At 69.1% G+C, this 57,671-nt stretch carries 50 protein-coding genes and 1 pseudogene (2 of these 51 cut by a window edge); 20 read left to right on the top strand and 31 right to left on the bottom strand.

Going from position 1 to position 57,671, the window contains the following annotated elements; all coding sequences use genetic code 11:
* The 4 genes in view from AB0E69_RS30150 to AB0E69_RS30135 are tightly spaced (at most 24 nt apart) and all read right to left on the bottom strand, a layout consistent with a single transcriptional unit that may run on beyond the window.
* On the bottom strand, positions 1–338 hold the 5' end (the start) of the coding sequence (locus AB0E69_RS30150; protein ID WP_360153571.1) for a maleylpyruvate isomerase N-terminal domain-containing protein. It extends 358 nt beyond the left edge of the window; 338 of the gene's 696 nt are visible here — the first part of the coding sequence; the start codon lies at positions 336–338; its stop codon lies off the left edge, out of view.
* A gap of 10 nt (positions 339–348) precedes the next feature.
* A complete protein-coding gene (locus AB0E69_RS30145) occupies positions 349–1,125 on the bottom strand; it encodes an aldolase/citrate lyase family protein (protein WP_360153568.1) in 777 nt (258 codons plus the stop codon).
* 24 nt (positions 1,126–1,149) lie between these two features.
* Positions 1,150–2,679 carry an acyl-CoA carboxylase subunit beta gene (locus tag AB0E69_RS30140; protein WP_360153565.1) on the bottom strand — a complete coding sequence of 510 codons (1,530 nt, stop codon included), beginning with the start codon at positions 2,677–2,679 and terminating at the stop codon, positions 1,150–1,152.
* Positions 2,680–2,686: 7 nt separating this feature from the next.
* Positions 2,687–3,850, bottom strand: a complete 1,164-nt coding sequence (locus tag AB0E69_RS30135; RefSeq protein WP_360153562.1) for an acyl-CoA dehydrogenase family protein — start codon at positions 3,848–3,850, stop codon at positions 2,687–2,689.
* A 73-nt stretch (positions 3,851–3,923) separates the two neighbouring features.
* Between AB0E69_RS30135 and AB0E69_RS30130 the strand changes: the two genes are divergently transcribed.
* The gene (locus AB0E69_RS30130; protein ID WP_360153559.1) at positions 3,924–4,310 is read left to right on the top strand and encodes a MerR family DNA-binding transcriptional regulator; all 387 of its coding nucleotides are present in this window, start codon (positions 3,924–3,926) and stop codon (positions 4,308–4,310) included.
* Here the strand turns inward: AB0E69_RS30130 and AB0E69_RS30125 are convergent.
* The 6 genes from AB0E69_RS30125 to AB0E69_RS30100 are packed head-to-tail and all read right to left on the bottom strand — an operon-like array spanning position 4,288 to position 13,953.
* Positions 4,288–5,001, bottom strand: coding sequence for a CbiX/SirB N-terminal domain-containing protein (locus tag AB0E69_RS30125; RefSeq protein ID WP_360153556.1), 714 nt, complete (start codon positions 4,999–5,001; stop codon positions 4,288–4,290). The two genes, AB0E69_RS30130 and AB0E69_RS30125, sit on opposite strands and share 23 nt — an antisense overlap.
* The gene (locus AB0E69_RS30120; RefSeq protein WP_360153553.1) at positions 4,998–6,128 is read right to left on the bottom strand and encodes a uroporphyrinogen-III synthase; all 1,131 of its coding nucleotides are present in this window, start codon (positions 6,126–6,128) and stop codon (positions 4,998–5,000) included. Before AB0E69_RS30120 ends, AB0E69_RS30125 begins: the two co-directional genes overlap by 4 nt.
* Complete coding sequence (nirD, locus tag AB0E69_RS30115) at positions 6,118–6,507, bottom strand: nitrite reductase small subunit NirD (protein ID WP_360153550.1); 390 nt, start codon at positions 6,505–6,507, stop codon at positions 6,118–6,120. The genes AB0E69_RS30120 and nirD overlap by 11 nt, the downstream gene beginning before the upstream one ends.
* Positions 6,504–10,460 (bottom strand): nitrite reductase large subunit NirB, encoded by a 3,957-nt coding sequence (gene nirB, locus AB0E69_RS30110; protein WP_360153547.1) that lies wholly within the window; start codon positions 10,458–10,460, stop codon positions 6,504–6,506. The genes nirD and nirB overlap by 4 nt, the downstream gene beginning before the upstream one ends.
* Positions 10,457–12,589, bottom strand: coding sequence for a molybdopterin oxidoreductase family protein (locus AB0E69_RS30105; RefSeq protein ID WP_360153544.1), 2,133 nt, complete (start codon positions 12,587–12,589; stop codon positions 10,457–10,459). The genes nirB and AB0E69_RS30105 overlap by 4 nt, the downstream gene beginning before the upstream one ends.
* Entirely contained in the window at positions 12,586–13,953 is a 1,368-nt protein-coding gene (locus AB0E69_RS30100; protein WP_360153541.1) for an MFS transporter, read from the bottom strand. The genes AB0E69_RS30105 and AB0E69_RS30100 overlap by 4 nt, the downstream gene beginning before the upstream one ends.
* Positions 13,954–14,144: 191 nt before the next feature.
* On the opposite strand from AB0E69_RS30100, the gene AB0E69_RS30095 reads away from it, so the two are divergent.
* A complete protein-coding gene (locus tag AB0E69_RS30095) occupies positions 14,145–16,376 on the top strand; it encodes an MMPL family transporter (RefSeq protein ID WP_360153538.1) in 2,232 nt (743 codons plus the stop codon).
* Between the two features lie 9 nt (positions 16,377–16,385).
* Positions 16,386–16,826, top strand: a complete 441-nt coding sequence (locus tag AB0E69_RS30090) for a YdeI/OmpD-associated family protein (protein ID WP_360153535.1) — start codon at positions 16,386–16,388, stop codon at positions 16,824–16,826.
* A gap of 98 nt (positions 16,827–16,924) precedes the next feature.
* Here the strand turns inward: AB0E69_RS30090 and AB0E69_RS30085 are convergent, their stop codons facing one another.
* Complete coding sequence (locus tag AB0E69_RS30085; RefSeq protein ID WP_360153532.1) at positions 16,925–19,975, bottom strand: LuxR C-terminal-related transcriptional regulator; 3,051 nt, start codon at positions 19,973–19,975, stop codon at positions 16,925–16,927.
* Positions 19,976–20,070: 95 nt separating this feature from the next.
* Between AB0E69_RS30085 and AB0E69_RS30080 the strand changes: the two genes are divergently transcribed.
* Complete coding sequence (locus AB0E69_RS30080; protein ID WP_360153529.1) at positions 20,071–21,507, top strand: Nramp family divalent metal transporter; 1,437 nt, start codon at positions 20,071–20,073, stop codon at positions 21,505–21,507.
* A 50-nt stretch (positions 21,508–21,557) separates the two neighbouring features.
* Here the strand turns inward: AB0E69_RS30080 and AB0E69_RS30075 are convergent, their stop codons facing one another.
* The gene (locus AB0E69_RS30075) at positions 21,558–22,487 is read right to left on the bottom strand and encodes an SMP-30/gluconolactonase/LRE family protein (RefSeq protein WP_360153526.1); all 930 of its coding nucleotides are present in this window, start codon (positions 22,485–22,487) and stop codon (positions 21,558–21,560) included.
* A 135-nt stretch (positions 22,488–22,622) separates the two neighbouring features.
* Here AB0E69_RS30075 and AB0E69_RS30070 point away from each other — a divergent pair.
* The 3 genes and pseudogenes from AB0E69_RS30070 to AB0E69_RS30060 all read left to right on the top strand — a co-directional run.
* Positions 22,623–22,802: pseudogene (locus AB0E69_RS30070) on the top strand (three-helix bundle dimerization domain-containing protein); the annotation flags it as partial.
* Positions 22,803–23,030: 228 nt separating this feature from the next.
* Positions 23,031–24,116 carry a hypothetical protein gene (locus AB0E69_RS30065; RefSeq protein WP_360154202.1) on the top strand — a complete coding sequence of 362 codons (1,086 nt, stop codon included), beginning with the start codon at positions 23,031–23,033 and terminating at the stop codon, positions 24,114–24,116.
* 74 nt (positions 24,117–24,190) lie between these two features.
* Positions 24,191–25,969, top strand: a complete 1,779-nt coding sequence (locus AB0E69_RS30060) for a biotin carboxylase N-terminal domain-containing protein (protein WP_360153523.1) — start codon at positions 24,191–24,193, stop codon at positions 25,967–25,969.
* Positions 25,970–26,008: 39 nt separating this feature from the next.
* Here AB0E69_RS30060 and AB0E69_RS30055 read toward each other — a convergent pair whose 3' ends face one another.
* Positions 26,009–26,386 (bottom strand): hypothetical protein, encoded by a 378-nt coding sequence (locus tag AB0E69_RS30055; protein WP_360153520.1) that lies wholly within the window; start codon positions 26,384–26,386, stop codon positions 26,009–26,011.
* A gap of 892 nt (positions 26,387–27,278) precedes the next feature.
* Here AB0E69_RS30055 and AB0E69_RS30050 point away from each other — a divergent pair.
* A complete protein-coding gene (locus AB0E69_RS30050) occupies positions 27,279–28,151 on the top strand; it encodes a peptidylprolyl isomerase (RefSeq protein ID WP_360153517.1) in 873 nt (290 codons plus the stop codon).
* Positions 28,152–28,214: 63 nt separating this feature from the next.
* Here the strand turns inward: AB0E69_RS30050 and AB0E69_RS30045 are convergent, their stop codons facing one another.
* From AB0E69_RS30045 to AB0E69_RS30035, 3 genes are all read right to left on the bottom strand, one after another.
* A complete protein-coding gene (locus tag AB0E69_RS30045; protein ID WP_360153514.1) occupies positions 28,215–29,336 on the bottom strand; it encodes a glycoside hydrolase family 76 protein in 1,122 nt (373 codons plus the stop codon).
* Positions 29,337–29,461: 125 nt separating this feature from the next.
* Positions 29,462–30,691, bottom strand: coding sequence for a SpoIID/LytB domain-containing protein (locus AB0E69_RS30040; RefSeq protein ID WP_360153511.1), 1,230 nt, complete (start codon positions 30,689–30,691; stop codon positions 29,462–29,464).
* Positions 30,688–32,076, bottom strand: a complete 1,389-nt coding sequence (locus AB0E69_RS30035) for a peptidoglycan recognition protein (RefSeq protein ID WP_360153508.1) — start codon at positions 32,074–32,076, stop codon at positions 30,688–30,690. Before AB0E69_RS30035 ends, AB0E69_RS30040 begins: the two co-directional genes overlap by 4 nt.
* Before the next feature lie 154 nt (positions 32,077–32,230).
* Here AB0E69_RS30035 and AB0E69_RS30030 point away from each other — a divergent pair, with 154 nt between their 5' ends.
* On the top strand, positions 32,231–33,100 hold the full coding sequence (locus AB0E69_RS30030; RefSeq protein WP_360153505.1) for a hypothetical protein: 870 nt from the start codon (positions 32,231–32,233) through the stop codon (positions 33,098–33,100).
* Between the two features lie 116 nt (positions 33,101–33,216).
* Here AB0E69_RS30030 and AB0E69_RS30025 read toward each other — a convergent pair whose 3' ends face one another.
* From AB0E69_RS30025 to AB0E69_RS30015, 3 genes are all read right to left on the bottom strand, one after another.
* Positions 33,217–34,119, bottom strand: a complete 903-nt coding sequence (locus AB0E69_RS30025; RefSeq protein ID WP_360153502.1) for a hypothetical protein — start codon at positions 34,117–34,119, stop codon at positions 33,217–33,219.
* 66 nt (positions 34,120–34,185) lie between these two features.
* A complete protein-coding gene (locus AB0E69_RS30020; RefSeq protein ID WP_360153499.1) occupies positions 34,186–35,025 on the bottom strand; it encodes a hypothetical protein in 840 nt (279 codons plus the stop codon).
* Between the two features lie 778 nt (positions 35,026–35,803).
* Positions 35,804–37,183: an NAD(P)H-quinone dehydrogenase gene (locus AB0E69_RS30015; RefSeq protein WP_360153496.1), complete on the bottom strand. Its 1,380-nt coding sequence runs from the start codon at positions 37,181–37,183 to the stop codon at positions 35,804–35,806.
* Between the two features lie 31 nt (positions 37,184–37,214).
* On the opposite strand from AB0E69_RS30015, the gene AB0E69_RS30010 reads away from it, so the two are divergent.
* On the top strand, positions 37,215–37,676 hold the full coding sequence (locus tag AB0E69_RS30010) for a gamma-glutamylcyclotransferase (RefSeq protein ID WP_360153493.1): 462 nt from the start codon (positions 37,215–37,217) through the stop codon (positions 37,674–37,676).
* A 9-nt stretch (positions 37,677–37,685) separates the two neighbouring features.
* Positions 37,686–39,317 (top strand): phospho-sugar mutase, encoded by a 1,632-nt coding sequence (locus AB0E69_RS30005; RefSeq protein ID WP_360153490.1) that lies wholly within the window; start codon positions 37,686–37,688, stop codon positions 39,315–39,317.
* A 38-nt stretch (positions 39,318–39,355) separates the two neighbouring features.
* Here AB0E69_RS30005 and AB0E69_RS30000 read toward each other — a convergent pair whose 3' ends face one another.
* From AB0E69_RS30000 to AB0E69_RS29985, 4 genes are all read right to left on the bottom strand, one after another.
* Complete coding sequence (locus AB0E69_RS30000) at positions 39,356–39,805, bottom strand: hypothetical protein (RefSeq protein WP_360153487.1); 450 nt, start codon at positions 39,803–39,805, stop codon at positions 39,356–39,358.
* Positions 39,806–39,975: 170 nt separating this feature from the next.
* Positions 39,976–40,920 carry a neutral zinc metallopeptidase gene (locus tag AB0E69_RS29995; protein ID WP_360153484.1) on the bottom strand — a complete coding sequence of 315 codons (945 nt, stop codon included), beginning with the start codon at positions 40,918–40,920 and terminating at the stop codon, positions 39,976–39,978.
* Between the two features lie 108 nt (positions 40,921–41,028).
* A complete protein-coding gene (locus AB0E69_RS29990) occupies positions 41,029–41,880 on the bottom strand; it encodes an alpha/beta hydrolase-fold protein (RefSeq protein ID WP_360153481.1) in 852 nt (283 codons plus the stop codon).
* 50 nt (positions 41,881–41,930) lie between these two features.
* Complete coding sequence (locus AB0E69_RS29985) at positions 41,931–42,491, bottom strand: PH domain-containing protein (RefSeq protein WP_360153478.1); 561 nt, start codon at positions 42,489–42,491, stop codon at positions 41,931–41,933.
* An 84-nt stretch (positions 42,492–42,575) separates the two neighbouring features.
* On the opposite strand from AB0E69_RS29985, the gene deoC reads away from it, so the two are divergent.
* Genes deoC through AB0E69_RS29965 form a run of 4 tightly spaced genes read left to right on the top strand, consistent with a single transcriptional unit; the run spans position 42,576 to position 46,848 of the window.
* Entirely contained in the window at positions 42,576–43,532 is a 957-nt protein-coding gene (deoC, locus tag AB0E69_RS29980; protein WP_360153475.1) for a deoxyribose-phosphate aldolase, read from the top strand.
* Positions 43,533–43,537: 5 nt separating this feature from the next.
* Positions 43,538–44,974, top strand: coding sequence for an aldehyde dehydrogenase family protein (locus AB0E69_RS29975; protein WP_360153472.1), 1,437 nt, complete (start codon positions 43,538–43,540; stop codon positions 44,972–44,974).
* Positions 44,964–45,836: an aldehyde dehydrogenase family protein gene (locus AB0E69_RS29970; protein WP_360153469.1), complete on the top strand. Its 873-nt coding sequence runs from the start codon at positions 44,964–44,966 to the stop codon at positions 45,834–45,836. The genes AB0E69_RS29975 and AB0E69_RS29970 overlap by 11 nt, the downstream gene beginning before the upstream one ends.
* Before the next feature lie 22 nt (positions 45,837–45,858).
* Positions 45,859–46,848 carry a S66 peptidase family protein gene (locus tag AB0E69_RS29965; protein ID WP_360153466.1) on the top strand — a complete coding sequence of 330 codons (990 nt, stop codon included), beginning with the start codon at positions 45,859–45,861 and terminating at the stop codon, positions 46,846–46,848.
* Here the strand turns inward: AB0E69_RS29965 and AB0E69_RS29960 are convergent.
* Both AB0E69_RS29960 and AB0E69_RS29955 read right to left on the bottom strand, forming a co-directional pair.
* The gene (locus AB0E69_RS29960) at positions 46,842–47,432 is read right to left on the bottom strand and encodes a hypothetical protein (RefSeq protein WP_360153463.1); all 591 of its coding nucleotides are present in this window, start codon (positions 47,430–47,432) and stop codon (positions 46,842–46,844) included. The genes AB0E69_RS29965 and AB0E69_RS29960 overlap by 7 nt on opposite strands.
* Before the next feature lie 17 nt (positions 47,433–47,449).
* On the bottom strand, positions 47,450–48,469 hold the full coding sequence (locus AB0E69_RS29955; protein ID WP_360153460.1) for a serine/threonine-protein kinase: 1,020 nt from the start codon (positions 48,467–48,469) through the stop codon (positions 47,450–47,452).
* On the opposite strand from AB0E69_RS29955, the gene AB0E69_RS29950 reads away from it, so the two are divergent.
* A complete protein-coding gene (locus tag AB0E69_RS29950; protein WP_360153457.1) occupies positions 48,459–49,055 on the top strand; it encodes an RNA polymerase sigma factor in 597 nt (198 codons plus the stop codon). The genes AB0E69_RS29955 and AB0E69_RS29950 overlap by 11 nt on opposite strands.
* A gap of 3 nt (positions 49,056–49,058) precedes the next feature.
* On the opposite strand, the gene pepN is transcribed toward AB0E69_RS29950, so the two are convergent.
* The 3 genes from pepN to AB0E69_RS29935 are packed head-to-tail and all read right to left on the bottom strand — an operon-like array spanning position 49,059 to position 53,052.
* Positions 49,059–51,560 carry an aminopeptidase N gene (pepN, locus tag AB0E69_RS29945; protein WP_360153454.1) on the bottom strand — a complete coding sequence of 834 codons (2,502 nt, stop codon included), beginning with the start codon at positions 51,558–51,560 and terminating at the stop codon, positions 49,059–49,061.
* A gap of 28 nt (positions 51,561–51,588) precedes the next feature.
* Complete coding sequence (locus AB0E69_RS29940) at positions 51,589–51,954, bottom strand: hypothetical protein (RefSeq protein WP_360153451.1); 366 nt, start codon at positions 51,952–51,954, stop codon at positions 51,589–51,591.
* 9 nt (positions 51,955–51,963) lie between these two features.
* Positions 51,964–53,052: an NAD(P)/FAD-dependent oxidoreductase gene (locus AB0E69_RS29935; protein ID WP_360153448.1), complete on the bottom strand. Its 1,089-nt coding sequence runs from the start codon at positions 53,050–53,052 to the stop codon at positions 51,964–51,966.
* Between the two features lie 102 nt (positions 53,053–53,154).
* On the opposite strand from AB0E69_RS29935, the gene AB0E69_RS29930 reads away from it, so the two are divergent.
* On the top strand, positions 53,155–53,859 hold the full coding sequence (locus AB0E69_RS29930) for a TetR/AcrR family transcriptional regulator (RefSeq protein WP_360153445.1): 705 nt from the start codon (positions 53,155–53,157) through the stop codon (positions 53,857–53,859).
* 16 nt (positions 53,860–53,875) lie between these two features.
* Here AB0E69_RS29930 and AB0E69_RS29925 read toward each other — a convergent pair whose 3' ends face one another.
* Positions 53,876–54,751, bottom strand: coding sequence for a LysR family transcriptional regulator (locus AB0E69_RS29925; protein WP_360153442.1), 876 nt, complete (start codon positions 54,749–54,751; stop codon positions 53,876–53,878).
* A gap of 82 nt (positions 54,752–54,833) precedes the next feature.
* Between AB0E69_RS29925 and AB0E69_RS29920 the strand changes: the two genes are divergently transcribed.
* Positions 54,834–55,577 carry a sulfite exporter TauE/SafE family protein gene (locus AB0E69_RS29920; RefSeq protein WP_360153439.1) on the top strand — a complete coding sequence of 248 codons (744 nt, stop codon included), beginning with the start codon at positions 54,834–54,836 and terminating at the stop codon, positions 55,575–55,577.
* The gene (locus tag AB0E69_RS29915; protein ID WP_360153436.1) at positions 55,574–55,837 is read left to right on the top strand and encodes a hypothetical protein; all 264 of its coding nucleotides are present in this window, start codon (positions 55,574–55,576) and stop codon (positions 55,835–55,837) included. Before AB0E69_RS29920 ends, AB0E69_RS29915 begins: the two co-directional genes overlap by 4 nt.
* An 8-nt stretch (positions 55,838–55,845) precedes the next feature.
* Here the strand turns inward: AB0E69_RS29915 and AB0E69_RS29910 are convergent, their stop codons facing one another.
* Together AB0E69_RS29910 and AB0E69_RS29905 are read right to left on the bottom strand one after the other, a co-directional pair.
* Positions 55,846–56,331 (bottom strand): YkvA family protein, encoded by a 486-nt coding sequence (locus AB0E69_RS29910; RefSeq protein WP_360153433.1) that lies wholly within the window; start codon positions 56,329–56,331, stop codon positions 55,846–55,848.
* 3 nt (positions 56,332–56,334) lie between these two features.
* Complete coding sequence (locus tag AB0E69_RS29905) at positions 56,335–57,177, bottom strand: aldo/keto reductase (RefSeq protein ID WP_360153430.1); 843 nt, start codon at positions 57,175–57,177, stop codon at positions 56,335–56,337.
* 80 nt (positions 57,178–57,257) lie between these two features.
* Here AB0E69_RS29905 and AB0E69_RS29900 point away from each other — a divergent pair, with 80 nt between their 5' ends.
* A protein-coding gene (locus AB0E69_RS29900; RefSeq protein WP_360153427.1) for a DUF5937 family protein crosses the window boundary here: on the top strand, positions 57,258–57,671 show its start. The gene runs 648 nt beyond the window's last position; 414 of the gene's 1,062 nt are visible here — the first part of the coding sequence; its start codon is at positions 57,258–57,260; its stop codon lies beyond the right edge, outside the window.

The following is a 57,671-nucleotide window of genomic DNA, read 5'->3' as shown; positions in this document are numbered from 1 at the left end:
CGCCAGTGCTGAACCAACATCCCCGGCTTCCGGTACGCCGCTGCTACGGCCTGCACGAAGCTCGTGCCGCCACCAGATCCCGGCGGGAAGTCCTGCCAGTACGTGACGAAGTCCCGGTCCGGCTCCGCAACAGCTGGACTCGCGAACGCGATCAGCGCCCGCTGAGCGTCGTACAGCAGATGGACCAGCAGCGGACCGACCGGCATCCCCGGGCACCTGGTCTCGCGCCGGAAGTCCGCGTCGCTCAGCCCCTGGACGGTCTCGGTCAGCCGCCCGTACGTCCGTCCCAGCGTCCCTGCCAGCCCCAGCGGCAGCGCTCCACGCTCAGGTGCCTTCATCGGACTCTCCTTACGACCGTGCGACCCGCAGGTGCTCGGCCGCGCTCGCTTCCAGGTGGCTGAGATCCGACGACACCGTCGCGAACGTGTACCCCTGTGCCAGCCGCCGCTGCGCGCTCTCCCCGTCGAAGGTGTGGATCCCGGCCGCGATCCCGGCGTCGGCCGCGGTCTGCGCGATCAGCTCGACCGCCTCCTCGAACGGCCCGTCGATCTCCGGATCGCCCGGGAACCGCGCCCCGAGCGCCAGCCCGAGGTCCGACGGCCCGACGTACACGCCGTCCAGACCGGGCGTCGCGCAGATCTCGGCCACGTTCTTCAGCCCGAGCGGCGTCTCGATCATCGCCAGTACGACGGTCGCCGCGTTGGCCGCCGCCGGCACCGGATCGATCCGCAGTGCGGACCGCATCGGCCCGAACGACCGCGCACCCAACGGCGGGTACTTCGCCGCGCGGACCGCGACCGCCACGTCCTCGGCGGTGTCGATCAGCGGCACGATCACCCCGGCCGCACCCGCGTCGAGCGCCCGCCCGATCGGCGTCGCGTTGTTCGCCTCCACGCGCACCAACCCGACCGGCCCACCGCCTGCCAGCGCGGCACCGGCGTCGATCGCGAGCAGCCCCGTCAGCAGGCCGTCGTACCCGATCAGCCCGTGCTGCGCGTCCAGCACGACGTAGTCGTACCCGAGCCGCGCGATCCGCTCGGTCGCGGGCGGCGCGTCGAGCGTCACCCAGTAGCCAACCAGCTTCTCCCGGGACCGGACTCTGTTCGCGAAGTCGAGTGCGCTCACAGGGCCGACACTACCTACACAGGCCTATACGGGCGGAACGCCGTGACGCTTGGTCGAGAAGTGCCGGTCCTTCGTCTGGGCCGCGGCCAAGCGGGCGATCAGGTCCGCGCGCAGGTCCTCCGGCTCGACGATCGCGTCGATGACCAGGTCCGCCGCGAGCCGGAGGATGTCGATGTCGGTCTCGTACTCCTCGCGGAGCTTCGACACGTACTCGACCCGCTCACCCTCGTCCGCGATCTCCTGAATCTTGTTGTAGTACACGGCGTTGATCGCCGCCTCCGGACCCATCACCGCGATCTTCGCCGTCGGCAGCGCGACACACGCGTCCGGTGAGAAGCCCGGTCCACACATCGCGTAGAGGCCCGCGCCGTACGCCTTCCGGACGATCACCGACACCGTCGGCACGGTCGCCTCGGAGACCGCGGTGATCATCTTCGCGCCGTGCCGGATGATGCCGGCCCGCTCGACCTCGCTGCCGATCATGAACCCCGGGACGTCGCAGAGGTAGATCAGCGGCACGTTGAACGCGTCGCACAGCCATATGAACCGCGCGGCCTTGTCCGCCGAGTCGACGAACAGGACGCCGCCCTTCACGGCCGGCTGGTTCGCGACGATCCCGACCACCTGACCGGCCAGCAGCCCGAACCCGACCACGAGCTCCGGTGCGTAGGCCGGCTTGATCTCGAAGAACGTGTCGGCGTCCACGACCGCGTCGATCACGTCGTGGATGTCGAACCCGATGCTCTCCTCGGCCGGCACCAGGTCGCGGGTGAAGTCGCGGCCGGCCTCCGAGGCGTCGTACGACGGAGGCCGCGACCGCCAGGAACCGGGCAGGTAGGAGAAGTACTGCTTGGCGAGCTCGATCGCCTCGGTGTCGTCGGACGCGAGCAGGTCGCCGCAACCGGAGACGCTGGTGTGCATCCGCGCGCCGCCCATCTCTTCGAGCGTCACCTTCTCGCCGACCACCATCTCGGCCATCCGGGGTGAGCCCAGGTACATCGAGGCGTTGCCGTCGACCATGATCACGATGTCGCAGAACGCCGGGATGTACGCGCCGCCCGCGGCCGACGGCCCGAACAGGCAGCAGATCTGCGGCACCTTGCCGGACAGCGCGACCTGATTGTGGAAGATCCGGCCCGCGCCGCGGCGGCCCGGGAACAGCTCGACCTGGTCGGTGATCCGGGCGCCGGCCGAGTCGATCAGCCAGAAGATCGGCAGCTCGTCGCGGAGCGCGACCTCGGTGATCCGGACGATCTTCTCGACCGTCCGCGCACCCCACGAGCCGGCCTTGACAGTCGGGTCGTTGGCGACGAGCAGCGCCGGGCGGCCGTCGACGAGCGCGCGGCCGGTGACGACGCCGTCGGCGGGCAGGCCGGGGTTCAGCGCGTTCGCCAGCTGAGCATCCTCGACGAAGCTGCCCTCGTCGACGAGCAGGGCGATCCGGTCGCGCACGTACAGCTTGTGCTGGCTCTCGAGCTTGGCCGCCGCCTTCGCGGGCGGCCCGAGGGTCGCTTCGCGGGCGACCTTGACCTCAGTCCAGTGATCGTGGGTCATGCATGCATCATTCCACCGGTAGCCCGAGACTCCGGGCGATGAGCATCCGCTGGACCTCCGACGTACCCTCGCCGATCTCGAGGATCTTGGCGTCGCGGTAGAAGCGCGTCACCGGGTACTCCTCCATGAAGCCGTAGCCGCCGAAGACCTGGGTGGCGATCCGGGTCGCGGTCACCGCGGACTCGGTCGCGTACAGCTTCGCCACCGACGCCGCCTGCTTGAACTCGGCCATCGACGCACCCGCGTCCTTCAGCGCGGCGGCCCGGTACACGAGCAGCTCGGCCGCGTCGGCCATCACCTTCAGGTCGGCGATCTGGAACGCGACACCCTGCTTGCGGCCGATCGGTCCGCCGAAGGTCTGCCGCTCACCGGCGTACTGGACCGCCAGCTCGAGGCAGGCGCGGATGCAGCCGAGCGCGACGGCGGCGATCGCGACCCGGCCGTCGTCGAGCGTCGCGAGGAACTGCGCGAACCCCTTGCCGCGCTGACCGAGCAGGTTGGCCTCCGGCACGCGGACGCCGCTCAGCGACAGCGGATGCGTGTCGCTCGCATGCCAGCCGAGCTTGTCGTACGCCGCCTCCGCCACGAAGCCCGGCGTACCGGTCGGGACGATGATCGTGGAGATCTCCGGCTTGCCGTCCGCGCGCTCACCGGTCCGCGCGGTCACGGTCACGCAGGAGGTGATCGTGGAGCCGGAGTTGGTGATGAACTGCTTCGAGCCGTCGATCACCCACTCGCCGTCGTCCAGCACCGCGCGGGTCTTGGTCGCGCCGGCGTCGGAGCCGGACTCGGGCTCGGTCAGCCCGAACCCGGCCAGCTTGTGGCCGGCGACGAGGTCGGGGAGCCAGGTCGCCTTCTGCTCGTCGGTCCCGTAGGTCAGGATCGGGTTGATGCCGAGCCCGACCGCGGCCTCGAGCGTGATCCCCATCGACTGGTCTGCCCGGGAGATCTCCTCGATCGCCACGCAGAGGCTGGTGAAGTCGGCCCCGGACCCGCCGTACTCCTCCGGCGCGGTCAGCCCGAACAGCCCGAGACGCCCCATCTTCTGCACGGTTTCCACCGGGAAGTAGTGCTTCCGGTCCCACTCCGCGGCGTACGGCGTGATCTCCGCGGCCGCGAAGTCGCGGACCGAGTGACGGAACTCCTGGTGCTCCTCGGACAACTCGAACATGACTGGGCTCCCCTGTGGCTACTTGACGCTTACGTAAACGTAAAGCATCCTCGGGGGTGTGCACAATAGGGCGGTGTCCGCTCTGACCTGGTCGATCGCCGAGCTGGCGGCCGAGTACGACGTCACGCTGCGCACGATCCGGTTCTACGAGGACCGCGGACTGCTCTCCCCCGAGCGCCGCGGCACGGTCCGGATCTACCACCCGCGCGACCACGTCCGCCTCGGCCTCATCCTGCGGGGCAAGCGCCTCGGCTTCTCGCTCGACGAGATCTCGAAGATCGTCACGATGTACGACGAGCAGCCCGGCGAGGCGGGTCAGCTGGTCTACCTGCTGGACCAGATCACCAAGCGCCGGGACGAACTCGAGCAGCGCCGCCGCGACATCGACAAGACCCTCGAGGAACTCGCCGACCTGGAGTCCCGCTGCCAGGCAGACCTCAAGATCCTGCGCGCGCGCTGACCGTCAGGAGGCTCTCCGCCTCGTCGTACCTCCGCAGGGCCAACGCGGCCAGCCGCGGGTCAGCACCAAGCGGCTCACTGACCGGCCGACCGCCGGCATACCGCCGCACCAGCGAGTGAAAGAACCCGGGCGCAAGCAGATACGACGCCACCGCCAGCCGCCCCCGCGTCTCCCGAAGCACCTCCGGCAACCGCCGCCCCACCCCAGACACGTACCCAACCGTCACCGGCCGGTCGATCCGCTCCCCCACCAGCCTACCCATCTCCACACAGTCCGCCAGAGCCCGCACATCCGACGACCCAGCCGCCGCCAGCACCACGTGATCAACCCGCCCGAACACGGCCCTCGGTGGCAGCTCCTGCAGGCGGGTGGCGAGGATGTCGGCAAGGACGGGGTCTGGGCCCAGGGCTGGGGCCGAGGTGAGCTTTCCGTGGTGGCGGAGGGTTTCGTTGCCCAGGTCGGTGGTGACGTGGTAGCCGGTGCTGAGGAGCAGCGGCACCAGGACGGCATGGTTGCTGTCAGCAACTACGCGACGAGTGAGGTCGGGCAAAGCCGGCAGGTCCACGTCGACGAAACCGAGCGACATGGGGATGTCCGGCCGTTGACGCGCCATCAGCCGGACCAGCTCGTGCACCACCCGGATCCCGCGTGGGTCAGCCGTACCGTGAGCGACCGCGATCAGGTCACTCACGACGGCACCCCCGCCGGCTCGACCGCCAACCGGTAGCCGCGGCGGACGACCGTTCGGACCAGCTCCGGCCGACCCACCGCAGTACGCAGGCGGTTGACCGTCACCTCAACCGCGTGCACGTCCTCAGCACCCGGCAGCACGGCCAGCAGGTCGGGCCGCGACACCACATCCCCGCCGGCAGCGACCAGCGCAGCCAGGACGGCCCGCGGACCCGGACCGAGCGGCAGCACCTGTCCGTCGAGGACTGCAGCACCGCCCCGGATCACCAACTGGCCGTACGTCGTTTCGATCGAGCGTGCGTGCTCCGCCGTCAACCGGTCGGTCACGATGCGGATCAGCGCACCCAGCCGATACCGGTCCGGTACCAGCGGCTCCAGCCCGAGCGTGACGAACGGTCCAGCGGTCACCGGACCCACGCAGGCGTTCAGCACTCGCCCAGTGCGCAGCGCCGCGACAAGAGCGTCGTACTGACCACCCAACGCCGCTGCGTCCAGCATCGCCTGCGCACCAGGCGCAGACGTGTGTACGACGGCGTCCACCGTCCCAGCGCACACCTGCCCGATCATCCGCTCCACCTGGACCGGATCAGGCGCCGGTCCCCACCGGTAGACCTCCAGCCCACGCACCGACGCCCCGGCACTCCGCAGCGCGTCCTGCAAGGCCGGATCGGACAACCCATGCAGCTGTACGACGATCTTCCGGCCGGTGACGCCCTCGTTCCGCAGCCAGTCGACCACCTCAGCCGTCGTCTCCGACCGCGCCGACCAATGCTCGACCAGCCCCGCCGCCCGGATCGCACCGCGCGCCTTCGGACCCCGAGCCAGGATCCGCGCCTGCTCCAACGTCCCGAGCAGCTCCGCCGCGAGCCCGGCGGTGTCCGCCGCCTCGACCCACCCGCGGAACCCGACCGCCGTCGTCACCACCACGTCGTCGGGCGGATTGCCGATCACCCGCCGGGTCGCCTCGATCAGCGCGTGATCGTCCGCCACCGGCACGATCTGCAGCGTCGGCGCGTGCACGACCTTCGCACCACGCCGCTCGAAGGACGCGATCAGATCATCCGCCCGCCGGTGCGCCGTGATCGCGATCGTGCACCCGTTGAGCGGCCCGCTTCGGCTACTCGTCACCGTCACCACCACTGCCGGCACATGCCATCCGGTTCGGTATGGCCCCCACCGCCACACGGCCGGCGGTGATGTCGACCGGGAAGACCTGGAGCGCCACCTCGGGATCGTCGAGGCACTGCCCGGTGCGGAGATCGAAGACCTGCTTGAACATCGGCGACGCCACCGTGGGTACGTCGCCGCGGTTGCCGACGATCCCGCGGGACATCACGTTCGCCCCGCTGAACGGGTCTTGGTTGCTCACAGCAAACACTTCCCCGTCGTGGGTGCGGAACAGCGCGATCTGGAGGTCCCCGACCAGCGCCGCGATCCCGCGCTCCGGCAGCAGCTCGTCGTACCCGCAGACGACGGTCATCGGCGGGACGGTCGGTGTCTGGCTCATCGGCGTACCTCCAGGCGGGGGCCGGCCAGCAGGACCGGCTCGAGTTGGCCGCGTTCGGCCGGGGTGGCCGGGCGGGGCTGGTTGCGTTCGACGACGTACCGCAGGTCGGCGTCGGGCTGGTCGGGCGCGTTCACGAACGACACGAAGCGGGCCAGCTTGTCGGGGTCGTCGAGCGTCGCGCGCCACTCGTCGACGTACGAGTCGACGTGCTTCGCCATCGCCGCGTCCAGATCGGCGCCGATCCCGAGGCTGTCCTCGAGCACGACAGCGCGGACATGGTCGAGACCGCCCTCGAGCTCGCGCATCCAGACCGCGGTCCGCTGCAGCCGGTCGCCGGTGCGGATGTAGTACATGAGGAACCGGTCGATCGCCTGGAACAGCTCCTCGTCGGACAGGTCGGACGCGAGCAGCTCGGCGTGCCGGGGCGTCATGCCGCCGTTGCCGCCGACGTACAGGTTCCAGCCCTTCTCGGTCGCGATCACGCCGACGTCCTTGCTGCGCGCCTCGGCGCACTCACGCGCGCAGCCGGAGACCCCGAGCTTGAGCTTGTGTGGCGAGCGCAGCCCGCGGTACCGGAGCTCCAGCGCGATCGCCATCCCGACCGAGTCCTGCACGCCGTACCGGCACCAGGTGGAGCCGACGCACGACTTCACCGTCCGCAACGCCTTCCCGTAGGCGTGTCCCGACTCGAACCCGGCATCCACCAACCGCGCCCAGATCGCCGGCAGCTGCTCGATCCGCGCGCCGAACAGGTCGACCCGCTGCCCACCGGTGATCTTCGTGTACAGGCCGAAGTCGCGCGCGACCTCGCCGATCGTGATCAGCCCCTCGGGCGTGATCTCACCGCCGGGGATCCGCGGTACGACGGAGTACGTGCCGTCCTTCTGCATGTTCGCCATCACGTGGTCGTTGGTGTCCTGCAGCGCTGCGCGCTCACCGTCGAGGACGTGCCCGGCCGGGTCGAGGCTCGCCAGGATGGACCCGACCACCGGCTTGCAGATGTCGCAGCCGCGGCCGGTCCCGTGCCGCTCGACGATCTCGCTGAACGTCCGCAGCTCGGTGATCCGGACCACGTCGAACAGCTCGGCCCGCGACAGCGCGAAGTGCTCGCAGAGCGCCTTGCTGACCTCGACACCGGCCTTGGTGAGCTCGGTGTTCAGCAGGTTCTTGACGATCGGCAGGCACGACCCGCACGAGGTACCGGCCTTGGTCTTCCCGCAGACCGACTTGATGTCCGAGCAGCCCTCGTCGCGGACGGCGCAGCGGATCGTCCCGGCGGACACGTTGTTGCACGAGCACACCGGCGCGTCGTCGGGAAGCTCGAGCTGGACCGGGCCGGACCCTTCCGGAAGCAGGAACGCCGCCGGGTCCGCGCCGAGCTCGCGGCCGACCATCGGGCGCAGACCGGAGTACGCCGATGCGTCACCGACCAGGATGCCGCCGAGGAGGGTACGGGCGTCGTCGGACAGCACGAGCTTCTTGTAGACACCGGCGACCGGGTCGGCGTACACGATGTCCAGCGCACCCTCGGTCGCGCCGAACGCGTCACCGAAGCTGGCGACGTCCACCCCGAGGAGCTTGAGCTTCGTCGAGGTGTCCGCGCCGGGGAACGTTGCCTGGCCACCGAGCAGGCGGTCGGCAACGATCTCGGCCATTGTGTAGCCGGGGGCAACCAATCCCCAGACCCGACCTTCGATACAGGCGACTTCACCGATCGCCCAGACGCCCGGCACCGACGTACGGCACGCTTCGTCGACGACCACGCCACCGCGTTCGCCCATCTCCAGGCCGGCGGCCCGGGCGAGCTCGTCGCGTGGTCGTACGCCGGTCGCGAAGACGACCACGTCCGCGGGCAGATCGGGGCCGTCAGCAACGGCCATGGCGCGGGCGGAGCCCTGCGGGGTCAGCTTGACACGCTGGCACTGCGTCGCGGTGAGTACTTCGACGTCGAGCCCCTCGATCAGCCGGGCCAAGGCCGAGCCGCCGCCTTCGTCGACCTGCAACGGCATCAGGCGTGGCGCGAACTCGACGACCTTCGTCGCCGCATCGAGTGTCCGGAGCGCGCCGGCCGCTTCCAGACCGAGCAGACCGCCGCCGACAACCACGCCGCTGACCTGTTTGCCTTCGGACTTGAGACGCTCGACGTACACGCGGAGCGCGGCGACGTCGTCGACGGTCCGGTAGACGAAACAGCCTTGCGCGTCGTTGTTCTTCACCGGCGGGACGAACGCGGACGAGCCGGTCGCGAGCACGAGCTCGTCGTACCCGATCTGCTCGCCACGCGTGGTCGTCACGGTCTTGGCGGTGGTGTCGAACGCGGCGATCTGCACACCCTTGCGCAGGGTGACCGCGGGGTCGTCCCACAGCTCCGGGTCGCCGAGCGAGAGGTCTTGCGGGTCACGCCCGGAGAAGTAGCTGGTCAACGCGACCCGGTCGTACGGCAGCCGCGGCTCCTCGGCAAACACCGTGATCCGGTAGGCGGTTTCGGTGTCGCGGGAGCGGAGCGCTTCGACCAGTCGGTGCGCGACCATGCCTCCACCGACTACCACCACGTGCCGGGCCTTCTTCAGCTCTGCCATCGTCGCCCTCCTGCTCGGGACTGGTTCGGTCTCGCCGCGCTTGAAGCGGTCGAGCAGTTCGCCGACGGCGCCGGTGCAGCTTCCGCACCCGGTCGTCGCCCGCGTCGTGGCGGCGATACCGGCAACGCTGTCGGCACCCCCACGCCAGGCCGCTTCGATCGCAGCCCGGGTGACGCCGTTGCACCGGCAGACGGTCGCCACCTTCTTCTTGTCCGGTACGGCGGGCGCAGCCAGCAGCCCGTCCGCCACCACCGGGGTCCCTCGGTCCGCCAGCAAAACCAACTCCGCGGCGACCTCGGGGGCCCCGACCGCCACCGCGGCCGTCACGACACCGTTCTTCAGGACAGCTCGCACGTAGCGCCGCTCGTCCTCGAGCCGCACCACTTCCCCGTCGGCGTCGACATCCCCGAGCACCAGCACGTCGAGCCCACCGGCGGTCACCCGCACCACCTCGTACGCCGGCAACTCCACCCGCTCACCGTGCAGATGCCGAGCCAACACCTCCGCCTGAGCCCAGGCCGACTCAACTGTCCCGCCAACCCGCCCGTTCACCTCGGCACAGTCGCCGATCGCGTGCACCCGAGGATCATCCGGACTAGTCAACGACGAATCCACCACAATCCCACCCCGCACCGTCACCCCAGCCCCGCCACGAACAGCAGGACGCCCTGAGGCCCCCTTCTCGACCCACCGGCTGGTGCTGGTAGTCGAGTGCTCGGCGGGCGGGCGCCCAGCGCGAGCCCAGGGGGCGGGGGCAGCGGCTCGCCCGCTTGCCAGTTCAGTCCTGGGCTGGACGCCGCAGGTGACTATGACGAGCTCATTCGTTTGGGGGTCGGGGGTGGACTGGTTGAGTAGGACTTCGACCCCCAGGGCGCGTACTGCTCGGGTTACTCGGCGGCCGACTGACGGGCGGACGGTTTTGTGCATCAGGGTGGGGCCGTCGTGCACGAGCCGGACGGTCAGGCCGCGTTCCCGCAGGGCGCAGGCGGTCTCGACGCCCAGGACGCCGCCGCCGACGACCACGATCCGCCGGCCGCGCTCAGCGGCTTCGACGACCGTCCGCGCATCGTCCACAGACCTCAGCACGAGTCCATCGATCGGGCGGACCGGTGCCGCGCCGGTCGCGAAGACCACGTGGTCGTAGGGGTGTTCATGTCCGGTCGAGTCCAGGACCACCCGGCGCTCACGGTCCACAGCAACCGCCGACACCACCGACTCGTTGCCTACAGCAACCTCCGCGCGACCCGCGACGTACTCCGTCAACCGGGACCGGTTGTACGCCGGCTCGTCGCCAAGCAGCACCACGTCGTCCGTCGCCAGCAACGCGGCCAGCCGTCGCCCGGCCATCCCGCCGCCGATGATCACAACCTTCATGCGGACACCTCCGCCACCGGCAAGCTCGCTGCCGTCAGCTCGACCGCACATGCCTTGAACTCGGGCATCCGCGACACCGGATCGAGCGCGTCGTTCGTCAGCTCGTTGACCGCCTCGGCCCCGCCGAAGTGGAACGGGACAAAGACCGTGTCCGCGCGTACGTCGGTGGTCACGCGGGCCGGCAGCACCATCGACCCGCGCGCCGTCCGCAACCGCACCGGTCGGCCGTCGGCGATGCCCAACTGCGCCGCCACCCGCGGATGGATCTCGGCGAACACCTCCGGCTCAGCCTCGGCCAGCTCCGGCACCCGCCGCGTCTGCGCACCGCTCTGGTAGTGCTGAAGCAACCGCCCGGTCACCAGATAAAGCGGGGCGGAAGCATTCAGATCGTCAGCCACCGGCCGATGGTCGACCGCCACGACGTGCGCCCGCCCGTCCGGTGTCGCAAACCCGTCGGCAAACAACCGCGGCGTACCGGGATGCGCCTCCGAGGGCACCGGCCAGAACAACGCCTCACCAGCGTCCAGCCGATCCCAGGTGACCCCGGCGTAGTCCGCCTTCCCGCCGGCGCTCGCCCGGCGCAGCTCCTCGAACACGACCGCCGGATCCGTCGAGAAGCCCGAGACCCCAAGCCGCTCGGCAAGCCCGGCGAACACCGCGAGGTCGCTCCGCACCTCGCCCGGCGGCGCCACGGCCGCGCGCCGGCGCAGTACCCGGCCTTCGAGCGACGTCATCGTCCCGTCCTCCTCGGCCCACTGCGTGACTGGGAAGACGACGTCCGCCAGAAGCGCGGTCTCCGAGGGCACCACGTCGGCGACCACCAGCAGGTCGAGCGCGGAGAGCCGCTCCCGGACCGAGGCGAGGTTCGGCGCCGACACCAGCAGGTTGCTCCCGTGCACGAGCAGCGCGCGTGGGCCGTCCACGGTACCGAGCGAGTTGATGAGCTCGACAGCGCTCTTGCCCGGACCCGGCAAGTCGTCCGGGTCGACACCCCAGACGCTCGCCACGTACGAACGCGCTGCTGGGTCCGTGATGCTCCGGTAGCCCGGAAGCTGATCCGCCTTCTGTCCGTGCTCGCGGCCGCCCTGCCCGTTGCCCTGCCCGGTGATGCAGCCGTACCCGCTGCCGACCCGACCGGGCAGACCGAGCGCCAGCGCGAGGTTGATACACGCCGTCACCGTGTCCGTGCCCTTGCTGTGCTGCTCAGCACCGCGGCCGGTCAGGATGTAGGCACCCTTCCCGCCGTGGACAGGAGCCGCGGCCGCCAGCACCCGTGCGGCGCGGCGGATGGTTGCTGCTGGTACGCCGGTCACCCGCTCCGCTCGCTCCGGCCACCACGACGCCGTGGAACGAATCAGCAAGTCAGGGTCATCGACCCGCTCACCCAGGAATGCCAGATCTGCAAGGCCTTCCTGCAGTACGACATGGGTGAGCGCGAGCACCAACGCGAGGTCCGTGCCGGGTGTGGCCTGCAGGTGAATGCCGCCGGAGGTGCCCGGTCCGTCCCCGCCGGCGTCCTCGGTCAGTGCGGCTGTTGTTGAGCGCCTCGGGTCGACGACCAGCAGGCCGCCTGCATCTCGCGCGCTCTGCAGGTGGGCGACCGCCGGCGGCATCGTCTCGGCAATGTTGCTGCCAACCAGCAAGATCGCCCCAGCACCGCCCAGGTCAGCCAAGGGGAACGGCAACCCGCGGTCGATCCCGAAGGCCCGGTTGGACGCGGCGGCCGCCGACGACATGCAGAAGCGCCCGTTGTAGTCCACGTTCGCCGTCCGCAACGCCACCCGCGCGAACTTCCCCAACGCATAGGCCTTCTCGTTGGTCAGCCCACCCCCGCCGAAGACCGCAACAGAGTCCCGCCCGAAAGCCGCCTGCAGCGACCCGATCCGCTCAGCGACGAAGTCCAGCGCCGCATCCCAGCTGCAAGGCACCAGCGAGCCCGACGCCGAGCGGATGAGCGGAGTCGTCAGCCGGTCCGGCACCGTGAGTACGTCGGGTGCTGTCCAGCCCTTCCGGCACAGACCACCCCGGTTGGTCGGAAACTCTCGCGGCTGGACCGTCACCCTGCGCTCCACAGTGTGCAGAGACGTCGCACACTGCAGAGCGCAGTACGGGCAATGGGTTTGGGTCACACGCGCTCCTGGCTGAGCGGCCCACCCTTGCGCAGGTAGCAGAAGTACGTCACGGCAAGGCAGAGCACGTAGAACCCGCAGAACACGTACAGCGCCGGTACCAACGACCCGAAGTGGCTGGTCGACGTCGCGAACCCGCGCGGTACCAGGAAGCCGCCGTACGCACCGACCGCCGACGCGATCCCGATGCAGGCCGCCGCCTCGCGCCGCGCCCGGCCCGGGTCGCCCGGCGTCGTCAGCCGGAACACCGCCGGGATCATCCGGTACGTCGACCCGTTGGCGGCCCCGCTGGCGACGAAGAGCACCAGGAAGCTGGTCAGGAACGCCCCGAAGCTGCCCGCGTGCAGCGACGCGATCGCCGCCAAGATCCCCAGCCCCATCACCACGAACGAGCACACCGTCACCCAGGCACCGCCGACCCGGTCCGCGAGCTTGCCGCCGAACGGCCGTGCCACCGACCCGACCAGCGCACCGAGGAACGCGATGTGCGCCACGGTGATCTCCGGGAAGGTGGTCTTGATCAGCAACGGGAACGCCGCCCCGAACCCGATGAACGAGCCGAAGGTCCCGATGTACAGGAACGAGATCACCCAGGTGTGCGGCCGCCGGGCGGCCGCGATCGAGGTCCGGAACGACGAGTTCGCGACCGACAGGTTCGCCATCACCTTCCAGGCCCAGAACGCGGCCAGCGCGATCAGCGGAATCCAGAGCAGACCGGCCCGGTTCAGCGTCAGGCCGGCGCCCGCCACGATCACGATCGGCACCACCAGCTGGACCACGGCGACGCCGAGGTTGCCGCCGGCCGCGTTGATGCCGAGCGCGAACCCCTTCTCCTTCTCCGGGTAGAAGAACGAGATGTTGGTCATACTGCTGGCGAAGTTCCCGCCGCCGACGCCCGCGGTCGCGGCGACCAGCGCCATCAACCAGAACGGCGTGTCCGGCCTGGTCATGAAGTAGGACAGGCCGATCGTCGGGATCAGCAGCAGCAGCGCGGAGAACGTGGTCCAGTTCCGGCCACCGAACCGCGGTACGGCGAACGTGTACGGCAGCCGCAGCGTGGCGCCGACCAGGCTCGGGAGCGCGACCAGCCAGAACAGCTGGTCGGTCGTGTAGGTGAAGCCGGCCTTCGGCATCGACACGACGACGATGCTCCACAGCTGCCAGACCGAGAACCCGAGGAACTCGGCGAAGATCGAGGGCCACAGGTTGCGGCGCGCGACCGCGCGGCCCGCCCCGGCCCAGAACGTGGCGTCCTCGGGGTCCCAGACATCGATCCAGCGCCCACGGCGGGGCGCGTCGACGGTCCCCACCGGGCCGCTGGCGTCCCGGGTGGCGACGAGGTCCGGTCGTGCCTCGAGCGTCATGGAAAGTCTCCGATCATCCGACCTGACTGATTAGGCCAGGACGCTATGACCGGGGTGTTTCCGCGTAGTCATCTTGTTGTTACGCCGCCGAAACGGCTCCCGCACACCGCCCGCCGGGTGGTGAGAGGTTCCGTCGGTGCGGCTGGGTACCCTGCGAGAACACGGGCGGGATTCACGGCGAGGGGATTGGCGTGCGCAACGACGACCAGGACAGCACTGACGCGGGCGTGAAGGACCGGGCCGACGGCGTACCGCACGCCGGCGACGACCCGGCTCCGCACCGCCCCGCCAAGCCGCGCGGCCGCTGGGCGTGGCGGGCCGCGATCGCCGCCGTACTCATCGCGTGGCTCGTCGTGGGGTCGATCGGTGGCCCCTCGGTCGGAAAACTGAGTGAAGTCCAGGAGAACGACAACGCCAACTTCCTCCCGAAGAAGGCCGAGTCCACCCTGGTCCAGAACGAGTCGGCCAAGTTCGTCAACTCCAAGGCCCTGCCGTACTTCGTGCTCGTCGAGCGCGAGTCCGGGATCACCGCGGACGACGTGGCCAAGGTCAAGGCGTTCCAGGCCAAGTTGCCCACGCTCGATATCGGCGACGGCAAGACGCTCGGCGACTACTTGGCCGCGCCGATCACCCCGGCGATCCCATCCGGGGACCACAAGGCCCTGCTGATCACGGTCCAGACGGACGGCGACCGGGCCGACGAGGTCGTCAAGAGCGGCGAAACCGTCCTGTACGCCGTCGCCGACACGATGCGCACGGAGATCAAGAAGGAGCTGACCCCGAGCGGGATGCAGGTGTACGTCACCGGTCCGGGCGGCGTGTTCGCGGACTTCGTGGTCGCGTTCGGCGGGATTGACGGGATCCTGCTGGGCGTCGCGCTCGGCGTCGTGTTCGTGATCCTGCTGCTCGTCTACCGCAGCCCGATCCTGCCCATCGCCGTACTGCTCACCGCCGTGTTCGGTCTCGCGCTGGCCGCGTCGATCGTGTATCCGCTGGCGAAGCACGACGTACTGCAGCTGAACGGGCAGAGTCAGGGCATCCTGTTCATCCTCGTCGTCGGCGCCGCGACGGACTACTCGCTGCTGCTCGTCTCGCGGTACAAGGAAGAGCTGCACGACTACGAGAGCAAGTACCAGGCCATGCGGGTGGCGTGGCGGGCGTCGGTCGAGCCGATCGCGGCCAGCGCGGCGACGGTCATCCTCGGTCTGCTGTGCCTGCTGCTCTCACAGCTCGGCAGCACCAAGGGGCTCGGACCGGTCGGTGCGTTCGGCATCGCGGGCGCGCTGATCGCGGCGATGACGTTCCTGCCGGCGATCCTGCTCGCGTTCGGGCGGCGGATCTTCTGGCCGTCGATCCCCCGGCTCGACCACGTGCACTCCGCGGACCAGGTCGGCGGGCGCAAGCTGTGGGGCCGGGTCTCCGGGCTGGTCGGGCGCCGCGCCCGGCGTGTCTGGGTGGTGACCGCGCTGGCGCTGCTGGCGTGTGCGGCGTTCCTGCCGACGTTCAAGGCGAGCGGTACGTCGCAGGAGGACCTGTTCCTGAACAAGGTCGAGTCCGTCACCGGGCAGCAGGAGCTGGGCAAGCACTTCGACGCCGGCTCCGGGACGCCGGTGCAGATCCTGACACCGGCCGGCGAAGCGGATCAGGTCGTGCAGGCCGCGACGAAGGTCGACGGGGTCGGCGCGGCGTCCGCGTCGGCGGCTCCCGGCGTACCTCCGAAGGTTGTCGACGGCAAGGTCCTGGTCCAGGCGACGTTGAAGGTCCCGGCGGACTCGCCCGAGGCGACGACCGTGGTGAAGCATCTGCGGACCGAGCTGGACAAGGTGAGTCCGGACATCCTGGTCGGCGGCAACACCGCGATCAACCTCGACGTCCTCGACGCCAGCCGCCGCGACCTCACGGTGATCATCCCGTCCATCCTCGGCGTGATCTTCATCGTCCTGATGCTCCTGCTCCGGTCGCTGGTCGCGGCCGTCCTGCTGGTCCTCGCCAACGTCCTGTCGTTCACTGCGACGATCGGCGTCAGCGCCATCTTCTTCAACCACGTGTTCAGGTTCCCGGGCGCCGATCCCAGCATCCCGCTCTACGGCTTCGTCTTCCTGGTTGCCCTAGGCATCGACTACTCGATCTTCCTGATGACCAGGGTCCGCGAGGAGTCCCAGCAACACGGCACCAGACCCGGCATCCTGATCGGCCTCGCCGTCACCGGCGGCGTCATCACCTCAGCCGGCGTAGTCCTCGCCGCCACCTTCTCCGCCCTCGCCGTCCTCCCCATCCTCTTCCTAGCCCAAATAGCCTTCATGGTCGCCTTCGGCGTCCTCCTCGACACCACCATCGTCCGCTCCCTCCTAGTCCCCTCCCTCGCCCACGACCTAGGCAGCAAAGTCTGGTGGCCCAGCAAACTGGCCCGGACAGAAAAGTAGGCTTGCGGTATGGAGACGTTCGACGGGCTGATCGTGGTGAACGACGGTGGTGGGGCGTGGGTTGAGGTGCCTGCTGAGGTGGTGAGCGCGCTCGGCGGGGGTGGGCGGATACCGGTGCGGGCGACGTTTGACGGGGTGACTTATACCGGGTCGATCGCGTCGATGGGTGGGTGTATGGCGCTCGGGATCCTGAAGAGCATCCGGGCGGAGTTGGGCAAGGGTGCTGGTGACGCGGTGACGGTGACCGTCGAGCGGGACACGGCCGCGCGGACTGTCGACGTACCAGAGGACTTCGCGGCGGCGCTGGCGGAGGCCGGGTTGCGCGAGGCGTTCGACAAGCTCGCGTTCACGCACCGTCGAGAACACGTGAAGGCAATCACCGAAGCCAAGAAACCAGAAACCCGCCAACGCCGCATCACCAAGGCACTGGAAATGCTCAAGCCCGTCTAAGCTCCAGTCCGTCACCGAAGCCAGCCACCACTCTCATCTTTCTTTGTTCTCTTTTCTGTTCTTTATCTTTCAGTCTTGCGTGTCTTGTGAACAGCTCATCACGGCTTCTTGAGGGCGGCTAGTTCGGTGCGGTTGGTTACGGTTAGTTTGGTGTAGATGTGGGCCAGGTGGGTTTTGACGGTGCCGCGGCTCATGTAGAGGCGTTCGGCGATTTGGGGGTTGGTCAGGCCTTCGGCGGCCAGGGCTGCGACCTGTTGTTCGGTGGGGGTGAGGCTGGCCCAGCCGGTGGTGGGGCGGCCTCGGGTGCCGCGCATGCGGCGGGCGTAGGCGACTGCGTCGTCCAGGGCTAGGGGCGGCTCGTCGGAGGTGGGTAGCGCCGGGAGGTCGGGTGGGGTGGCCAGGCCTCGTTCGGTGCGGGTGATGGTGGCGGCGTGGGCGAGGCGGCCGGCGTCGGTGGGGCGGTTGGTGTGGACGGCCAGTAGAGCGAGGGATTCCAGGCTCTCGATGGTGTACGTACTGAGGCCGCGGTCGGCGCGGATCGTGAGGGCCTCGTGGAGCAGGTCGGCGGCCTTGTCCGGGTGGTCCTGGATGGCGGCGCGGCCGAGTTGGTCCAGGGCGTCGGCGACGATCCGCGGGAGGTTGTGGCGGCGAGCCAGCTGTACGGCGCGCTCGAGCGGCTCGGTCGCGTCCTTGCCCTGCGCACGGAGGGCTGCTGCGCTGGTGGGGATCAGCATCGCAAGCACGAAGGTGTCCGCGAACGGCCCGTCCGGAGCGACTTCGCGGGCAGTCCACTCGACGGCTTCGGCGTACTCGCCACTCCAGTACGAGATCACGCTCATCACCTGGCCGAGGTTGGGTACGACGGCATCCGCGGTCTCGGCCAGGTCGAGGAGCGGGCGCATCAGCTCGCGTGCCTCGGCGATTCGGCCGGTGCGGGCCATCAGGGTTGCGAGTTGGCCGCGGGCCGCGCCGACGCGGTGGAGGTCGGCGAGTGGTTCGGCCGCGGCGAGGGCGCGCTCGGCCAGGACGATTGCCTTGCCCGGGTGGCCGGTCGTCATCAGGGATTCGGACCAGACGGTGAGGACGGTCGAGGCGATGCCGCGTTCGCCGCTGGTGAGGAGGCCGTCGGCGACGAGGTCGAGCAGCGGCCAGAGTTCGTCGTACCGGTCCCAGAGGGCGAGGAGGACGCACTGCAAGGCGACATTCGCGTCCCGGGCCGGTGCGTTGCCGATGCCCTCGGCCAAGCGTCGGCCCTCGGCGGTCAGGTCCCAGGCTTTCTGCAGGTCGGTGAAGAACTCGCCCACGGCGGTCAGAGCGAGGAACAGCGACCTCAGCCGGTCGTCGCCCAGCTCGGTGGCCAGCACCAGCCCGCGACCGGCGGCGTCGTACCCGAACGGATCGACGGTGTCCGCGACGGTCGCGTAGCCGTAGAGCAAACGGGCCTGGAGCAACGATCGGTCGTCTGGGTCGCGGTCGATCGCGCGGCGGAGGTAGGTGATGCCTTCGGTGCCGGTGGCCTGCAGGTTCCAGAGCCACCGGAGGGCGGCGGCCAGCCGGCGGCCGCGGGTCGGGTCGGCGAGCGAGAGGCCGTGGTCGAGCGCGGCTCGGTAGTTCTCGCGGTCCGGTTCGATCTGAGTACGCCAGGCGTCGCGATCCTTGTCCAGCAAGGGTTCTGCGGTCTCGGCGACGGACAGGTAGTGGTCGAGGTGGCGGTCGCGGGTCGGCTCGGTCTCGTCGGCCTCGGCGAGGCGAGTGGCGGCGTACTCGCGGATCGTCTCCAGGAGGCGGTAGCGGCCGCCCTCGGCCACTACGAGCGATTTGTCGACAAGGCGCGAGAAGGTCTCGAGGGTGGTGTCGCAGATGGTCGTGGCCGCGTCGAGCGAGAATCCGCCGCTGAAGACCGCGAGCCGGGAGAAGACCCGCCGCTCGTCGTCGGCCAGCAAGTCGTAGCTCCAGGCGATGGATGCCGCGAGGGTCTGCTGGCGTACGGCGACACCACGAACGTTCTTCCTGAGCAGCCCGAACCGATCGGATAGTCCCGCTTCGACCTGTTCGGGCGTCAAAGTCGGGATCCAGGCGGCGGCCAGCTCGAGTGCGAGCGGCATCCCGTCCAGGCGAGCACAGATCGAACGGATCGCCTGCTCCGATCCGGGCGGCAGCCCGTGCTCCGCGTCTGGCGACATCGATACGAGCGCAGCGCGCTCCACGAACAGCGCACGGGCCTCGTCCGGTGCGAGTGCCGGGACGCGCCAAACGGCCTCGCCGGGGATGTCGAGGGGTTCGCGGCTGGTCGCCAGCACGGAGATCTCGGGGCAGCCGGTCTGCAGCGCAAGCACGAACTCCGCCACCGCGTCGACGATCTGCTCGCAGTTGTCCAGGCAGATCAAGGCCCGTTTGGTCCGCAGCTGCCCGATCAGCAGGCGGTCCCCGGACTCAACCAGCAACCCGAGGGCAGCGGCGACGGCCTCCGGGACCTGAGCGGCGCCGGCGGTGATCGCGGACAAGTCGACCCACCACACCCCGTCCGGCCAACGGTCTGCCAGCTGAGCTGCGGCTGCAGCCGCCAGCCTCGTCTTGCCGCAGCCACCCGGGCCGGTCAACGTGACCAGCCGACTGCCCGACAGCTGGGTTCTCAGCGCGGCCACCTGAGTCTGCCGGCCAACGAAACTGGTGAACATCACCGGCAAGTTGTTGGGCACCCGATCCAACGACAGCAGCGGCTCGGCGGTCGCGGTCAGTTCAAAGACCCGCTCCGGCGACCCGAGGTCCTGCAACCGATGCATGCCCAGATCGGTGAGGCCGGCACCTTCGACCAACCCCGCGGCGGTTGTTGCGGTAAGCAACGTCTGGCCCGGGTTGGCAACAGCGAGCAGTTGCTCGGCGTGGCGGACGGCGGGCCCGGTGGACGAGCCGGTGTGCAGGGCGATCCGGAGCAGTTCGCCCGCCGGGACTCGGGAGGCTGCCTCCCTCAGTGTTCGTGCGGCGGCGATCGCCTCGGCGGGGTCGGCATACAGCAGGACGGGCCAGCCGGCGTCCCGGCGTACCAACTGTTCTCCGGGGAGCTCAGCGGCCAACCCCGCCAGCCGCGCGTACGCCGGCGCGCTCGCGGCACCCGCGTACGACGCCACCAGGACTGTCACGCCACCCATGACCCGCAGTCTGCCATCGGCGAGGTGTCGGGTCGCCTGTGTCGACAGTATTCGTTACCCTCCGGATCAGGGGGTCGACGGGAAGTGAGGAGCCCATGGCAGACACCACGTCCACAGACCACGGAACATTCGCGCTACCGACGAAGAACCTGCCCGCACCGCAGGTCCGTGATCTCCCTGATCCACCCGCGAACACCTGGAAGATCATCGGCCCCGGCATGGTCGGGGCCGGCGTCGGGCTGGCCTCGGGCGAGTTCATCCTCTGGCCGTACATCTCCAGCCAGGTCGGCCTGGTCTTCCTCTGGGGCGCCGTCGTCGGCGTCGTCGTCCAGTGGTTCCTGAACATGGAGATCGAGCGGTACACGCTGGCCACTGGTGAGACAGCGTTGACCGGCTTCAACCGGTACGGCAAGCACTGGGGCCTGTTCTTCGCGATCATGACGTACTTCGCGAACCTCTGGCCGGGCTGGGCGACGAGCTCGGCCTCGATGCTGACGTACCTGTTCGGCGCGGGTGACCCGCGCTGGATCGCGATCGGCATGCTGCTGCTGATCGGCGTGATCCTGACCTTCGCCCCGGTCGTCTACGTGATGCTCGAGCGGCTGATCGCGGTCAAGATCGCCGCGGTCGCGGTCCTGGTCGTGCTCGCGCTGATCTTCGCGATCCGGGGCAAGACGTACGGCGCCCTCGGCGACGCGGTCACGCACCCGCAGTTCCCGGCCAAGGAGCTCGGCTTCGCCCTGGTGATGGGCGCGATCGCGTACGCCGGAGCCGGCGGCGGGCAGAACCTGGTGCAGAGCAACTGGATCCGCGACAAGGGCTTCGGGATGGGCGTCCACGTACCGCGGCTGACGTCACCGGTGACCGGTGAGACCGAGGCCGACCCGACCGCGAACGGCTACACGTTCACCCCCGACGACGCGAACCTGGCCCGCTGGCGGCGCTGGTGGAAGTTCGCGAACATCGAGCAGGCGGCGACGTTCGTGGCGATCACCGTGATCACGATCGCGTTCACCTCGATGCTCGCGCACGCGACCCTGTTCGGCAACGAGAACGTGCAGAACAAGATCAGCTTCCTGAAGCTCGAGGGCACCCAGCTGCAGACCCTGGTCGGCGGCTGGTTCGGGTACCTGTTCTGGGCGATCGGCGCGTTCAGCCTGTTCGCCGCTGCGGCCGGCATCGTCGACTACACGTCCCGGCTGGCCGCGGACATGGTCAAGGCGCGCTACCTGCGCGAGTCCCAGGTCACCGAGTCCAAGTTGTACTTCTGGCTCACCTGGGGACTGGTTGCCTTCGGCATCATCGTGCTCCTGGCCGGCCTGACCCAGCCGCTGGTCCTGCTCGTCATCTCCGCCTGCACCGCGGGCACGATGATGTTCGTGTACTCCGGCCTCCTCTGGTATATGAACTCCCGGGCCCTGCCGCGCGCCATCCGCATCACCACCTGGCGCACGGCAGTCCTCTGGTTCTCCTTCCTGGCCTTCGGTTTCCTCGCCGTCTTCACCGTGATCGACCAGGTGAAGAAGCTGTAGCCGGCACCGCCCCGCGGCCTGGCGGGAGGCTCGCAGTACCGGGCCCGAAGTCAGGCGCGGGGTCCGTAGGCCTCCGGGGTTCCGTTGGCCGTCGTGTACAGGGAGTAGACCGAGGTGGTGGCGGTGATGAAGAGGCGGTTCCGTTTGGCGCCGCCCCAGGTGAGGTTGGAGACGGTTTCGGGGACCAGGAGCTTGCCCAGCAGGGTGCCGTCGGGGTGGTAGATGTGGATGCCGTCGGCGGCACTCGTCCAGATCCGGCCCTCGGTGTCCAGGCGGAAGCCGTCGAAGATGCCGTTGCCGCACTCGGCGAAGAGCTCGCCGCCGGAGAGCTTGTCGCCGTCGACGGTGAAGACGCGCAGCGTGCCCTCCTCCGAGTCGGCGATGTAGAGCAGCGACTCGTCGGGTGAGAACGCCAGCCCGTTCGGCCGGTTGAAATCGTCCGCGACCCGGGTCAGCACGCCGTCCGGCGAGATCCGGTACACGTGGCAGCCGCCGGTCTCGATCTCGGCCTGGTACCCCTCGTAGTCGCTGTCGATCCCGTACGCCGGGTCGGTGAACCAGATCGACCCGTCGCGCTTGACGACGACGTCGTTCGGGCTGTTCAGCCGCTTCCCGTCGTACTCGTGCGCGAGCACCGTGATCGCGCCGTGGTGCTCGGTCCGGGTCACGCGGCGGTTGCCGTGCTCGCAGCTGACCAGGCGGCCCTCGGTGTCGCGGGTGTGCCCGTTGGTGTTGCCGGCCGGTTGCCGGAAGACGGAGACCTGGTACGACGTCTCGTCCCAGCGCAGGATGCGGTCGTTCGGGATGTCGCTCCAGAGCAGGTAGCGGCCGGCCGCGGAGTACACCGGACCCTCGACCCAGCGGCCGCCGGTCCACAGCCGCTCGAGGTGTGCGTCGCCGCGGATCCCGGCGAACCGGTCCTCCAGCTTCTCCCAGACCGCCGGAACGGTCCCCGCCAGCGGTTCGAGAATTCCCGTCATCAGCACTCCTCGCGAGCTCGGCAGCACGTCCCCCAGGAGCCTATGCCAGGTGAACCTCTGGGCCGGAAGGATGGGTGTCGCGCCGGACGGGGGTGCGAGGTACGGCGTCAATCACCGTGACGTGAAGACATCCCTTTGAAGCTCGACACCGTTCGTGAAGACAAGGCCATCGAGAGTCTCACCGCTCGCCTGATCAACTCCTTTGCCGAACTGCACACCGCCGAGGAGGTCGAGGCGGCTGTTCGCACCGCGCGCGAGACGTTCGCCGGTGACAAGGTCCGTGACTATGTGCCGATCCTCGTGGAGCGGATGGCGCGTGCTGAACTGATGCCGGCGCCCGAGGCCACTACCGGAGTTGACGGCACTGATAACCCTGAACTGAGTGAAAAGCAGGTCGTATCTCAGCCCGGCTCCGCTGGTGGGGTGGGTGGGAGCTCTGCTGCGTCCGCTGGTGGGGTGGGTGGGAGCTCTGCGGCGTCCGCTGGCGGGGCAGGTGGGGGCTCGGCGGGGAGTTTGGGTGGGCGGGGTGGGGGGTGGCGGCGGGTGCCTGTGCCTGTGCCGGCTGCTGTGGCTGGGGTGCTCGTGCTGGCGGCTGTTGCGACTGTGCTGGTCGTGCGGAGCGGGTCCGACGTACAGGCCCAGACCGGTGTGACGACGCTGCGTGGTGTCGTCGGGTCGGAGAAGCAGGCGTTCTTCCAGGATGCGGACGTGAAGGCCGCGCTGCGCAAACACGGCTTCGACGTGAGTGTGGACTCCGCCGGGTCGCGCGAGATTGCCACGTCGGTCGACCTCGGCAAGTACGACTTCGCGTTCCCGTCCAGCACCACCGCCGCCGACAAGGTCCTGAACCGCCCGCAGGTGACCGGCAAGAAGTACGCCGTGTTCTCCTCACCACTGGCGATCGCGACCTTCCAGCCGATCGTCGACCTGCTCTCCGCGACCGGGATCGCCAAGCAGGTCAACGGCGTCTGGTACTTCAACATCCGCAAGTACGTCGACCTCGCGAAGGCCGGCTGGCGCTGGACCAACATCCGCGGCAACACGACGTACCCGGTGAACAAGCGGATCCTGATCACCACCACCGACCCGCGCACCTCGAACTCGGCGGCGATGTTCCTGTCGATCGTCACCTACGTTGCCAACCACAACAGTGTGGTGCAGAGCGCGGCCGACGAGAAGAAGGTGCTCCCGCTGGTCGCACCGCTGTTCGTCAACCAGGGGTACACCGACAACTCCAGCGAGGGCCCGTTCGACGACTACCTGTCGCTCGGCATGGGCAAGTCACCGATGGTGAACATCTACGAGGCCCAGTTCGTCGACGCCGCCGTTCGGCACAAGCTCAAGCCGGACATGGTCCTGATGTACCCGTCGCCGACGATCCAGTCCGAGCACACCCTGGTCTCGCTGAACGGCAACGGCGACAAGCTCGGCCAGCTGCTCTCGACGGACCCGGAGCTGCAGCGGCTCGCCGCCCGGCACGGCTTCCGGACCCAGGACGACCGGCTGTTCACGAACACGGTGAACCAGCGCAAGGTCCCGGTCGCCACCACCATCCTGGACGTCGCCAACCCGCCGACGTACGACACCCTGGAGCGGCTCCTGGACGCGGTCTCCAAGTCGTACCGCTGAAACGTGTGAGAAACGCCCTGTCTCCCTGATCGGCCGGTTGACCCTAGACTCGGGCCAGCCGAAGGGAGCAGTTCGTGTCCGACAGCAAGCAGATCACCAAGGTGCTGGTCGCCAACCGGGGCGAGATTGCCGTCCGGGTCGTCCGGGCCGCCGCCGATGCGGGCCTGGGCAGCGTGGCCGTGTACGCCGACCAGGACCGGGACGCGCTGTTCGTCCGGCTCGCCGACGAGGCGTACGCGCTGGGCGGGTCGGCTCCGGCCGACACCTACCTGAACATCTCGAAGATCCTGGACGCCGCGGCCCGGTCCGGCGCGGACGCCGTGCACCCGGGCTACGGGTTCCTGGCGGAGAACGCCGAGTTCGCGCAAGCGGTGCTCGACGCGGGGCTGATCTGGATCGGGCCACCGCCGTCCGCGATCGACTCGCTCGGTGACAAGGTCAAGGCCCGGCACATCGCGGAGAAGGTCGGCGCGCCGCAGGTTCCCGGTACGCCGGACCCGGTCGCCGACGCCTCCGAGGTGGTGGCCTTCGCCCAGGAGTTCGGCCTGCCGATCGCGATCAAGGCGGCGTACGGCGGTGGTGGGCGCGGGATGAAGGTCGCGCGGACGCTCGAGGAGATCCCGGAGCTGTTCGAGTCCGCGACGCGCGAGGCCGTGAGCGCGTTCGGGCGCGGCGAGTGTTTCGTGGAGCGGTACCTGGACAAGCCGCGGCACGTCGAGACGCAGTGCCTGGCCGATGCCCATGGCAACGTCGTCGTGGTGTCGACGCGGGACTGCTCGCTGCAGCGCCGGTACCAGAAGCTGGTCGAGGAGGCGCCGGCGCCGTTCCTGTCGGACGAGCAGCTCTCGATCTTGTACACGTCGTCCAAGAAGATCCTGCGCGAGGCCGGGTACGTCGGCGCCGGGACCTGCGAGTTCCTGGTCGGGCAGGACGGGATGATCTCGTTCCTCGAGGTGAACACGCGGCTGCAGGTCGAGCACCCGGTGTCCGAGGAGGTCACCGGGCTGGACCTGGTCCGGGAGATGTTTCGGATCGCCAATGGTGAAGAGCTCGGGTACGACGATCCGGTCGTCTCGGGGCACTCGATCGAGTTCCGGATCAACGCGGAGGACGGTGGGCGCGGGTTCTTGCCGGCCCCGGGGACGTTGCTGAAGTGGCATGCGCCGTCGGGTCCCGGCGTACGGCTGGACGGTGGGTACGACCAGGGCGAGACGGTGCCGGGGGCGTTTGACTCGCTGGTCGCCAAGCTGATCGTGACCGGGCGGGACCGGACGCAGGCGCTGGAGCGGTCGCGGCGGGCGCTGCGGGAGTTCGTGGTGGAGGGGATGCCGACCGTGATCCCGTTCCACGCGGCGGTCGTGTCGGATCCGGCGTTCGTGGGGACCGGCGGGTTCGCGGTGCACACGCGGTGGATCGAGACCGAGTACGACAACCAGCTCACGCCGTACGACGGTCCCACTGCCGAGGCTCCGGCTGAGACCGAGCGCTCCGCGGTGACGGTCGAGGTCGGCGGGAAGCGGCTCGAGGTGGTGCTGCCGGCCGAGCTCGGGTCGGTCGCTGCTGCTCCGAACGGCGGCTCGGCCGGTGGAAAGAAGAAACCGTCGCGGCGGGCCGGTGGGTCGAAGGGATCGGCCGCGTCCGGTGACTCGCTGACCTCGCCGATGCAGGGGACGATCGTGAAGCTCGCGGTCGAGGAAGGCGCGACGGTGGCCGAAGGCGACCTGATCGTCGTGCTCGAGGCGATGAAGATGGAGCAGCCGCTCAACGCCCACAAGTCCGGCACCGTGACCGGCCTCTCGGCCGAGGTCGGCGCAACCGTGTCCGCGGGAGCGGTGATCTGCGAGATCAAGTGACTCGCCGGGGTGCCGCGGACCGCGGCACCCCGGTTCGGCCTAGTAGCTAAAAAAGCCTGCGACCTGATAGCCCCCGCTGCCTGCCTTCGGCTGCAGCAGCATCAGGAAGCAGGTCCCCTTCGGTACGTCGACCGCGAGCGTCTGGGCCGGCGCCTTCCTGGTGAAGTCCTTCACGTCCCCCAGGTCCTCACCGCTCTCGCAGTCCTCGATCAGCACCTGCGTAGCCTTCGGGAGCGTCGTCAGCTTGAGCTTCACGTCACCGCCCGTGGATACGTATGCACCGCCAGTGCTCCAGGTCTTGCCAGTCAGCAGGTGGGTGTAGGGCTGGGTCACCTGCGCCGACGTCGTGGCGTGCGCCACCGCGGGTGCCGACACCAGCGCGATCACCGCGAGTCCGGCCGCTGCTCCGATTCTCATCTTGTCTCCTTGCATACTCGGTATATAGATACCAAGTATGCATACGAGCGGGGTCAGTAACGAGTGCGCCCGTTCAAACGGCTGAACCGCGACAGGCGTCAACCTCGCCGCGTACCGTGGGAATCCCCCAACGTGCGGCGTCATCCCCCCAGACCCGCACGGGACAGGTGCCCTGCTCTGGTGATCAGGGCACTCTGTTCGCTCTTCTACCAGGTGAGCGATCGCCGGGCTGCACACGTACCAGATCGCGGCCGTCGGGGCAGGTGCGCCTGGTACTCCCACGCCCGGTTGGTGGTGAGCGCCTGGCACCTCCCAGGCCTGGTTGGTGGTGAGCACGTGGCACCCTCCAGATCCCACCCCACCCACCAGCCCCGGCACCAGCCGTCCACCACTGACACCAGCACCCGGCGCCAACCACAGTCCACACGACCACGAGTCGCGCACCCGCCGGAGGCGGCAACAGAACAGCCGCCGCGCAGCGGTGTCCTCTCCGCGTGCACGTCCCTCCCAAGACACCACACCAGGACCGCACCTCCACCACTCACACCAGCACCCCGCGCCAGCCACGGTCCGCCTGACCACGGCCCGCGCACCCGCCGAGGCGGCAACAGAACAGCCGCCGCGCAGCGGTGTCCCTTCCGCGTGCACCAGGTCCCTCCCAAGACACCAGGCCTGGGCCGCGCCTCCAGCACTCACACCAGCACCCCGCGCCAGCCACAGTCCGCCTGACCACTGCCCGCGCACCCGCCGGAGGCGGTAAGAGAACAGCCGCCGCGTAGCGGGGGTTCTTTCGTGGGGGGTGTCCTTTCGGACTCGGTGGGGGGATTAACAGACAGTTCTCAGGTTTTCGCTGTAGGTTCCCTGCAGACATTCCGGTGAGGAGGGTTACTGCATGTCCAAGAAGACCCATCAGCAGCAGCTGGCGGCGCGGAAGGCGAAGCGGCAGGCCGAGCGGGACGCTGAGCGGCGACGGCAGCGGCGGAATCTGACGATCACGATCACGGCGATCGCCGCGGTGGTTGTGGTGATCGTCGGGGTCTTCGTGGTGTTCGGGGTCGGCGGTGGCAAGAAGGACACGCCCACGGCGGCGGCGCCGACCGAGTTGCCGGCGACCGCGGGGCCGGACAACAAGCCGAAGAGCATCCCGACCGCGCTGGCGGCGCCGCTCAAGCGGCCGACTCCGCTCGCGGCCGAGGTGAACTGCACGTACAAGAAGGGCGCCGAGCCGGCCAGCAAGAAGGTGAACCCGCCGGCGGACGGGAAGACGAAGTCGTCCGGTACATCGAAGGTCAGCCTGAACACGTCGATCGGCGACCTGCAGCTCACGCTCGACAGCTCGATCGCGCCGTGCACGGTGAAGAACTTCCTCAGCCTGGTCGGGCAGAAGTACTACGACAACACGAAGTGTCACCGGCTCACGGTCGGCGAGGGTCTGCAGGTGCTGCAGTGCGGCGACCCGACTGCGAAGGGGTCGGGCGGCCCGGGGTACAGCTTCGCGGACGAGGTCTACCCGACGCTGAAGTACGGCCGCGGCATCCTCGCGATGGCGAACTCGGGGCCGAACACGAACGGGAGCCAGTTCTTCATCGTGTACGGCGACGCGTCGGGTCTGACGCCGCAGTACACGGCGTTCGGGACCGTCGACGCGGCCGGCCTGAAGCTGATCGACAAGGTCGCCGAGGCGGGCGTCACGCCGGAGAACGGGCCGCAGGACGGGAGCCCGAAGATCCCGGTCGAGATCAAGACAGCAACCGCAGCCGCCTGACAAACGAACGACCGCGCCGCCCGCCTCCTGGAGAGACGGGCGGCGCGGTCGTTTAAAGCAAGGTCAGGCGAGGAGGTGGTACTTCGCGTGGGGCCAGGCGAGGAGGGCTTGGATTTGGGTCATGCCGGACTGCTGGAGGAGTTCGACTGTGCCCTCGCGGAACTTGTAGAGGTTGGTGGCCGGGTCGCGCGTCGTGGTCCAGTTGTAGTCGGCGTACGACTGCATGGCCTTGCGGTAGGCGTTGTCAGGCGCTACCGAGTCGAGGATCAGCAGGTTCTTGAACCAGATCGAGTTGAACGCCGCGCCTTGTTTGGCAAGGATTTCGGGCGTGTTGTAGAAGGCCAGCGAGGCGGCCGCGACCGACTTGGCGTCCCGCAGGTACTTCGGGTTGCCGGTGGACTTGAAGAGCAGGACGCCCGCACCGAGCATCACGCCCTGGTTGTAGCTCCACTGGGTCTTCTCGATGTTGCCGGCCAGGTCGATGTGGTCCCAGTACAGGCCGTTCGGTGCCAGCAGGCAGTCCTGCGCCCACGTGTACATCCGCTGCGCCCAGGTCAGGTAAGTGCGGTCCCGCGTCAGCAGATACAGGTGCGCGCCAAGCTCAGCACCCGGGCCGTTGGAGACCGTGTTGCGGTCCTGGCTCCAGGGCGCCTGGGTCCAGTAGACGCCGCCCGCACACGGGTGCGAGGGGTCGGTGTCCCAGCCGTGCACGACCAGCGCGAAGATGTCCTTCGCCCGCGCCAGCGCGGCCTTGTCACCGGTCCGCTGGTACCGCTGGATCAGGTTCAGTCCGATCCACTCGTTGTCGTCGTAGAACTTGTCCCCACCCCCGCCGAGCGGCGGCCGGACGTACGAGTCGTACCCCTTCGGGTCGGTCCCCGCGTTCCAGTAGAACTGGTACGACGCCAATCGCCGGTCTGTCTCCGCGGCAGCGGCCCGCCCCGCGCCCGGCACCCCGGCCAGGTCCTCGGCCGCGATCGCGGCCTGCGAGTACGGCCAGACGTACGAGTACGGGTTGGTCTGCGTGTTCGGGTACTCCTCGGTCAGCAGACCCTGGCCGGCATCGAAGTACTTGTTGATCGCCTCGTACGACGCACGCGCCCGAGCGGCCGCGGTCGGTGCGGCGTCGGCGACGGTCACGTGCAGCGACCCGAGGACAGCGACCGCCAGTGCTCCGGCGGCCACTCGTGTTGATATACCAAGACGAAGGTTCTTTCTGCGCATCGACCTGCTCCTCCTGGGCGGCGGCGGTGGATCCATTGACAGCGATGTCATGGTTCTAACCGCCGCATCGGTACGCCGTCAATGGCTCAGCGCCCAGCCACCTCAGCGGACGCAGTTGGTATATCAAGGGGACGCGCCGCAAAAGAGATCCAGCCCGACCGCAGGTGCAGCCGGATCCGCACCTGATCCGCGGTCAGCACCCGCTGCCCCTTCGACCCGACGGCCTGCACGGTCAGGGCCCGCCCACCCGACGGCCCGACGCCGGTCCGCGTCAGCACCCTGACATACCGGATCGTCCCGACATCGAAGACCGCCTGCATCTCCGCGGCCGTCCGCGTCACGGTCCAGGTCACGTTCGGATTCCCGTTGTTCGGGTACGCATCCCAGCCGTCGGCCTTCATGACCTGATAGGGCACGTCGCCCGCCGCCGTCGCGCCTCCGTTCGACGACGAGAACTCGGCGATGATCGGACTCCCCTTGTACAACCGGATCTGCCCCGCCGTCGCCGCGACCGCGTTGTTCGTCGACGTTTCCTCCGAGTCGTACCCGCCGTACACCTGACAGGACGTCGTGTCACACAGGTCGTACGCCTTCCGCGCGGCCCGGCTCCGGTGGAAGACCGAATAGGTGCGCGCGGCAACGGACTGCGCCTGCAACGCCGCCGGCCGCCAGGTCGACACCGCCTCCCGCGGTACGACGCCGCGCAGGTAGTAGTCGAGCGACGTGACATTCACCGTGTCCAGATGCGTCCCGGACACGTCGATCGCCCGCAGCGTCCCGCGATACCGCCGTACGGCGCCACTCGGCAGGATCAGCCCGGTCACGGTCGGCCCCTCGAACTGCGTCATCCCCGCAAAGGTCTTCCAGAGTGTCCATTTGCGCGTTTTCGCGTCGAATGAACTGATTTTGGTCGCATGATCGCCGTACGGATCGATCGACCACTGGTTCCGGGTCGCTGCCGTAGGCAATGTGTAGACCGTGTTCGTCGTCAGATCCCGGACCCGCAGATGGTTGACCGCACCGACCCGGACGCCGTCCGTGGTGTCCGCGCTGATCCGGACCCGGATGCTCCCGGTGGCCTTGCCGACCGTCGTCCCCGGGTAGTAGAAGTCCAGGATCTGCTTGGCCGTCTTCCCCGCCAGCGCCGCCCCTTGTGCGCCGTACTGCGACATCCCGCGGCCGTGCCCGAACCCGCGCCCGTTGATCGTGGTGTCCGGCGCCACCGCCGTCGCGGTCGGCTCGACCTGCCGCGCCTGCGCGGTCGCGCTCACCACCGCGGACGACAGGACGATGGCCGCGATCGCACGCTTCCTCATGACGCTCTCCCGTAGCTGACACTGACTTGACGAGTACGCCGGTCCCACACCAACCAGCCGCGCTGGAACTTCTGCCGCGACCCGTTCGGCACCCGGTACGACTCGGTGACCGGCAGACCGAGCCGCGCACTCCCGGCACCGAGCTTGCGGAACCGCGTCCGAAAGGCGCCGGCGGTCGAATGCGTGCCGCTGGCAACGGAGTAGAAGACGTCACGAGTGGCGAAGTACGTCGCCCAGCCGGTCCGCGTCCGATGCTCGCCCCAGAACGGCTGGCCGATGGCACGGAACCCGAGCTTGCGCGCGTACTGGTAGATCGGAGTGGTGAAACTCCCGCCCATCAAAGCGTTCACTCGTTGCCGCAGCCAACCGAGTTTGTTGTAGAGCTGCGTCCCCGGGCAGGCCGTGGCTTTCGTATCGCGATGTCCGGACACCGTGTGCAGCTTGCCTCCGTCGAGCGCGATCGTTGCCAACGGCGACCGGTAGTTGGCGTCGAACTTCCAGGCAATCACCCGAGCCGTTGCCTCGAGCATCGATGCCGGCGGCGCAACCTTCTCGAAGTTCCCGAGCAGCGCGACCCCGAGGGAGTTCGAGTTGTACGACGCGGTGTGCGCGCCGAGCACCGGCCACTGCGCACCGCCCGCGCGGCCCTCGAAGATCCGGCCGAAGCGGTCGACGAGGAAGTTGTACCCGAGGTCGCACCAGCCGCGACTCCTCACGTGGTACGCGTACGTCGCCCGCACCATCGCCGGCACCTGCGCCCGGGTGTAGTCGTTGCGGTCGGCAGTATGGTGCACGAACGCGGCCAGAACAGTCGTCGTGTACTTCGGTCGCACGCACTCCACGCCGTTGTGCGCCCGGAGCCGCTCGTCCGCTCCCCACCGCTTCCGGCTGAACATGATCGGCATCGGGTACGGCGCGCGACTCGCCTGCACCCCGACGCCGGACGGCTCGTCCGTGTCGGTGGCGAGAACGCCCGGCTGGATGAGCACAACCTTGGCCCCGGCAACCGTCGTACCGGCGGCGTTCACGGCACTTGCTTGGATGCCGGTCGCATCCCCGACCCATAGCGGCTCGGTCCCGGCCCGCTCAACTCCTTCGGGCGCCGATGGATCGGGCCCGTGCTCGTCCTCGACCTGCAGGGTCTGCCAGTCGCTCCACTGCCCGGCGCGCTCGATCCGAACCTTTGCACTGACCCCGTGCACACTCTCGGGCCAGGTGACGGCGACCATACCGAACGGTTTGGTGTGGGCCGCTGCTACCACCGGCCGATCGAGAGCAATCTCCTGGTAGCCGGTCCCGGGATCAGCCGAGGGAGCGGAGGGGTTGCTGAGGGGAAGGAGCGTGGCGGTCAGTGCTAGTGGCAGGAGGAGCGCGGTCGTGCCCATGGCGGCCTTTCGGCGGGGGTGGGTCATCGCTGGGCGGCGCGGTTCGATTATGCGCTGAGGGTGACCGCTTTCCCTGGATTGCGTCACCCTGCGTGGCGTAGCCGCCTTGCGGGATTCGGTAGGCTCTCCGTAAAGCCCCCGAGAGAGGCCCGGCATGACATTCATCCTGATCATCGCTGTCGTGGTGATCGCGGTTCTGGTGTACCGCTCGTACCGCCGGAACCAGTTGCAGAGCCAGAAGCAGCACGAGATCACCGCGGCCGAGCTGGAAGCGGTCAAGCGCACCGCCGACGAGGACATCACCCGGTTCGGCGAGGAGCTGCAGGACCTCGACCTGGAGATGGTCGGCAAGGACCTCGGCGACGGCGCCCGGCAGGACTACCAGCGTGCGCTGGACTCCTACGAGTCGGCCAAGCAGGCGATCGAGCAGGTCACGCAGGCGGATCAGATCAAGCACGTCATCGAGATCCTCGAGGACGGGCGGTACGCCGCGGCCTGCGTCAAGGCCCGGGTCAACGGGCAGCCGCTGCCGCAGCGCCGGCCGGCCTGCTTCTTCAACCCGCAGCACGGCCCGTCCGTCGAGGACGTGCTGTGGTCGCCGCCGGGCGGTGCGCCGCGCGAGGTGCCGGCCTGCGCGGCCGACGCCGAGCGGGTTCGCGCCGGCGCCGAGCCGGACGTCCGCAAGGTGATGGTCGGCCCGCAGCGCGTTCCGTACTGGGAAGCCGGCCCGGCCTACTCGCCGTACGCGCAGGGCATGTTCGGCGGGTTCGGCGGTGCGCTGACCGGTCTGTTCATCGGTACCGCGCTCGGCGGCATGTTCGCCGGCGGTGGGTACGGCGACTACGCGGCCGGCTACGAGGACGGGATGAACGACGGCGGCGGCGACGGGGGTGACGGCGGCGGCGACGGCGGTGGCGACTACAACCCGTTCGACGGCGGCGGCGACTCGGGCGGCGGCGACAGTGGCGGTTTCGACTTCGGTGGTGGCGATTTCGGCGGCGGAGACTTCGGCGGCGACTTCTAGCCAGACGTAGCTGAGCCCCGGTGACCGATCTGGTCACCGGGGCTCGTGCATCTAACCGCCGTACAGCCGCGGCACCGTGTCCTCGGTCCGCAGGCAGTACACCTTCAGCATGGTTGTCACTCGCCGAAGAGGGGCGGGTTGCCCTCTGCGGTGTTGAGGAAGTAGACGGGGTCGCTGAACGAGCCCGGGACCTTGCCGAGGCCCTTGATCACCGTTGCGGTGCCCTTGGCGTGGCTCACGGCGTAGAGGTAGGCCGACTTGGTGTCCTTGTCGACCGCGAGCAGCAGCGTGCCTTGCGTACCGCACTTCTCCGCGACCAGGAACTCGAAGCCCTGCCAGGTCGACGTGCGGACCTTCGTCACGATCGGCGCCTTGCCGGCCGCGACCGGGATGTGGATCGTGTACAGCTGGCCGCCGAACGTCGTGGCCAGGAACGTGTCGTACGTCGCCGTCTCGCTGATCAGCGCCATCGTCTTGACCGACGCGTAGCCCGACCACCGGGAGACGACCTTGTTCTCGGTCCGGTACAGCACGCCGTCGCCGCGGAGCCGGTACCAGGCGCCCCGGACCGTTCTGCCCCCGTAGAACGAGGACTCGATCGCGCGGTACCCGTTGTACCCGCCGCCCTGGGACTTGACGGTGGAGAACGGCTTGCCCGTCGAGTCGTCGTGGCCGTATTCCCCGGAGTACAGCGTCGAGTTCAGGATGATCTCGCCGTACGTCTGCGTGTTGCCGGAGATGCCCATCGTTTCGGTCCAGGTGGACGCGATCTTCGCGACGCCGGGCGCGAACATCTTCGGCCAGGCCGTCGCCTTCTCGGCGGTGATCGGCGACGTCGCGGTGATCGTCGTACTGGCCTGGTCGCCACCGGCGGTGACGGATCCGGCCCAGAGCGAACAGGCGGCGGTGGTGGCGGTGGTCGCGGACGTGGACGTGCCCGCCGCACCGGCCGGAGCAGCCGCGAGGCCGCCCAGCAGGAGGGCGGACGCGGCCACCGCGACGGCTCGTTTCAGGCTCATAGGAGTGGGTTCCTTTCTGGAAAGGTCGTCGCTCAGCTTGATACGGCCATCACCGGAAAAGTTGTGTCACTCGCCGTTCAGGTACACGTTCGCCTCGGTGTCCCGGAGCTGGACCGGGTCCTTGAACAGGGTCTTCGCCGTGCCGATTCCCTTGATCACGGTCGCGGCACCGTTCGCGTGGCCGACGGCGTACACGTAGCCGACCCCGCTGTCCTTGTCGATCGCGGTCAGCAGCGCGCCGGTGTTGCCGCACTTCTCCAGCACCAGCTTCTCGAAGCCCTGCCAGGTGGAGGTCCGTACCTTCTTGACCACCGCGGCGCCGGAGGCCGGGATGTGGATGGTGTAGAGCGCGCCGCCGTTGGTCGTGGCGAGGAAGGTGTCGTACGTCGCGGTCTGGCTGAGCAGGCCGAGCGTCTTCACCGCGGCGAACCCCGGGTACGTCGAGACCGTCTTCCAGCCGTTGGTCCAGCGGAGAAGTACGCCGTCGTTACGCAGCCCGTACCGCGCGGTACGGGAGCCGACGTTGGACTGCTCGATCGCGGTGAACTTGTCCCAGCCGCTACCGACCCTGGCGAACGAGGTGGTCCCGTTGGTCGTCCCCTCGAGCCGCTTGTAGGTGACCTGGTAGAGCGACGATCCCACGACGGCCAGCGAGTCGACGACAATCCCGCCGGAGCCGAAGCTCGTCCGCCACCGGGTCGAAAGCCTCGGCGTCCCCGGGCTGAACACATGGTCGTCCACGTCGTACCGCCCGTTGGACGCCGAGGCGGGGTTGACGTAGGTGATCGCGTAGTCACCCGCGCTGGTGACCGACCCCACATTCATCCCACACGAGACAGCCGCCACAGCATCCGCCGTCCCACCACTCACAGTCGCCAGCCCACCAACCAGCACAAGCGACGCCACAACACCGGACACTCGTTTCAAATGAAGTTTCTGCACACCCCCTTGATACGACCCACCCCGCCTAAGTTGCAGAAACGTGCACCCCAGTTAACGCGATTGAGACAGTCCCCCCGCACTACCCCGAGGCGGCCGGAGGAGCAGCTCACCGCAGAGGACCTGGCCGGGGACCATCGAGGGCCGGATGCCGCCAGGCGGCCCCACCAACCCGCCGGACTCCCTCGCCGCACCTCCAGCCGACAAGCCCGCCATCGCCGCATGGGTAGCCGCGCGGCCTAGCGGGTTCGCACGGCGCAGCCATGTTTCGCGTGACGCCCGGTGCGGCAGCAGATTTCTCCGGCGTCGAGAGGATTGTGCGTGGCGAGGTGAGTGCCTAACGTCCGACAGACTGAGCCCGCGGATCAGGTTGCCGGCGGCACCGACAATCGCCCGCGTCGCGCTGGGCGGCCATCAACCGCACACCTCTTAAGTCCGTTTGCCAGAGATGAAAGACCATTCAGCCGAAGGAAGAATGGCACCTACTGGTCTCCCTGGAATCTTGGCATTGGACTGCTGAACACTCGGCATCCGTCGCCGCAACCGCGTTGCAGCTGGTAGGCACAGTCACGCCGGCGGACTACCTGCCACGCGCAATCGATCTGGTTTCACCGACAGAGGGCCCGACCTTCCTGCACCTTCGCGCCTGAGCCAACCCTAGGCCAACCAACTATATTCTTTGTCTTTGTTCTTGCTCTTTATCTTTGTTCTTCGTACTTGCTCTTGTCTTTGTTCTTTCCGGTGTTCAGTTGCGGAGGTGTAGGCGGCGGGCGGCTTCGGCTATGGAGCCGGTGATTGAGGGGTAGACGGTGAAGGACTGGGCTACCTGGTCGACGGTGAGGCGGGCGCCTACGGCCAGGGAGATGGGGTGGATGAGTTCGCTGGCGCGGGGCGCCACGACCACGCCGCCGACGATGATGCCGGTGTTGGGGAGGCAGAAGAGTTTGATGAAGCCGTCTCGGTTGCCTTGCATCTTGGCTCTGGCGTTGTCGGAGAGCGGGACCTTGACCGCCAGGGCGGTGCTTTCACCCGCGTCGACCACCGCCTGAGTCAGGCCCACGGTCGCGATCTCGGGCGCTGTGAAGACGTTGGCCGAGACCGTGGACTGGTCCAGCGGGGCTACCGCGTCCCCCAGCGCATGGGCCATGGCAATGCGGCCCTGCATCGCGGCCACCGAGGCCAGCATGAGTACGCCGGTGCAGTCACCGGCCGCGTAGACCCCGCGGGCCGTCGTCCGGGAGACCCGGTCGACCTGCACGAAGCCGCCGTCCGTGAGCGACACGCCCGACTCGACCAAATTCATGTCGTCGGTGTTCGGGAGGGACCCGACGGCCAGGAGGGCATGAGACCCCTCCACCGTCCGCCCGTCCGTCAGCGTCACCACGACGCCGTCACCCTGGCGCCGTACGGACTCCGCGCGCGACTTCCCGAGGACGGTCAGCCCACGCCGCTTGAACACGTCCTCCAGCACCGCCGCCGCGTCCGCGTCCTCCCCGGGCAGCACCCGGTCCCGCGACGACACCAGTACGACGTCGCTCCCGAGCGCCCGGTACGCACTCGCGAACTCCGCACCGGTCACACCCGACCCAACAACAATCAACCGTGAGGGCAGCTCCGAGAGCTCGTACACCTGCTCCCAGGTCAGAATCCGCTCACCGTCCGGCTCGGACCCGCGCAGGATCCGGGGCCTTGCACCGGTGGCGATCAGGATCACATCGGCGTCCAGCCGCTCGTCCCCGACGACCACCGTCTCCGGCCCGTCGAGCCGCCCGCGACCGGCGATCACCCGGACCTTGTCCGACTCGAGCCGCCGCTCGATGCCCTCGCCCTGGGCCGCCGCCAGCGCCTTGACCCGCCGGTTGACCACCGGGAGGTCGACCCGCACGGAGTTCGCCGGGTCGTCATCGCCGTCGTCCAGCCGGACCCCGAGCTCGCCGGCCTCCTCCACCTCGGTCATCACCTCCGCGGTGGCTATCAACGTCTTGCTCGGGACACAGTCGGTGAGCACGGCCGAACCGCCGATCCCGTCGGAATCGACGACCGTCACCTCCGCCCCGAGCTGGGCGGCTGCTGAAGCCGCTTCGTACCCGCCTGGACCGCCACCGATGATCACAACTCGCGCCACGGGAGGTCATTCTTCCGTATCCTCTGATTCCGTGACCCTGTACGCCGCGTTTGCGTCGAATCTGGACCCGAACCTGATGGCCGATCGGTGCCCGTACTCCCCGCTGCGCGGGACCGGCTGGATCACCGGCTGGCGGCTCACCTTCGGCGGCGAGGAGCTCGGCTGGGAGGGTGCGATGGCGACCGTGGTCGAGGACCCGGCCGACCCCGCCAACCAGGTCTTCGTCGCGCTGTACGACATCCACCCGAAGGACGTCGAGCGGCTGGACGAGTGGGAGTGGATCGATCAAGGCGTCTACCGGAAGATCCAGGTCCGGGTGCAGACCCTGGACGGCGAGCAGCTGGCCTGGATGTACGTCCTGAACGCCTACGAGGGCGGCCTGCCCTCCGCCCGCTACCTGGGCATCCTGGCCGAGGCCGCCGAGGCCGCCGGCGCCCCCGACGACTACGTGGCGGACATCCGGTCCCGCCCCTGCCAGTCGTCGGGTCATTAGAGTGCCCCTGTGACCGACGACGATCTCAAGGCCGCCGCCGAGGCCTGGCTGAGCGGCGACCCCGACCCCGACACGCGCGCCGAGCTCCGGCAGCTCCTCGCCGACGGGGACACCACAGAGCTGGCGGACCGCTTCGACGGCACCCTCGAGTTCGGTACGGCGGGACTCCGCGGCGCCGTCGCCGCCGGCCCGAACCGGATGAACCGCGTCGTCGTGATCCGCGCCGCCGCCGGCCTCGCGGCGTACCTGAAGGCCAAAGGGCTCACCGACGGCCCGGTCCTGATCGGGTACGACGCCCGTCACAAGTCCGACGTCTTCGCCCAGGACACCGCCGCCGTGATGCGCGGCGCCGGGCTCGACGCCGTCCTGATCGACCGCCCGACTCCCACCCCGGTGATCGCCTTCGGCATCAACCACCTGCGCGCCGTGGCCGGGGTGGTCGTGACCGCGTCGCACAACCCGCCGCAGGACAACGGCTACAAGGTCTACCTGGGCGACGGCTCGCAGATCGTCCCACCGGCAGACGCCGAGATCGCCGCCGCCATCGCCGCGATCGGCCCGCTCGCCGAACTACCCCGCGGCGAAGACTGGCAGACCACCGGTGACGACCTGCTCGACGCGTACCTGGACCGCATTGCGCAGCTCGTCCCGGCTGACGCCCCGCGGGACCTCAACGTCGCCTACACCCCGTTGCACGGCGTCGGCCGCACCCTGGCCGAGGCTGCGGTGGCGCGGGCCGGGTTCGCCGTACCGCAGGTCGTCGCGGCGCAGGCCGACCCGGACCCCGATTTCCCGACCGTGTCGTTCCCGAACCCGGAGGAGCCCGGCGCGATCGACCTCGCGCTGGACCTGGCCCGCGAGATCGACGCGGACATCGCGGTGGCCAACGACCCCGACGCGGACCGCTGCGCGGTGGCCATCCCGACCGCAGACGGCGGGTGGCGGATGCTGCGCGGCGACGAGCTCGGCAGCCTGCTCGGCGAGTTCCTGCTCCAGAACGCGGACGGCGTCGCGGCGTGCTCGATCGTCTCGTCGTCCCTGCTCGGCAAGATCGCCCAGGCGCACGGCGTCCGGTACGTCGAGACGCTGACCGGCTTCAAGTGGATCGGCCGGGTGCCGGACCTGGTCTTCGGCTACGAGGAAGCTCTCGGGTACTGCGTCGATCCGGCCGCCGTCAAGGACAAGGACGGGGTCTCGACGCTGGTCCGGGTGTTGCAGCTGGCGGCCGGGGCGAAGGCCGCGGGCCGGACCCTGCAGGATCTGCTGGACGATCTGGCGATCAAGTACGGCCTGCACGCGACCGACCAGCTCTCGGTCCGCGTGGAGGATCTTTCGCTGATCGCGCAGGCGATGGAGCGGCTGCGCGGTACGCCGCTCGAATCGTTGGGCGACCATACGGTCGAGCGCATCGACGACCTGAGTGAGGGATCGGAAACGCTGCCGCCCACCGACGGCCTGCGGTACACGCTGTCCGACGGGGCCCGGGTCGTGGTCCGGCCGTCCGGCACCGAACCGAAGCTGAAGTGCTACCTGGAGGTCGTCGTGCCGGTGTCCGGCGGCGACGTCTCCGCAGCGAGAAGCCGGGCAGTGAACGACCTGTCCGGCATCAAGCAAGCACTGTCAACGGCACTGGGGATCTGAGGGAGCACCTGGCGGGCAACTCCCCAGAGCTCCCGGTGTCAGCGCGCCGCGGCGGCGGCTTCGGCCGCTTCGGCCCGAGCCGACGCCTGCAGCGAGGAGTGCAGGATGCGGAGCGTGCTGGTCGACTGCATCAGCGCGTCCCGCTCGTCCGGGTTCCGGTTCGCGAGGGCCGTGATGTCGTTGATGGCACCCTCGATCCGGTGGATCCGGTCGGCGACCGAACCCTCCTGGCTGCTGGCCTGCCGGATCGCGTCGGACGTGACCGTCCAGACGTCCTCCTTGTCGTTGGTCCGCCGGGACATGTCGACCATCTGGCTCAGCGCAGCCAGGTCGTGGTCGATCTGGGTCCGCTCCACCGGAGCGGTGATGCCGGCCGTGGCCTGGCGCAGCCGGGTGACATGTCCGGAGAGCTCCGACCAGGTGCTCCGGCCACTCTTGATCTTGTCCAGCACCTTCGCGTACTCGGTGTTGAACTCGTCGTAGTTCACAGTCCTTGACTCCTGCCGTTCGACGCTCGACTTCAGAACTCTAAGGCGTGCGCACCCGAAACAAGTAACCACACGATCGCAGATCGTGCAGGTGTCTCCAAAACGCAACAGCCGCCCGGTACGGAAACGCGTACCGGGCGGCCGGGTTACGTGGAACTACGCGGCGCGGATCAGGCGACGTACGCCGAGCTCGCGCGGTAGGTGTTGCAGTTGCCCGCGACGGTGTAGGTGTGCTTCGCGTTGAAGCCCATCGTGGACCAGAACGCGTGGTTCTTCGGCGCACCGTGGTCACGGGCGTGACCCGGCTGGTCGCCCATGTGGGTGACCAGGTAGTTGAAGGCGGTCATCAGGCCGCCGCTCATCGGGTAGTACCGCTTGTCGGCACCCAGGTAGGCCGCGCTGAAGCAGGACGCCTGCAGCTCCAGCCGACGGCTCTCCTCGAGCTTCGCGGCGTTGGTGCTGAAGGCATACCGGCGCTGGTACGAGGCGGCCATGATGCCGGTCATGTTCTGGATGTGGTGGCCGTACTCGTGGCCGACCATCTGGCTCAGCCACGCCCGGGCCATCGTGGGGTTCTGCTTCCACTGGGCGATGATCTGCGAAGCCGGGATGTAGATCGTGCCGCCCCGGGCGCTGCAGTACAGGCCGGTCGGGTTCGCCACGGTGCCGCAGTAGGTCGCCACCGAGCTGCTGGTGTGCACGACCAGCTTCGGCTTCACCTTGTACGCGAAGCCGCCGGCCTTCAGCGGGACGGCCCAGGCCGCGTAGAGGCAGGTCCACAGCTTGCTGGCGTAGGCCTGGACGCCGGCCGCGGTACGCAGCGAGACGTTGACCTCGCGGCACTTCGACGGCGTGATCGGCGGCGACTTGTAGATCCGGTTGTACTGGACGACGTTCGTCGCCGACGACTTGGTCGTCAGCCCGGTACCGGGCGGCGGGGCCTCCGCCGGCAGCGTGATGGCTGCCACTGTCGGCTGCTGCAGCGCCGGGATGACCGGGTCGGCCGTGCCGACTGTGCCGGCCGCGGACGCATTCGGCAACGCGGAACCTGCCAGGAACGCCGCGGCAGCGACGCCGGCGAACCCACGCAGGGCAGTACGGGAGAGGTTGACCATGAGCTCCACTCTCGAAAATAAGGGACTGTCAGAGCCATCCTGGAGCGAACAGGGGTTCATCCCGGGGTGGACATGGGCTCGGACGCAGCGATTCACGCCACAGTTCCGTCAGCCGGACACTTTCGTGCCCAGGAACCGTAGCTGATCCGGCAGCATTCGCCGCCAGTACCCCGCGGTGTGCGCACCGGCCTGCTGCCCGCCGGCGGCGTTCAGCTCGGCGCGCAGCTCGCGCGCGGCCGCCGCGAACGGGTCGTCCCGGCCACAATCGATGCGCACGGCAACATCCCGGAAACCGCTCGGCCGGCCGAACACCTGGCTGTTCGCGAAGTCCTCGGCGTCGTCGAAGGCTCCCGGCGCGGCCTCGGCGTACTCCCGGTACAGGGCCGGGCTGAGTGCGCCGACGGCCACGGCCTGCGAGGACGGCCGCACCCGGCGCTGCCAGTAGTGCAAGGCCACCCACAGCAGCGCGCCGTACCCGCCCATCGACCAGCCGAGGACGCCGAACCGCTCGATCTGCAGGCCGCGGGATGCCAACAGCGGCAGGAATTCCTGGTCGAGCATGAACCCTGGGTCGTCACCGCTCGCCCTCCGGTGCCAGTACGTGTCCCGGCCACCGTCCACGGTCGCCACCGCGAACGGCGGCGTACCGGCCCGGACGGTAGCGGTCAGGTAGCGGTCGATGCCGAGGTCATTGACAGCAGACGTGTGGTCACCGCCACGCCCGTGCAGGACGAGTACGACGGGCAGCTCGGCCGTCGGACCGTATCCGTCCGGGTAGATGACGCTGTAGCCGACCGTGGTCCGCCGGCCGAACGAGTCGAAGGTCCCGGACACGACAGGACCAGCCGGCACCGCAGGTACGACGCCATCCGGCCCAGTCAGCCCCAGTACGTCGTGCACCTTGGCCCGCCCGGGGACGACGCCCGTCTCCAGAGCGGCGACCGCAGCGACGCCAGCCACGGCCGCAGCGGCCCCTGTGCGCATCAGTGCGCGCCGGGACAGCACTGGGCTCAGCGGAGCACCGCTGCCACGATCGCGATGGCTGCGAGCACTCCGAGCAGGGTCAGCTCCGGGCGGGCCCACTCGCTGACCACCTCACCGGTGGACTTGTCGCCGTACTGCTCCATCTGGTTCTCGATCCGGTTGACGACGAAGTCGGCCTTGGAGATCGAGCTGTCCGCGGCCAGCTTGCGGCCGCCGACCCGCTGCTTGCGCAGGTCCCGCATCACCAGCTGGACGCCGGGTGCCCGGAAGCGGTCGTCGGCCGTGTGCACCCGGAGGATGTCGGTCACGTCGACGCCGGTCACCTTCGACCACGGGATCAGGTGGTCGCGCAGGTGGTTACGTAGCAGCAGGTGCTCGGGGCTGAGCGTGACCGACGGCCGCATCAGGCCGGCGTACGCGAGCACCATGAAGATGCCGACCACACTGCCGACGAGCACACCGGTGGCGGTCCGCCACTCCAGCACCACGTCGACCAGGCCCAGCGCACCGATCACCAGGACGATGGCCCCGGTGATCCGGTTGGACGCTGAGATGTACTGCTCGCTCTCGGGCGACTTCGACTTCACCCCGACAACGTAACCAACCGGTGGTACTACCACTAGCAGCAGTGACCGAAGCGTCACCTGCTCGTTCCGCACTAGACTGCGCAGGTGACCACTCTCGACAGCGGCGTCGACACCTTGGCCGATGTGACCTCGTCGGAGGACCGGCTGCGCCGGTTCCTGCTCGGGTTGCCGGGCGTCGACCAGGTCGGTGCCGAGGCCCGGGCGGCCACGCTGAGCACCCGGTCGATCAAGACCACCGCCAAGCAGTACGCGCTGGACCTTGCGATCCAGATGATCGACCTGACCACGCTCGAGGGCCAGGACACCCCGGGCAAGGTGCGGGCCCTGTGCGCGAAGGCGAAACGGCCGGACCCGGCCGATCCGACCGCGCCGCAGGTGGCCGCGGTCTGCGTCTACCCAGACCTGGTCGGCACCGCGAAACGCGAGCTGAAGGGCTCCGGGATCAATGTCGCGAGCGTCGCGACCGCCTTCCCCAGCGGGCGTTCCAGCCTCGCGATCAAGATCCAGGACACCAAGAACGCGGTCGCCGACGGCGCCGACGAGGTGGACATGGTGATCGACCGCGGCGCGTTCCTGTCCGGCCGCTACGGCCTGGTCTTCGACGAGATTGCCGCGATCCGCGAGGCCGCCGGCGACGCGCACCTGAAGGTGATCCTGGAGACCGGCGAGCTGGTCACTTACGACAACGTCCGCCGGGCGTCCTGGCTGGCGATGCTGGCCGGCGCGGACTTCATCAAGACCTCCACCGGCAAGGTGTCCCCCGCGGCCACGCTGCCGGTGACGCTGGTGATGCTGGAGGCGGTCCGCGACTACCATGAGGCCACCGGGCTGCACATCGGCGTCAAGCCGGCCGGCGGCATCCGGACCGCGAAGGACGCGATCAAGTACCTCGTCACCGTCAACGAGACCGCCGGACCGGACTGGCTGGACCCGGAGCTGTTCCGCTTCGGCGCCTCCAGCCTGCTGAACGACCTGCTGATGCAACGCACCAAGCTGGCCACCGGGCACTACCCGGGCCCCGACTACTTCACCTTGGACTGACAGGCATGAGCAGATTCGAGTACGCACCGGCCCCCGAGTCGCGGGCCATCGTCGACATCAAGTCGTCGTACGGCCTGTTCATCAACGGCCAGTTCACCGACGCGACCGATGGCAAGCCGTTCAAGACCGTCAGCCCGGCCTCGGAGGAGGTGCTGGCCGAGGTCAGCGAGGCGGGTCCGGCGGACGTCGACAAGGCCGTGCGGGCCGCCCGGAAGGCCTACGAGAAGGTCTGGGGCCCGATGAGCGGCCGCGACCGGGCGAAGTACCTGTTCCGGATCGCGCGGCTGATCCAGGAGCGCGCCCGCGAGCTGGCCGTGCTGGAGTCGCTCGACAACGGGAAGCCGATCCGCGAGTCCCGCGACGTCGACATCCCGCTGGTGGCCGCGCACTTCTTCTACTACGCGGGCTGGGCCGACAAGCTCGAGCACGCCGGAGTCGGTGCCGACCCGCAACCGTGGGGTGTCGCCGGCCAGGTGATCCCGTGGAACTTCCCGATGCTGATGCTGGCCTGGAAGATCGCCCCGGCGCTCGCCGCGGGCAACACCGTCGTGCTCAAGCCGGCCGAGACCACCCCGCTGACCGCGCTGGCGTTCGCGGAGATCTGCCAGCAGGCCGACCTGCCGCCGGGCGTGGTGAACATCGTCACCGGCGCCGGCCGGACCGGTCAGGCCCTGGTCGAGCACCCGGACGTCGACAAGGTCGCCTTCACCGGGTCGACCGCGGTCGGCCGCGCGATCGCCAAGTCGGTCGCCGGGACGCACAAGGCGGTCACACTCGAGCTCGGCGGCAAGGCGGCGAACATCGTCTTCGAGGACGCGCCGATCGACCAGACCATCGAGGGCATCGTCAACGGCATCTTCTTCAACCAGGGCCACGTCTGCTGCGCCGGCTCCCGGCTCCTGGTCCAGGAGAGCGTGTACGACGAGGTCCTGTCCCGGCTGAAGCGCCGGATGGGCACGCTCCGGGTCGGCGACCCGCTGGACAAGAACACCGACATCGGCGCGATCAACTCGTCGGCCCAGCTGGCGAAGATCCGCGAGCTGTCGCAGGTCGGCGAGGACGAGGGCGCCGAGCGCTGGTCGCCGGAGTGCGAGCTGCCGCCGCAGGGCTACTGGTTCCCGCCGACCGTCTTCACCGGCGTCTCCCAGGCGCACCGGATCGCCCGCGAGGAGATCTTCGGCCCGGTGCTGTCCGTGCTGACCTTCCGGACCCCGGCCGAGGCGGTCGAGAAGGCGAACAACACCCCGTTCGGCCTGTCCGCGGGGATCTGGACCGAGAAGGGCTCCCGGATCCTCTGGATGGCGAACCAGCTGCGCGCCGGCGTGGTCTGGGCGAACACGTTCAACCGCTTCGACCCGACCTCGCCGTTCGGCGGCTACAAGGAGTCGGGCTACGGCCGCGAGGGCGGCCGCCACGGCTTGGAGGCCTACCTTGCCCACTGAGACCCAGCGGCTTGAGGTGCGCAAGACCTACAAGCTCTACATCGGCGGCGCCTTCCCCCGCAGCGAGTCCGGCCGTTCGTACGTCGTGAACAATGCCAAGGGCAAGTTTCTCGCGAACGCGTCGCAGGCCTCCCGCAAGGACGCCCGGGACGCGGTGGTCGCGGCCCGCAAGGCGTTCGGCGGCTGGCACGCGCGGACGGCGTACAACCGCGGCCAGGTGCTGTACCGGATCGCCGAGGTGATGGAGGGCCGGCACCAGCAGTTCAGCGCCGAGGTGGCCGCTGGTGAAGGGCTGTCGATCTCGAAGGCCCGGGCGGTCGTGGACGAATCGATCGACCGCTGGGTCTGGTACGCCGGCTGGGCCGACAAGCTCGCCCAGGTGGTCGGCTCCAGCAACCCGGTGGCCGGCCCGTACTTCGACTTCTCGTTGCCCGAGGCAACCGGCGTGGTCGCGGTCCTCGCGCCGCAGGACTCCAGTCTGCTCGGGCTGACCAGCGTGATCGCCCCGGCGATCGTGTCCGGCAACACGGTCGTCGTCGTCTCGTCGTTCGAACGCCCGCTGCCGGCCGTGACGCTCGGCGAGGTGATGGCGACCTCCGACGTACCGGGTGGGGTGGTCAACATCCTCACCGGGTCCGCGTCCGAGGTCGGGCCGTGGCTGGCCTCGCACATGGACGTGAACGCGATCGACCTGTGCGGCATCGAGGACCCGGAGGAGGCCGCCACGCTGGAGATCGCCGCCGCCGACAACCTCAAGCGGGTACGCCGTCCCGCCGCGGAAGACTGGTCCGCGGACCAGGGCCTGTCGCGGCTCACGCAGTACCTCGAGCTGAAGACCGTGTGGCACCCGATCGGAGTCTGAGTTGCTGAAGTCAGGTGACCGGGTGGCGATCGTGTCGCCGTCCGGTGGACTGCCCGAGCTGTTTCCGGCGCCCTACGAGCTCGGTCTGGAGCGGTTGCGCTCCTGGGAGCTGGATCCGGTCGAGTACCCGACGACCCGCAAGCTTCGGTCGACCCCGCAGGAGCGGGCCGCCGACCTGCACGCGGCCTGGTCGGACCCGTCCGTCAAGGCCGTGATCGCGTCGATCGGTGGGTCGGACCAGATCACCGTGCTCAAGCACCTCGACCCGGCCGTGTTCCGCGCGGACCCGAAGCCGTTCTTCGGGTTCAGCGACAACACGAACCTGCTGAACTTCCTGCACACGCTGGGCCTACCGGCCTTCCACGGCGGCAGCGTGATGGGTCAGTTCGGCCGCGGCGGCGCGATGCACCCGGACACCGAGCGGTCGTTGCGCGCGGCGCTGTTCACCGGCGGCGAGTTCGAACTGACCCCGGCGAAGGGCTGGACGGATCGCGACCGCGACTGGTCCGACCCGACCAACCTGGAGACCGAGCCGGAGCTCTTCCCCGGCACCGGCTGGACCTGGCGGGGCACGGCGACCGTGAGCGGCAGGCTCTGGGGCGGTTGCCTCGAGATCCTCGACTGGCAGCTCGCCGCGAACCGCTGGATGCTGCCGACCGAGTCGTACGGCGGGGTGCTGTTCGCCGAGACCAGCGAGGAGATGCCCACGTCGGACCAGGTGTACCGGATGCTCCGCAACCTCGGCGAACGCGGTCTGCTCGAGCGGTTCGACGCCGTGCTCTGGGGTCGCCCGAAGTCCTGGTCGCTCGGCCAGAAGCTCGTGCCGGAGGAGTCGGCCGAGTACGTCTTCGCTCAGTACCTCGCGGTCGATCGGGCGCTCGCGGAGTACAACCCGAGCGCGGTCGTCGTGAAGGGCCTGGACATCGGCCACACCGACCCGCAGCAGGTCCTGCCGTACGGCGGCCAGGTCCGGATCGACCCGACCGCCGAATCCATCACCGTCGGCTACTGAACGCGCGTCTGGGTCAGGGCCGGGTTCGGGTCCGGGTAGCAGGCGACCGGTGCCTTGATCGTGACGAACTTCCACTTGATCTTGGACTGCAGGGTCAGCCCGGGGTTGTCGAAACTCGTGCCGGCGAGCCTGGTCTGGATCGTGGTGCCGCGGCGGCCGGACTTGAGGCGGACCGAGAGCGTCGGCAGTCGGTAGCTCGCCCCGCCGGCGATCGGACCGGCTACCTGAATGACCGCTGCGTTGCCGTCCAGATGAACGGACGGTGTCGAGTTGAGCCCTGAACCACCCGTCAGAGCGGCACTGACATAGGACGAGTTGGCCGGGATCGGGACACGGAGGGAGAGGTCGCGGACCTCTTGGAGCTTGAAGCCTTTGACGTCGGTGGGGAGCTGGCCGGGCTTGGGGTCGACGGCGATCGTGAAGCGGGTGTTCGGGCGGACCGTGGCCGGGGCCTTGGCGTCGACGCCCTGGCGCAGGGAGAGGGTATGCCGGCCGAACTTGGTGTCGGCGCGGCAGGCATAGGTGGCCACAGGTGCCGGGGTCAGCAAGGCGAAGATCAGGATGAGACTGCTTAGAGTAGTCACTCGACTACTCTAAGCAGTCATCGCCCGAAGAGGAACCAGCCGCCGATGCCCGCGGCGACGAACACGACCGGCAGCGCCAGCAGGAACCACGCCCGCCAGCGACGGCGACGCCGTACCGGTGGATCGGTCGCGACCGTGGCCGGCACGGCATCGTTGGTGATCACGGTTCGCTCGGCCGCGCGCTGCGGCGCCTCCTGCTCCAGCCGGTACGCCTCGGCCTCGAGCCGCTCGGCCAGCGAGTCCGCGCGGTCCCAGCGGTCGTTGACCCGGTAGGCCAGCGCCCGGGCGAAGATGTCGTCGAGCGGACCGACCGAGTCGTGCAGGACCGAGCGCAGGCTCGGCGGGGGCAGGTCCGGGTCGCGATTGAGCACCTCGCCGATAGACGTCACGGTGTACGGCGGGTGCCCGGTCATCAGCGCGTACGTCACCGCACCGACCGCGTAGATGTCGGCTCGCTCGTCGAACCCGCCGTCACCCCGGCCCTGCTCGGGCGCCATGTACGACGGCGTACCGACGGCCTGGGTCAGCCCGGACGCCTCGGCCGCGCGCTTCGCCAGACCGAGGTCGGCGAGCACGATCCGGTGCGTGCCGCCGCCGGACTCCTCACCGCCCTGGTTGGGCCGCAGCAGCAGGTTGGCCGGCGTGACGTCCCGGTGGACGACACCCTCGCCGTGCAGCGCGGCCACGGCCCGGGCCAGGTCCGCGCCCCACCAGAGCGCGTCGACCACGTCCAGCGGGCCCTGACGCAGCATGTCGCCCAGCGTGCCGCCGCCGACGTAGTCCATGACGAAGTACGGCCGGCCGTCATCGAGCTTGCCCAGGTCGAAGACCCGGACCACGCGGTCGCTGGCGATCCGGCGCATCAACCGGGCCTCGGACAGGAAGCGTTCCCGTACGTCGGCGCGCGACGCCCAGTTGTCGGCGAGGACCTTGACCGCGACGTCCACGTCGAGGTCGTCGTCGTACCCCCGCCAAACGGTCGCGAACGCGCCCGCGCCGATCTTGTCCTGCAGCCGGTACCGTCCGATGACATCCATCCCGGCTATTGTCGACCACTGTGAGCTCAACCGTGACTGGGGGACGATGAACGAGGACCTGGAAGCACTGGCGGCCCGCGCGGCATCGGGTGACCAGACGGTCCTGCCCCAGCTGCTCGCAGCGATCCGGCCGCAGGTGCAGCGCCGGGTGGCGAAGTTCCTGCCGTACCGCGAGGACGCGGAGGAAGCGGTCCAGGACACGCTGCTCCAGGTGGCGAACAAGGTCCACACGTTCAAGGGCACCGGCAGCTTCGCGGGCTGGGTGACGATCGTGGCCACCAACCAGGCGCGGCAGACCTACCGGTCGCTGAAGCGCCGGTCGGTCGAGCAGTCCGCGGAGGTCCTGCCGGAGTCGGTCGACCCGCGGACGACCTCGGTGATCGCCGGTTCCCGCCTCGACCTGCTGGAGGCGCTCGAGTTCCTCGAGTCCAGCCACCCACAGCTGGTCCAGCCGCTGGTGCTGCGCGACCTGGGCGCGATGTCGTACGCCGAGATCGCCGACGAGCTCGCCGTACCGCTGGGGACCGTCAAGGCCCGCATCCACCAGGCCCGCAAGGCCGTCGCCGAACGCCTCACGGTCCGCTAAGTCTTAGCCGTAGACCCGACGCACCTCAACTGCCCGGCGGAGTTCGTCGAGCGTGTTGGTGGTGGCGCGGCGGATCCCGGACTCCACGCTCTCGTCGGCGATCAGCGCCTCGGCCGGAGCGATCAGGCCGGGGTCGATCGCGTACCGCGGGGCGATCCGGCTCACGGTGAGGCCGAGGACCATGCCGGAGCGGATCTTGCCGGTACCGGCGATGTCGGTGAAGAAGCGCTGGACGTACGGCGCGTTGACGGCGGCCTGCGCCGGGTGCCAGAAGCCCTCGGCCGCGCCGAGCAGCTCCTTCACACCGAGCGTCGGGTCGGTCATGATCCGGGTCCAGGTCGCTTCCTTGGCCTCCGGGAGGGCGGCACGGCAGCGGGCGGCCTGAATCACGCCTTCGGTCGACTTGTCGCGAGCGAGCTCGGCGTCGATCTCGGTCCCGCCGTACGCGCCGAGCCGGACGAGTCGGAGGACGATCGACCAGCGGAGGTCCTGGTCGATGTGCAGGCCCTCTGGTCCGCCGTTGTCGAGCCACCCGGTCAACAGGTCGGCGTCGTTCGTGGTGGCTACGAATGCCCTGCCGGTGATCAGCTGAAGGCTGCTGCCCGGGACGGTGGTGGAGAGCTTGTTGTCGAGGGCATCTGCGACTCGCGGGCGGTACTGGTCGTAGTCGAGGTAGCGGCCGAGGAGGCGGTCCTCGACCCAGGTGACCAGCGAGCCGACCGCGACGTCGCTGTCCTCGGCGGGCAGCGCCGCGACGAAGATCTCCAGCGCCTGGCGCGGATCGAGCTCCGCATCGGCCACCGAGTCCCGGATCGAGTTCCACACCACCGCACGGGTGGTGCTGTCGGCAATCCTCGGCAGCACCGTCGGGAGGTTGGCCAGACTCCTCTCGTCCAACCGAACCTTCACCCAACTGTCATCCCCCGCATCCGGCACCACCACCACGGAACCCGCACCCGAGGCGGCGCCCGTGCTCGCTCCCGCACGCCCGCCGGCACCGGCACCGGCATCCGCACCCGAGGCATCGTTGCCTCCAGCAAGGTCTGTTGAGTCCTGGGCCACCACCACGTCCACCAAGGTTGGTGATCCGTCCTCCGCATACCAGCCAACACTCAACTTGTGCAGCCGCCGCGAAGCATCCGGACTCTTCCGACGCAACACAGACCCCTCGACCGAGATCGTGTCCACCCCGGCAGTCCGCAACCATTGGTCCGACCAAGCACCCAGATCCCGCGCACCAGCCTCGGTGAGCTTCGCCAGGAACTCACCCAGATCCGCATTCCCGTACTCATGCGCCTCCAGATGCGCATTCACTCCCCGCAGGAACACCTCATCCCCGAGGTACTTCGCGAGCTGCTTCAGAACCGCGGCGCCCTTCGCGTACGAGATCCCGTCGAAGTCGTCCAGCGACTGCCGCGCATCCTTCAAACTGTCCGGAGCAACTGGATGCGTCGAGCTGCTCTGATCCGTCTGCAGCCCCCACCACTTCCGCACGAACGCGAAGTCCGTCCAGTTGCCGTCGTAGCTCGTCGCGTCCTCGGCCACCCGGTGCGCCATGTACTCGGCGAACGACTCGTTCAGCCACATGTCGTTCCACCACTTCATCGTGACCAGGTCGCCGAACCACATGTGCGCCATCTCGTGCACCAGCACCCGCGACCGGGTACTGCGATCGGCCTCGGTCGCCTGCTCGCGGAACAGGAAGTCGTCGGAGATCGTGACGCAGCCCGGGTTCTCCATCGCGCCGAGGTTGAAGTCGGGGAGGAACACCTGCCAGTACTCGCCGAACGGGTACCGGCGGCTGAACATCCGGTGGTACTCGTCGAAGGCCTCGCGCGTCGTGCGGAACAGGTCCTCGGCGTCGCGTTCGAGCGGCTCCTTCAGCGCCTGCCGGCAGGCGAGGCCGAGCGGGATCCCGTCGTGCTCGCTCCGCAGCTGGTGGAACGGACCGGCCACGATCGTGACGAAGTACGTCGAGAGCGGCTTGGTCTCCGCGAGCGTCCACTCCCCCGGCGCCGTCCGGGTGGCCGCGCCGTTGCCCATGACAACCCAGTCCTCGGGGCACCTGACGGTGACGGAGTACGGCGCCTTGAGGTCGGGCTGGTCGAAGCACGGGAAGTACCGCGGCGCCGACTCCAGCGACGACATGCCGTACGTGTAGACGCGCCCGTCGGCGGCATCGACGGACCGCTGCAGCCCCTCACCGTCGGCGGAGTACCTCATCTCGGCGCTGACGACGAGCTCGTTGTCGGACTGCAGGTTCTCGAGCGGGAACCGCCCGCCGTCCAACGCGGCGACGTCCAGCTGCCGGCCGTTGAGCTCGACGCTGATTAGCCGCTCGGGCTTCACGTCCACCCACGTGCTGTCCGCCTCCGCTCCGAAGCGAATCCGGCTGGTCGTGACGAACGTGCTGCCGGAGCCGGTCAGGTCGAAGTCGACCCGGTACGACCGCACCGCGATCTCCGTCGCCCGTCGCCGGGCCTCGTCCACAGTCAAAGCGCGCATGGGCCGCACGCTATCCCGGCGAGAGGGCTTAGGTGGTGAGCTTGGTCTGGACGAGGGTTGCGACTGCGCGGACCTGGTCGTCTGTCGTCGTGTCGAGGACGGTGGTGATCAGGGCGGCGTCGTCGGGCTCGGCGAGGACGGTGAGCGCGTTCAGCGCACTGACGTGATCGAAGGCGGCCGGGAGCTCGGGGCCGCCCTCGGCCGGTGGGCGGGTCAGGATCTCGCGCGCGACCTCGCGTACGTCGGCCGCCATCGGCTCGAGCGGGTTGCCACCACTCAAGCGGGTGTACGCCGCGGCGACCTGGTACATGTTCAGCGCCCGGCAGACGGTCGGCACGTTCTCGCTGTGCAACAACGCACCGAACGCCTGCAGTGGAATGGCGACCTCGTCCATACCTCGACGCTAGCCGACGGCTCCGAAGAAGCGGAGTACCTTCTGCGCCGCATCGGGACCGGTCATCAGCTCCGCGACCTCGGCCGACATCTCGGCGGTCGCGGCAGTACGAGCGAACATTGCCGGCTCGTACTGTTCCAGCGCGGCGTCCAGGTCGTCCGGATGCGCGGCGATCGCCCGGCCGAGCTCGGCGGCGTCGAGCATGGCCTGGTTGGCACCCTCGCCCACCGACGGCATCAGGTGCGCTGCGTCTCCGAGCAGGGTGACACCTGACCGGCGCGGCCAGGTCATGCCGATCGGCAGGATGTACGCCGGGCGCACGACGAACGGCTCGTCGCAGGCTGCCAGCAAGCGACGGAACTGCGGAGCCCACCCGTCCGGTAGGTCGGTCGCCGTCGCCGAGTCCAGGTCGGGCGGACCCTGGATCGAGATGCTGACGCTGATCGTCCCGTTGCCGTTGCGTTGGCCGCCCAGCAACCGGTCCGGGCCGAACACCCAGAGGTTGCCGCGACCTACCATCGCGGCCAGTTCGGGCTGGGTCCGATCGGCATCATGGATCGCGCTCTGCACGAGGCACTTTCCGGTGTACGTCGGCTCGGCGCTCGTGAGCAGCGGACGGACCCGGGAGTTGGCGCCGTCCGCGCCGACCAAGAGATCGCACGTCGCGGTGCTGCCGTCGGCGAAGTGCAGGACGTATCCGCCGCCCGGCTGTGCTTCCGCGTGCGTGAAGGCACTGCCCCAGCGGACCGTCTGCGCGGGGATCGAGCCCAGCAGGAGGTCTCGCAGGTCGGCACGGTCGATCTCCGGGCGCAACATCGGCGCGTCGTCCGGAGTGTCCTCCTGGAGCAGCAGCGTGCCGGTATGGTCCAGCATGCGCAGGTCCTGGCCTTCGCGACGGGCGGCCGCCAGGAACTCGCGCTCGAGGCCGGCCGCGCGCAGGGCGGCCTGACCCGTCTCGGTGTGCAGGTCGAGCATGCTGCCCTGGCTGCGGGCGTCGCCCGAGGCATCCCGCTCGTACACGACCGGGGCGATGCCGTGGAGGTGCAGGATCCGCGCGAGCGTGAGGCCGCCGGGGCCACCGCCGACGATCGCGATCATCAGGTCCTCTTCCTATCGATACACTGTATTTGTCAATACACTGTATCGGATGAGGCAGTGTATCGGGCGAGGCGGTGTATTGTTCACGCCCGGAGGTATCAGGTGACCGACAGTCCGCTGATCTGGGAGCGGCCCGAGCCGGCCGAGCGCAGTACGCCGAGCCCGCTGAGCCGGGCGCGCATCGTCCGGGCCGCGATCGTCCTGGCCGACTCCGCGGGCCTGGACGCGGTCTCGCTGCGGAAGGTCGCCGGCGCCCTCGACGCCGGCCCGATGCGCCTCTACCGGTACGTCGACACCAAGGACGAGCTCCTCACGCTCATGGTCGACGCCATCGTCGCCGAGATCCCGGCGCCCGCCGGACCGACCTGGGACGCCGTCCTCAGGTCCATAGCGACCGGGCTCCGGGACACCGTTTTGCGGCACCCGTGGTTCGCGGATCTGCTCGGCGGCCGGCCGTACGTCGGTCCGGCGACGCTCGCCCGCGGCGAAGCGGCCTTGAGCGCGCTCCGTGCCACCGGCCTCGACGACCTCGACACGATCACGAGCGCCCTCGCAACGCTGGACGCCTACCTGATCGGCGCGGTCCGCAAGGAGATCGCCGAGCACCGCGCCCAGGAGGAGACCGGTCTCGACCAGCGGCAATGGCAGCACGCGAACGGGCCCTATCTGACCAGGATGTTCGCCACCGGTCGCTACCCGGCGCTCGAGGAATGGGTCCACGACGCCCGCCATCTGAAGGCCGCCGAGGCGTTCGAGCTCGGCCTGGGCTACCTGCTCGCGGGCATAGCGAGCAGCTTGCCGCGCTAGTGTCGCCGGCCGAGTGCTAACCGTTCGCGGCTGCGTGGAGATGGGCCGCGAGCAGGTGGGCGGGCTCGGGGGCGTTCGCGGCGTAGCAGAGCAGGTGGCCACGGGTGGACCAGGAGTCTTGCAGCGGGCAGATGTCCACCGCGGTGCTCGCATCGACGGCCCGGCGCGGGACGATGGCCAGGCCGGCGCCGGCGGTGGCGAGCGTGATCAGAGCGTGCAGGGTCGGCACGACCGTGCGGAGGCGTGGGGCCGGCGAGTGCGGGCCGAGGCGCTCGTCCATCCACTGCGTCAGCGGGGAGTTGCGATCGAGGCCGACCAGTGGGTGCTCGGCGACTTCGGCGTACGCGATCGAGGCTCGGCCGGAGAGCGTGCCGCCGGCCTGGCCGATGACGACGAGTGAGTCGTCGGCGAGCCTTTCGGTCCGCAGCGGCGTTGGTTCGTCATCGAGGATCACGCCGAGGTCGGCCTCTCCGGCGGCGAGCAGGCGGACGCTGCGGGTGGTACGACGTTCGCTCACGTTGACGTCGTACTCCGGATGGTCGCGGAGGAACGTGGCGAGCGCGAGCGGCACGAGCTGGTGCATCGCCGACCCACCCGCGACCAGGCGGATCGGGGCCGAATGCGAGACGGCGTACGACGCGACGGCACTGTCCAGCCGCGTCGTCTCGGCGAGCACGTCACGGGCGTGACGGGCCAGCGTGGCGCCCGCGGGGGTGAGCCGAACCCCGCGGCGCTCACGAACAAGGAGCGGGACTCCGGCCTGCGTTTCGAGGGCTCTGACCCGCGCACTGGCCGAAGGCAGACTGAGGTGCACAACCCGCGCACCAGCGGTGATCGACCCCTCTGCCGCGACATTGATGAACAGCCGAAGGTCGTCGAGGTCGTAATGCATACCACAAGCCTACGTCTCAGCCTGAGGCTGACTACGGGTATCGCGCATTGTGCACGCACCCGAGCCGGGCGATCCTCGAGAGGTGCTACTGCTTCTCCTGGCCGGCGTCGCCGCCGGCGCCCTCAACGCCGTCGGGGGCGGCGGAAGCTTCGTAGCACTCACCGCGCTGGTCACAGCCGGCGTACCGCCGGTCACCGCCAACGCAACCACCACCGTCGCCCTCCTGCCCGGAAACGCCACGAGCGCCTGGGTCTACCGCCACGACATCGAGGGCTTCAGGCACCCCTCACCAACCCGCCTGACGCTCGCCTCCATCACCGGCGGCGGCCTGGGCGCAGGCCTGCTCCTGTTGTTGCCCTCAGCATCCTTCAACGCAGCAGTCCCCTGGCTGCTCGCCTTCGCAACCATCATCCTGGCCTTCGGGAAGCGACTCAGTCGGCTGCTCCGGTTCGGCCGGCTGGGCCCGGAGGCGATTCTCACCGGGCAGTTCCTGCTCGCCATCTACGGCGGGTACTTCGGCGGGGCGGTCGGCCTGATGATGCTCGCGTTCTGGACCGCCACCACCACCCTCGACCCCGCCCGGGGCAACCCACTCCGCGTCATTCAGGTTGCCGCGGTCTATCTCACGGCCGCGGTCGTCTTCGTCTTTGCCGCCGACGTGCTCGACCAGCCACTCCATCTGGTCGCCTTGCTCGGTGGCGCGATCATCGGCGGGTACGGCGGTGCGCATCTCGTCCGTCGCCTGCCGTCCAAGGTCCTGCGCGGCCTCGTGCTTGGTACGGCGATTGGGATGACCGTTGTCTTCTTTTTTCGGGACTTTGGATGAATCGGGCGCAGCTGGTTATGGCTTATCAGGCCTGTGAGGTTGCGGACCTGGCTGCTGTCGTGGTTGGCCTGCATGACCCGGTTGAAGCATCGGCGCAGGCGGGTCGGGTGCTAGCGGCTGCGCAGCGGCTCGTGGTGGCTGCGGGTGCGCTGGACGGCGCGTGCCCGCCTACGGATCCGCTGCAGTTGTTTGCTTATGAGCACCCGGAGGAGGCGGCGGCCGACATCGCCGACTGGCTCAGATCTTCACAACGCTTCTGACGTCGTCCTCAGTGGTCGAGGTCCCGCGACCCAGGTAGGCGCTGCCGCTCGCGTTCACGGTTGAGGTAGAGACCGGTAGCGGTCGAGACGCTCGTCAGCAGCCAGACGCCGACGCCCGCGTCGTCGGTGATGCCAATGATCGGCAGCAGGTCCGGGAGGATGTCGATCGGGGAGATCAGGTAGACCAGCGCGAGCACCCAGAGGAACGGCCGGCTCTTGGGCAGGTCGGCGTACGTGCCCTGGCGGACCTCCCGCAGCAGCCGCGGCAGGGCCCGGGCGCGCTGGAAGACGTCGCCGACCGGCACCGGCTCGCCACGGGCGATCTTGCGGCGCCGCACAACCCGCCGCCGGACCACCCCGAGCACGCCCACGGCCGCGCCGATCACCATCAGCCCCACGCCGACGGCGACGGCCGGCATCCCAGCAACGGCGCCGTCGCGGAAGATCAGCGTCGCAAGCCCGATCAGGCCGAGCAGCCCACCGAAGTACATCATCCATCAACTGTAGGGGGTGCTGACCGGACTCAACGCCTCCAAACGCGCCGCGTGACCGTCGGTGAGGGTGATCTGCTGGGCGGCGACGTTCTCCTCGAGGTGGTCGAGCGAGCTGGTGCCGGGGATGGGGACGATGACCGGCGAGCGGTGCAGGAGCCAGGCCAGGGACAGCTGGGCGGCGGTGATGCCGAGCTCGGTGGCGATCGTGGCGAGCAGCCGCGACTTCGCGTGCTCACCGTTCGCGATCGGCAGCCAGGGAATGAAGGCGATGCCTTCCTCCGTGCAGGAGTCGACCACATCCTCGTGGCCGCGGTCGGTCAGGTTGTAGCGGTTCTGGACGCTGACGATGTCCAGCGCTCGGCGGGCCTCGCGGAGCTGGTCGCAGGTGACCTCAGACAGACCGATGTACTTTGCTTTGCCCTCGGCAACTAGTTGCTGGAGCGCCCCGAGCTGGTCGGCGAACGGTACGGCGGGATCGACGCGGTGGAGCTGGAGCAGGTCGATGCACTCGACCTTCAGCCGGCGAAGGGAGAGCTCGGCGGCCTGGCGGAGGTACTCCGGACGACCGAGCGGCTTCCACTCGCGGGCGGACGGCCGGGTGTGACCGATCTTGGTGGCGATCACGACGCCGTCGTACGGGTGCAGGGCCTCGGCGATGAGCTCCTCGTTGGCGCCGACCCCGTAGGCGTCGGCCGTGTCGATGAAGTCGACGCCGAGCTCGACGGCTCTGCGCAGGACGCGGATCGCCGCGGAGCGGTCGGCCGCCGGGCGGTACCCGGTCAGGCGCAGGGCACCGAAGCCCAGGCGGTTGATGTCGAGCTCGCCGATCTTCAGGCGGGTGGTCACGATGCTGGTTCCTCTCGTTCTTGGTGCCTCCAGCCTCGGGCCGCCGTACCGCGCCCGAGAATTGATTTAGACTGAGCTAAATGCTCACGATCACCTTCACGGTCACCGACCTGGCCCGGACCCGGCTCGCGGTCTCGCCTTTGTGGGAGATCGTCGCGAGCATCCGGCTGCTCAAGACCCGCCGGCCGCCCGCCTTCCACGCCCGCTGGGAAGACGTCACGCGCTCCCGGATCGCCGGCACCGACCTCGGTCTCCTCTTCGACCTGGTCGATCCCGGCGTGTGGTACCTGCCCGACTTCCTCACGCCACCACCGCAAAGCCCGCTCCCGGACCTCCTCAGCGAGCTGGCCGCCCTCCGCCGCGTCCCGCCCCACCAAGTACGCGCCGACCTCGGCGTCCTCGCGTATGCCCGCCGTACTCCGCTCGGATCGTTGCAGGAGGCCGCCGTACCTCGACAACTCCGGCGGCCGGCACCGGGCGAGTTGCCGTCGGTG

Origin of the sequence: Kribbella sp. NPDC026611, from assembly GCF_040638345.1 — a bacterium.
GTDB lineage: Bacteria > Actinomycetota > Actinomycetes > Propionibacteriales > Kribbellaceae > Kribbella.
This window is presented reverse-complemented; position numbering and strand designations above follow the sequence as displayed.

What these genes read in the sequence shown, in the direction of transcription:
- AB0E69_RS30140 (WP_360153565.1), bottom strand. Translation starts at nt 2,679, where the DNA reads ATGACCCACGATCACTGGACTGAGGTCAAGGTCGCCCGCGAAGCGACC.
- AB0E69_RS30135 (WP_360153562.1), bottom strand. Translation starts at nt 3,850, where the DNA reads ATGTTCGAGTTGTCCGAGGAGCACCAGGAGTTCCGTCACTCGGTCCGC.
- nirD (WP_360153550.1), bottom strand. Translation starts at nt 6,507, where the DNA reads ATGAGCCAGACACCGACCGTCCCGCCGATGACCGTCGTCTGCGGGTAC.
- nirB (WP_360153547.1), bottom strand. Translation starts at nt 10,460, where the DNA reads ATGAAGGTTGTGATCATCGGCGGCGGGATGGCCGGGCGACGGCTGGCC.
- AB0E69_RS30100 (WP_360153541.1), bottom strand. Translation starts at nt 13,953, where the DNA reads ATGACGCTCGAGGCACGACCGGACCTCGTCGCCACCCGGGACGCCAGC.
- AB0E69_RS30090 (WP_360153535.1), top strand. Translation starts at nt 16,386, where the DNA reads ATGGAGACGTTCGACGGGCTGATCGTGGTGAACGACGGTGGTGGGGCG.
- AB0E69_RS30085 (WP_360153532.1), bottom strand. Translation starts at nt 19,975, where the DNA reads ATGGGTGGCGTGACAGTCCTGGTGGCGTCGTACGCGGGTGCCGCGAGC.
- AB0E69_RS30080 (WP_360153529.1), top strand. Translation starts at nt 20,071, where the DNA reads ATGGCAGACACCACGTCCACAGACCACGGAACATTCGCGCTACCGACG.
- AB0E69_RS30075 (WP_360153526.1), bottom strand. Translation starts at nt 22,487, where the DNA reads ATGACGGGAATTCTCGAACCGCTGGCGGGGACCGTTCCGGCGGTCTGG.
- AB0E69_RS30055 (WP_360153520.1), bottom strand. Translation starts at nt 26,386, where the DNA reads ATGAGAATCGGAGCAGCGGCCGGACTCGCGGTGATCGCGCTGGTGTCG.
- AB0E69_RS30050 (WP_360153517.1), top strand. Translation starts at nt 27,279, where the DNA reads ATGTCCAAGAAGACCCATCAGCAGCAGCTGGCGGCGCGGAAGGCGAAG.
- AB0E69_RS30040 (WP_360153511.1), bottom strand. Translation starts at nt 30,691, where the DNA reads ATGAGGAAGCGTGCGATCGCGGCCATCGTCCTGTCGTCCGCGGTGGTG.
- AB0E69_RS30035 (WP_360153508.1), bottom strand. Translation starts at nt 32,076, where the DNA reads ATGGGCACGACCGCGCTCCTCCTGCCACTAGCACTGACCGCCACGCTC.
- AB0E69_RS30030 (WP_360153505.1), top strand. Translation starts at nt 32,231, where the DNA reads ATGACATTCATCCTGATCATCGCTGTCGTGGTGATCGCGGTTCTGGTG.
- AB0E69_RS30025 (WP_360153502.1), bottom strand. Translation starts at nt 34,119, where the DNA reads ATGAGCCTGAAACGAGCCGTCGCGGTGGCCGCGTCCGCCCTCCTGCTG.
- AB0E69_RS29995 (WP_360153484.1), bottom strand. Translation starts at nt 40,920, where the DNA reads ATGGTCAACCTCTCCCGTACTGCCCTGCGTGGGTTCGCCGGCGTCGCT.
- AB0E69_RS29975 (WP_360153472.1), top strand. Translation starts at nt 43,538, where the DNA reads ATGAGCAGATTCGAGTACGCACCGGCCCCCGAGTCGCGGGCCATCGTC.
- AB0E69_RS29950 (WP_360153457.1), top strand. Translation starts at nt 48,459, where the DNA reads ATGACATCCATCCCGGCTATTGTCGACCACTGTGAGCTCAACCGTGAC.
- AB0E69_RS29955 (WP_360153460.1), bottom strand. Translation starts at nt 48,469, where the DNA reads ATGGATGTCATCGGACGGTACCGGCTGCAGGACAAGATCGGCGCGGGC.
- pepN (WP_360153454.1), bottom strand. Translation starts at nt 51,560, where the DNA reads ATGCGCGCTTTGACTGTGGACGAGGCCCGGCGACGGGCGACGGAGATC.
- AB0E69_RS29940 (WP_360153451.1), bottom strand. Translation starts at nt 51,954, where the DNA reads ATGGACGAGGTCGCCATTCCACTGCAGGCGTTCGGTGCGTTGTTGCAC.
- AB0E69_RS29935 (WP_360153448.1), bottom strand. Translation starts at nt 53,052, where the DNA reads ATGATCGCGATCGTCGGCGGTGGCCCCGGCGGCCTCACGCTCGCGCGG.
- AB0E69_RS29925 (WP_360153442.1), bottom strand. Translation starts at nt 54,751, where the DNA reads ATGCATTACGACCTCGACGACCTTCGGCTGTTCATCAATGTCGCGGCA.
- AB0E69_RS29915 (WP_360153436.1), top strand. Translation starts at nt 55,574, where the DNA reads ATGAATCGGGCGCAGCTGGTTATGGCTTATCAGGCCTGTGAGGTTGCG.
- AB0E69_RS29910 (WP_360153433.1), bottom strand. Translation starts at nt 56,331, where the DNA reads ATGATGTACTTCGGTGGGCTGCTCGGCCTGATCGGGCTTGCGACGCTG.